57 protein-coding genes (1 of these 57 running past the window's edge) are annotated in these 57,671 nt (G+C 41.8%); 33 read left to right on the top strand and 24 right to left on the bottom strand.

Annotated elements, in window-relative coordinates; translation table 11 throughout:
* The 3 genes in view from G4407_RS10715 to dnaB are tightly spaced (at most 13 nt apart) and all read left to right on the top strand, a layout consistent with a single transcriptional unit that may run on beyond the window.
* A protein-coding gene (locus G4407_RS10715; protein ID WP_173688864.1) for a DHH family phosphoesterase crosses the window boundary here: on the top strand, positions 1-622 show its 3' end. Its footprint begins 1,427 nt before the window's first position; 622 of the gene's 2,049 nt are visible here — the last part of the coding sequence; its start codon lies beyond the left edge, outside the window; it ends in the stop codon at positions 620-622.
* Between the two features lies 1 nt (position 623).
* The gene (gene rplI, locus G4407_RS10710; RefSeq protein ID WP_173688863.1) at positions 624-1,070 is read left to right on the top strand and encodes a 50S ribosomal protein L9; all 447 of its coding nucleotides are present in this window, start codon (positions 624-626) and stop codon (positions 1,068-1,070) included.
* Between the two features lie 13 nt (positions 1,071-1,083).
* Complete coding sequence (dnaB, locus tag G4407_RS10705) at positions 1,084-2,439, top strand: replicative DNA helicase (protein ID WP_055155539.1); 1,356 nt, start codon at positions 1,084-1,086, stop codon at positions 2,437-2,439.
* A gap of 60 nt (positions 2,440-2,499) precedes the next feature.
* Here the strand turns inward: dnaB and G4407_RS10700 are convergent, their stop codons facing one another.
* Both G4407_RS10700 and G4407_RS10695 read right to left on the bottom strand, forming a co-directional pair.
* The gene (locus tag G4407_RS10700; RefSeq protein ID WP_173688862.1) at positions 2,500-3,111 is read right to left on the bottom strand and encodes a helix-turn-helix domain-containing protein; all 612 of its coding nucleotides are present in this window, start codon (positions 3,109-3,111) and stop codon (positions 2,500-2,502) included.
* Positions 3,112-3,344: 233 nt separating this feature from the next.
* Positions 3,345-3,515, bottom strand: a complete 171-nt coding sequence (locus tag G4407_RS10695; protein ID WP_008368888.1) for a DUF362 domain-containing protein — start codon at positions 3,513-3,515, stop codon at positions 3,345-3,347.
* Positions 3,516-3,861: 346 nt separating this feature from the next.
* Between G4407_RS10695 and G4407_RS10690 the strand changes: the two genes are divergently transcribed.
* Complete coding sequence (locus G4407_RS10690; protein ID WP_173688861.1) at positions 3,862-5,082, top strand: substrate-binding domain-containing protein; 1,221 nt, start codon at positions 3,862-3,864, stop codon at positions 5,080-5,082.
* 243 nt (positions 5,083-5,325) lie between these two features.
* On the opposite strand, the gene G4407_RS10685 is transcribed toward G4407_RS10690, so the two are convergent.
* From G4407_RS10685 to G4407_RS10675, 3 genes are read right to left on the bottom strand one after another with little or no spacing between them, the layout of a single operon-like run.
* Complete coding sequence (locus G4407_RS10685) at positions 5,326-6,738, bottom strand: sensor histidine kinase (protein WP_173688860.1); 1,413 nt, start codon at positions 6,736-6,738, stop codon at positions 5,326-5,328.
* The gene (locus G4407_RS10680; protein WP_173688859.1) at positions 6,738-7,439 is read right to left on the bottom strand and encodes a response regulator transcription factor; all 702 of its coding nucleotides are present in this window, start codon (positions 7,437-7,439) and stop codon (positions 6,738-6,740) included. Before G4407_RS10680 ends, G4407_RS10685 begins: the two co-directional genes overlap by 1 nt.
* A gap of 17 nt (positions 7,440-7,456) precedes the next feature.
* Complete coding sequence (locus tag G4407_RS10675) at positions 7,457-9,832, bottom strand: endonuclease MutS2 (RefSeq protein WP_173688858.1); 2,376 nt, start codon at positions 9,830-9,832, stop codon at positions 7,457-7,459.
* Between the two features lie 158 nt (positions 9,833-9,990).
* Between G4407_RS10675 and G4407_RS10670 the strand changes: the two genes are divergently transcribed.
* The 5 genes from G4407_RS10670 (at position 9,991) to G4407_RS10650 (ending at position 18,592) form a co-directional block, all read left to right on the top strand.
* Complete coding sequence (locus G4407_RS10670; protein ID WP_173688857.1) at positions 9,991-11,280, top strand: S1C family serine protease; 1,290 nt, start codon at positions 9,991-9,993, stop codon at positions 11,278-11,280.
* A 56-nt stretch (positions 11,281-11,336) separates the two neighbouring features.
* The gene (locus tag G4407_RS10665) at positions 11,337-12,278 is read left to right on the top strand and encodes a 3'-5' exoribonuclease YhaM family protein (protein ID WP_008368874.1); all 942 of its coding nucleotides are present in this window, start codon (positions 11,337-11,339) and stop codon (positions 12,276-12,278) included.
* A 31-nt stretch (positions 12,279-12,309) separates the two neighbouring features.
* Positions 12,310-13,980, top strand: a complete 1,671-nt coding sequence (gene rlmD, locus G4407_RS10660; RefSeq protein ID WP_173688856.1) for a 23S rRNA (uracil(1939)-C(5))-methyltransferase RlmD — start codon at positions 12,310-12,312, stop codon at positions 13,978-13,980.
* 31 nt (positions 13,981-14,011) lie between these two features.
* Positions 14,012-14,383 carry a TnpV protein gene (locus tag G4407_RS10655; protein WP_014080786.1) on the top strand — a complete coding sequence of 124 codons (372 nt, stop codon included), beginning with the start codon at positions 14,012-14,014 and terminating at the stop codon, positions 14,381-14,383.
* 261 nt (positions 14,384-14,644) lie between these two features.
* Positions 14,645-18,592, top strand: coding sequence for a P-loop NTPase (locus G4407_RS10650; RefSeq protein ID WP_173688855.1), 3,948 nt, complete (start codon positions 14,645-14,647; stop codon positions 18,590-18,592).
* 201 nt (positions 18,593-18,793) lie between these two features.
* On the opposite strand, the gene mobQ is transcribed toward G4407_RS10650, so the two are convergent.
* The 6 genes from mobQ to G4407_RS10620 all read right to left on the bottom strand — a co-directional run bounded on the left by mobQ (position 18,794) and on the right by G4407_RS10620 (position 23,926).
* Positions 18,794-20,503 carry a MobQ family relaxase gene (gene mobQ / locus G4407_RS10645; protein WP_173688854.1) on the bottom strand — a complete coding sequence of 570 codons (1,710 nt, stop codon included), beginning with the start codon at positions 20,501-20,503 and terminating at the stop codon, positions 18,794-18,796.
* Between the two features lie 137 nt (positions 20,504-20,640).
* Entirely contained in the window at positions 20,641-20,862 is a 222-nt protein-coding gene (locus G4407_RS10640) for a DUF3847 domain-containing protein (RefSeq protein WP_005362330.1), read from the bottom strand.
* 170 nt (positions 20,863-21,032) lie between these two features.
* Positions 21,033-21,890, bottom strand: coding sequence for an ATP-binding protein (locus G4407_RS10635; protein WP_015560110.1), 858 nt, complete (start codon positions 21,888-21,890; stop codon positions 21,033-21,035).
* Entirely contained in the window at positions 21,887-22,603 is a 717-nt protein-coding gene (locus tag G4407_RS10630) for a replication initiator protein A (protein WP_014080781.1), read from the bottom strand. Before G4407_RS10630 ends, G4407_RS10635 begins: the two co-directional genes overlap by 4 nt.
* Before the next feature lie 18 nt (positions 22,604-22,621).
* Positions 22,622-23,005: a hypothetical protein gene (locus tag G4407_RS10625; RefSeq protein ID WP_015560111.1), complete on the bottom strand. Its 384-nt coding sequence runs from the start codon at positions 23,003-23,005 to the stop codon at positions 22,622-22,624.
* Positions 23,006-23,008: 3 nt separating this feature from the next.
* Positions 23,009-23,926, bottom strand: coding sequence for a ParM/StbA family protein (locus tag G4407_RS10620; protein WP_015560112.1), 918 nt, complete (start codon positions 23,924-23,926; stop codon positions 23,009-23,011).
* A 220-nt stretch (positions 23,927-24,146) separates the two neighbouring features.
* On the opposite strand from G4407_RS10620, the gene G4407_RS10615 reads away from it, so the two are divergent.
* From G4407_RS10615 to G4407_RS10595, 5 genes are all read left to right on the top strand, one after another.
* The gene (locus G4407_RS10615; protein ID WP_014080778.1) at positions 24,147-24,821 is read left to right on the top strand and encodes a response regulator transcription factor; all 675 of its coding nucleotides are present in this window, start codon (positions 24,147-24,149) and stop codon (positions 24,819-24,821) included.
* Positions 24,809-25,987, top strand: coding sequence for a HAMP domain-containing sensor histidine kinase (locus tag G4407_RS10610; RefSeq protein WP_173688853.1), 1,179 nt, complete (start codon positions 24,809-24,811; stop codon positions 25,985-25,987). The genes G4407_RS10615 and G4407_RS10610 overlap by 13 nt, the downstream gene beginning before the upstream one ends.
* 116 nt (positions 25,988-26,103) lie before the next feature.
* Positions 26,104-27,174, top strand: a complete 1,071-nt coding sequence (locus G4407_RS10605) for an ABC transporter permease subunit (RefSeq protein ID WP_173688852.1) — start codon at positions 26,104-26,106, stop codon at positions 27,172-27,174.
* On the top strand, positions 27,171-27,827 hold the full coding sequence (locus G4407_RS10600) for a hypothetical protein (protein WP_009245308.1): 657 nt from the start codon (positions 27,171-27,173) through the stop codon (positions 27,825-27,827). The genes G4407_RS10605 and G4407_RS10600 overlap by 4 nt, the downstream gene beginning before the upstream one ends.
* Positions 27,828-27,830: 3 nt before the next feature.
* Complete coding sequence (locus tag G4407_RS10595; protein WP_173688851.1) at positions 27,831-28,703, top strand: ATP-binding cassette domain-containing protein; 873 nt, start codon at positions 27,831-27,833, stop codon at positions 28,701-28,703.
* A 37-nt stretch (positions 28,704-28,740) separates the two neighbouring features.
* Here the strand turns inward: G4407_RS10595 and G4407_RS10590 are convergent, their stop codons facing one another.
* The gene (locus G4407_RS10590; RefSeq protein ID WP_173688850.1) at positions 28,741-30,987 is read right to left on the bottom strand and encodes a tetratricopeptide repeat protein; all 2,247 of its coding nucleotides are present in this window, start codon (positions 30,985-30,987) and stop codon (positions 28,741-28,743) included.
* A 249-nt stretch (positions 30,988-31,236) separates the two neighbouring features.
* On the opposite strand from G4407_RS10590, the gene G4407_RS16740 reads away from it, so the two are divergent.
* Entirely contained in the window at positions 31,237-31,371 is a 135-nt protein-coding gene (locus G4407_RS16740) for a hypothetical protein (RefSeq protein WP_004844681.1), read from the top strand.
* A 47-nt stretch (positions 31,372-31,418) separates the two neighbouring features.
* Here the strand turns inward: G4407_RS16740 and G4407_RS10585 are convergent, their stop codons facing one another.
* Both G4407_RS10585 and G4407_RS10580 read right to left on the bottom strand, forming a co-directional pair.
* Positions 31,419-32,027, bottom strand: coding sequence for a hypothetical protein (locus tag G4407_RS10585; protein WP_005348504.1), 609 nt, complete (start codon positions 32,025-32,027; stop codon positions 31,419-31,421).
* Entirely contained in the window at positions 32,020-32,205 is a 186-nt protein-coding gene (locus G4407_RS10580) for a hypothetical protein (RefSeq protein WP_014080774.1), read from the bottom strand. Before G4407_RS10580 ends, G4407_RS10585 begins: the two co-directional genes overlap by 8 nt.
* Before the next feature lie 336 nt (positions 32,206-32,541).
* Here G4407_RS10580 and G4407_RS10575 point away from each other — a divergent pair, with 336 nt between their 5' ends.
* The 9 genes from G4407_RS10575 (at position 32,542) to G4407_RS10535 (ending at position 39,953) form a co-directional block, all read left to right on the top strand.
* Positions 32,542-34,500, top strand: a complete 1,959-nt coding sequence (locus tag G4407_RS10575) for a recombinase family protein (RefSeq protein ID WP_173688849.1) — start codon at positions 32,542-32,544, stop codon at positions 34,498-34,500.
* A 24-nt stretch (positions 34,501-34,524) separates the two neighbouring features.
* Positions 34,525-34,773 carry a DUF6061 family protein gene (locus G4407_RS10570; RefSeq protein ID WP_096239138.1) on the top strand — a complete coding sequence of 83 codons (249 nt, stop codon included), beginning with the start codon at positions 34,525-34,527 and terminating at the stop codon, positions 34,771-34,773.
* 159 nt (positions 34,774-34,932) lie between these two features.
* The gene (locus tag G4407_RS10565) at positions 34,933-35,664 is read left to right on the top strand and encodes a MerR family transcriptional regulator (RefSeq protein ID WP_096239139.1); all 732 of its coding nucleotides are present in this window, start codon (positions 34,933-34,935) and stop codon (positions 35,662-35,664) included.
* Entirely contained in the window at positions 35,657-35,860 is a 204-nt protein-coding gene (locus tag G4407_RS10560; RefSeq protein ID WP_096239140.1) for a PLDc N-terminal domain-containing protein, read from the top strand. The genes G4407_RS10565 and G4407_RS10560 overlap by 8 nt, the downstream gene beginning before the upstream one ends.
* A complete protein-coding gene (locus tag G4407_RS10555; protein ID WP_096239141.1) occupies positions 35,860-36,759 on the top strand; it encodes an ABC transporter ATP-binding protein in 900 nt (299 codons plus the stop codon). The genes G4407_RS10560 and G4407_RS10555 overlap by 1 nt, the downstream gene beginning before the upstream one ends.
* The gene (locus G4407_RS10550) at positions 36,756-37,526 is read left to right on the top strand and encodes an ABC transporter permease subunit (protein WP_096239142.1); all 771 of its coding nucleotides are present in this window, start codon (positions 36,756-36,758) and stop codon (positions 37,524-37,526) included. Before G4407_RS10555 ends, G4407_RS10550 begins: the two co-directional genes overlap by 4 nt.
* Before the next feature lie 140 nt (positions 37,527-37,666).
* Positions 37,667-38,278 (top strand): TetR/AcrR family transcriptional regulator, encoded by a 612-nt coding sequence (locus G4407_RS10545; RefSeq protein ID WP_096239143.1) that lies wholly within the window; start codon positions 37,667-37,669, stop codon positions 38,276-38,278.
* Positions 38,279-38,283: 5 nt separating this feature from the next.
* Entirely contained in the window at positions 38,284-39,165 is an 882-nt protein-coding gene (locus G4407_RS10540; protein ID WP_096239144.1) for an ABC transporter ATP-binding protein, read from the top strand.
* Entirely contained in the window at positions 39,162-39,953 is a 792-nt protein-coding gene (locus G4407_RS10535) for an ABC transporter permease subunit (RefSeq protein ID WP_096239145.1), read from the top strand. The genes G4407_RS10540 and G4407_RS10535 overlap by 4 nt, the downstream gene beginning before the upstream one ends.
* A gap of 57 nt (positions 39,954-40,010) precedes the next feature.
* Here G4407_RS10535 and G4407_RS10530 read toward each other — a convergent pair whose 3' ends face one another.
* The 10 genes from G4407_RS10530 to G4407_RS10485 form a co-directional block, all read right to left on the bottom strand.
* Positions 40,011-40,451, bottom strand: coding sequence for a DUF3021 domain-containing protein (locus tag G4407_RS10530; protein ID WP_096239146.1), 441 nt, complete (start codon positions 40,449-40,451; stop codon positions 40,011-40,013).
* A complete protein-coding gene (locus tag G4407_RS10525) occupies positions 40,448-40,885 on the bottom strand; it encodes a LytTR family DNA-binding domain-containing protein (RefSeq protein ID WP_096239147.1) in 438 nt (145 codons plus the stop codon). The genes G4407_RS10530 and G4407_RS10525 overlap by 4 nt, the downstream gene beginning before the upstream one ends.
* An 11-nt stretch (positions 40,886-40,896) precedes the next feature.
* Positions 40,897-41,628, bottom strand: a complete 732-nt coding sequence (locus G4407_RS10520; protein ID WP_096239148.1) for an ABC transporter permease — start codon at positions 41,626-41,628, stop codon at positions 40,897-40,899.
* Positions 41,625-42,356 (bottom strand): ABC transporter ATP-binding protein, encoded by a 732-nt coding sequence (locus tag G4407_RS10515; RefSeq protein ID WP_096239149.1) that lies wholly within the window; start codon positions 42,354-42,356, stop codon positions 41,625-41,627. The genes G4407_RS10520 and G4407_RS10515 overlap by 4 nt, the downstream gene beginning before the upstream one ends.
* A 119-nt stretch (positions 42,357-42,475) precedes the next feature.
* Positions 42,476-43,651, bottom strand: a complete 1,176-nt coding sequence (locus G4407_RS10510; RefSeq protein WP_096239150.1) for a sigma-70 family RNA polymerase sigma factor — start codon at positions 43,649-43,651, stop codon at positions 42,476-42,478.
* 98 nt (positions 43,652-43,749) lie between these two features.
* The gene (locus tag G4407_RS10505; protein WP_096239151.1) at positions 43,750-44,475 is read right to left on the bottom strand and encodes a MerR family transcriptional regulator; all 726 of its coding nucleotides are present in this window, start codon (positions 44,473-44,475) and stop codon (positions 43,750-43,752) included.
* On the bottom strand, positions 44,459-45,670 hold the full coding sequence (locus tag G4407_RS10500) for a DUF6076 domain-containing protein (RefSeq protein WP_242970651.1): 1,212 nt from the start codon (positions 45,668-45,670) through the stop codon (positions 44,459-44,461). Before G4407_RS10500 ends, G4407_RS10505 begins: the two co-directional genes overlap by 17 nt.
* Positions 45,671-45,836: 166 nt before the next feature.
* Positions 45,837-46,229 carry a hypothetical protein gene (locus G4407_RS10495; RefSeq protein WP_173688848.1) on the bottom strand — a complete coding sequence of 131 codons (393 nt, stop codon included), beginning with the start codon at positions 46,227-46,229 and terminating at the stop codon, positions 45,837-45,839.
* A gap of 10 nt (positions 46,230-46,239) precedes the next feature.
* The gene (locus G4407_RS10490) at positions 46,240-46,773 is read right to left on the bottom strand and encodes a flavodoxin domain-containing protein (RefSeq protein ID WP_096239153.1); all 534 of its coding nucleotides are present in this window, start codon (positions 46,771-46,773) and stop codon (positions 46,240-46,242) included.
* A complete protein-coding gene (locus G4407_RS10485) occupies positions 46,766-47,248 on the bottom strand; it encodes a MarR family winged helix-turn-helix transcriptional regulator (RefSeq protein WP_096239154.1) in 483 nt (160 codons plus the stop codon). The genes G4407_RS10490 and G4407_RS10485 overlap by 8 nt, the downstream gene beginning before the upstream one ends.
* Before the next feature lie 240 nt (positions 47,249-47,488).
* On the opposite strand from G4407_RS10485, the gene G4407_RS10480 reads away from it, so the two are divergent.
* From G4407_RS10480 to G4407_RS10440, 9 genes are all read left to right on the top strand, one after another.
* Positions 47,489-48,109, top strand: a complete 621-nt coding sequence (locus tag G4407_RS10480; RefSeq protein ID WP_173688847.1) for a CHC2 zinc finger domain-containing protein — start codon at positions 47,489-47,491, stop codon at positions 48,107-48,109.
* Complete coding sequence (locus G4407_RS10475; RefSeq protein ID WP_173688846.1) at positions 48,084-49,475, top strand: DNA primase family protein; 1,392 nt, start codon at positions 48,084-48,086, stop codon at positions 49,473-49,475. The genes G4407_RS10480 and G4407_RS10475 overlap by 26 nt, the downstream gene beginning before the upstream one ends.
* Before the next feature lie 405 nt (positions 49,476-49,880).
* Positions 49,881-51,170 carry a plasmid recombination protein gene (locus G4407_RS10470; RefSeq protein WP_173688845.1) on the top strand — a complete coding sequence of 430 codons (1,290 nt, stop codon included), beginning with the start codon at positions 49,881-49,883 and terminating at the stop codon, positions 51,168-51,170.
* A gap of 16 nt (positions 51,171-51,186) precedes the next feature.
* Positions 51,187-51,372 carry a hypothetical protein gene (locus tag G4407_RS10465; RefSeq protein ID WP_096239158.1) on the top strand — a complete coding sequence of 62 codons (186 nt, stop codon included), beginning with the start codon at positions 51,187-51,189 and terminating at the stop codon, positions 51,370-51,372.
* Positions 51,373-51,462: 90 nt separating this feature from the next.
* Positions 51,463-51,693, top strand: a complete 231-nt coding sequence (locus G4407_RS10460; RefSeq protein WP_173688844.1) for a helix-turn-helix domain-containing protein — start codon at positions 51,463-51,465, stop codon at positions 51,691-51,693.
* Complete coding sequence (locus G4407_RS10455) at positions 51,674-53,659, top strand: recombinase family protein (RefSeq protein ID WP_173688873.1); 1,986 nt, start codon at positions 51,674-51,676, stop codon at positions 53,657-53,659. Before G4407_RS10460 ends, G4407_RS10455 begins: the two co-directional genes overlap by 20 nt.
* Before the next feature lie 89 nt (positions 53,660-53,748).
* Positions 53,749-54,024: a hypothetical protein gene (locus tag G4407_RS10450; protein WP_173688843.1), complete on the top strand. Its 276-nt coding sequence runs from the start codon at positions 53,749-53,751 to the stop codon at positions 54,022-54,024.
* 11 nt (positions 54,025-54,035) lie between these two features.
* The gene (locus G4407_RS10445) at positions 54,036-55,124 is read left to right on the top strand and encodes a PDDEXK nuclease domain-containing protein (RefSeq protein ID WP_118173432.1); all 1,089 of its coding nucleotides are present in this window, start codon (positions 54,036-54,038) and stop codon (positions 55,122-55,124) included.
* Positions 55,125-55,164: 40 nt separating this feature from the next.
* Positions 55,165-57,624 carry an SMEK domain-containing protein gene (locus G4407_RS10440; RefSeq protein ID WP_173688842.1) on the top strand — a complete coding sequence of 820 codons (2,460 nt, stop codon included), beginning with the start codon at positions 55,165-55,167 and terminating at the stop codon, positions 57,622-57,624.
* The last annotated feature ends 47 nt before the right edge of the window (positions 57,625-57,671 follow it).

Below are 57,671 nucleotides of genomic sequence, written 5' to 3'. Positions count from 1 at the left end.
AGTGATTGAGAATGCTGTCCTGTCGTATATCGAGCCATATGCTTCCTCGGCGTGTGAGATGGTAGCAGAGGTTCTCCAGTATATCGGCGATGATCTGCGTCTGAATTCCATGGAAGCGAACAGTATGTATGCAGGTATTCTGGTTGATACCAACAATTTCATGTCCAGAACAGGAGTCCGGACCTTTGAGGCAGCTGCGTACCTGAGAAGATGTGGCGCAGATGTTACTTATGTAAGAAAACTCCTCCGTGATGATATGGCATCTTACCGTGCAAAAGCTGCAGTAATCAGCAGTGCTGAGGTGTATCGGGATGTATTTGCGATCGCGCGAGGCGAACATCTGGGAATTGAAAGTCCCACCATCATTGGAGCACAGGCATCAAATGAGCTTCTCAACATTGAAGAGATCAAGGCTTCTTTTGTACTGACTGAATATAATGGTAAGATTTACATCAGTGCACGTTCTATTGATGAGATCAATGTACAGATCATTATGGAGCGGCTCGGCGGAGGCGGTCATATCAACACTGCCGGTGCCCAGTTCCCGTATTCCGATATGGAAAGAGCGATTGAAACTCTGAAAAAGACAATCGATATTATGATAGAAGAAGGAGATATTTAAGATGAAAGTTATTTTATTGGAAGATGTAAAATCCCTTGGGAAAAAAGGCGAGGTTGTAAATGTAAGTGACGGATATGCAAGAAACTTCATTTTCAAAAAAAACCTCGGACTGGAAGCAAATGGAAAGAATTTAAATGACTTAAAGCTTCAGAAACAGAATGAAGAAAAGGTTGCACAGGAGCATCTGGAAGCAGCGCAGGAGCTTGCAAAGAAATTAGAAGCAGCAAAAGTAGAACTCAAGATCAAGACCGGGGAAGGTGGAAGAACATTCGGTTCTGTGTCTTCAAAGGAAATTGCAATTGCAGTAAAAGAACAGCTTGGATATGATCTTGATAAGAAGAAGATCCAGATCAAAGAAGCGATCCGTACACCGGGAATGTATCTTGTACCGGTCAAGCTTCACCAGAAAGTGACTGCTGAATTAAAAGTGCACGTCGGGGAAGCTTAGGAGGATCTGAGACATGGATGAAGCACTCATTAAGAGAGTACCGCCACACAGCATAGAGGCAGAGCAGTCTGTTGTCGGAGCGATGCTGATGGACCGGGATGCGATTACAGTAGCTGCCGAGATCATTTGTGGAGACGACTTTTATCAAAAGGCATATGGTGTAATTTTTGATTCAGTGGTAGAACTTTTTAATGAGGGAAAACCTGTTGACCTGATTACACTGCAGAACCGTCTGCGTGAAAAAGCTGTTCCGGAAGAGATCAGTAGTCTTGAATTTGTCCGGGATCTGGTAACAGCAGTTCCAACCTCGGCAAATGTAAAGTATTATGCTGAGATCGTCTCTGAAAAAGCAACGTTGAGGCGTCTGATCAAGATGAATGAAGCGATTGCGGATGAATGTTATCAGGGGCAGGAGCCGCTGGAGGCGATCCTTGAAAGGACAGAGAAGCAGGTTTTTGAGCTGGTGCAGAACCGCGGAGGAAACGGTGAATACGTGCCGATCAAGCAGGTAGTATTAAATGCCCTTGAGAAAATTGAGAAAGCATCTAAGAGTAAGGGAACTGTTACAGGAATCCCGACTGGATTTATTGACCTGGATTACAAGACATCCGGTCTGCAGCCATCCGATCTGATCCTGGTCGCAGCCCGTCCTTCTATGGGTAAGACGGCGTTTGTACTGAACATTGCACAGCATGTGGCGTTTAAGCAGAACCGTACAGTTGCCATATTCAGTCTGGAAATGTCAAAGGAACAGCTGGTAAACCGTCTGTTCTCGCTGGAATCCTATGTAGATGCACAGCTTTTAAGAACCGGTAATCTGAAGGATTCCGACTGGGAAAAGCTGATCGAAGGTGCCGGAACAATTGGAAGATCGAACCTGATCATTGATGATACACCGGGTATTTCGATTTCGGAAATGCGTTCCAAATGCAGAAAATATAAAATGGAACATAATCTTGAGCTGATCATCATCGACTACCTGCAGTTGATGAGCGGAAGTGTTGGTGGACGTAATGAGTCCCGTCAGCAGGAAATTTCTGATATTTCCCGTTCCTTAAAAGCGCTTGCCCGGGAATTGAGTGTGCCGGTCATTGCGCTGTCACAGCTGAGCCGTGCGGTTGAGCAGAGACCAGATCACAGACCGATGCTTTCTGATCTGCGTGAGTCCGGGGCGATCGAGCAGGATGCCGACGTGGTTATGTTCATTTATCGAGATGATTATTATAATAAGGATACGGAGCATGTCAATGAGGCAGAGATCATTATTGCCAAACAGAGAAACGGTCCGATTGGAACCGTAACGCTTACATGGCTTCCGCAGTACACGAAATTTGCCAATTCAGAACGAAAAGTTGTGGATGGGGAATGAGAAATTATAAAATGAAAAAGACAGGGAACAGAATTAAAACTGTTCGCTGTCTTTTGATTTTTATGTGGTTTCGCCAAATAATTTCCGTAGGTAATGTCCGGCGGCAGGTTTTGAAGCTTCTTTCCGGAGCGCCTGCTGCTGACGAAGTAAATGATCAAGCTTCCGGTAACGGTCTTCTTCCAGACGTTCTTTTGCCTGTAAAAGAAAATCCATTTCCTTTGTTACTTTTTCAGATACGGATTTGCCGAGAGAACCCTCCAGGATCTGGTTGTTTTCCAAAAGAATTTTTCGGAGAGACTCTTCGAGCAGAGGCTGATAAACAGAAAGAGAAAGGTTGTCCGCTGTATTAACAGAAAGAGCCGGATCCTGGGGTTCAGCAACTTCGTTTATCGAAGCGGCAGCCTTTGGTGCATCCGATTTTCTGGCTTTCAGAAGTGCTTTTGTGCGAAGCATGTCCGGAAGGAGCTGTTTGATCTCCTTCAGGAGCAGTCCCTGTTCTTTGAGTTCTTTGATACAGCTAAAAAGCTGTATATCTTCTTCCGTATAGTGCCGATGTCCCATCTCAGTGCGTCCGATCGGAAGATCAAGCTCTTCCTCCCAGTAGCGAAGAACATGTGATTCTACGCCGACGTGTTTGGCGGCTTCTGAGATCATGTAATGAACGTCGCCCATACGATAACCCCCTTATTAAAATAAGTATGTGATATAGATTGAGTACAAGTCTATTGTAGCATAAGAAGAAGAGATGGAAAGAAAAATCGTTCGACAAATGTTGCAGAGGGAGAATGTCAGATAGGATGATGCTTACCGGATCTGTACCTGGTTCAGGCGTGTATATAAAAAGAGACGATCTTCAGATGAAAACCGTCTCTTTCTTAATGTCTTATTCAATCTACGTGTTCTGATTACTCAGCGCTGATTGCTCCTGTAGGACATGCTGATTCGCAAGCACCACAGTCAACACATGCAGAAGCATCGATCTGCATATGATCTGCACCCATAGAGATTGCTCCTACTGGACATTCGCTTTCGCAAGCTCCGCAGCTTACACATTCGTCTGAAATTACGTGTGCCATGATATGTATCCTCCTTGTTATTATGAAAAAATTAAAATCGATATGCCTTTCGCATACCCTTATTCTAATACAGAACATGAAAATATACAAGAGGAATTTATGCTTAAAAATAGATACAATTGAGTTAGAAATGTCAAACTAATAGCGTAAAATGGGCATTTCTTTGGTTAGAAATATAAAACCAAAAGGTTAGTAATATAAAACTTGCAAATGAAAACAAAAAGAATTTATGAAATCTTAAGAAATTTTTCTACCTTTCCCGGGCGATTTGGTGTATAGTGGGTACTGTATCATTTTATAACCAATAATGAAACTGATTTTAAGATAGAGAAAGTGGAGTGGATTTATGAAAAAAAGGTGGAGTATACTTTCGACTGTACTTTGTGTGGCACTTTTGACTGGTGGATGTGGAACTGGAAGCAAGAATGATGCAGGTACAGGAAAAAAGCAGACATTCAGTCATGAGACAAGGGAAGAGAATGAGCATCAGAGCAACCTGGATGTTTTACAGCCATCTGCATATGGCAATGTGCAGGGACTGGATCTGGAGAAAGGAAGTTCGATTTCTATTATAGGAAGAGGAAGTTCTTCCGCATACTGGAAAGCTGTTCAGGAAGGTGCAAAGCAGGCAGTAGCGGATATTAATACAAACCTGGGATATAAAGGGAATGATAAAGTAAAGCTTGTTTATTCTGCGCCGGAGACAGAGAATGATGTAGATGATCAGGTAAATATTCTGGATGAGGAGCTTGCACGGTATCCGGTTGCAGTCGGGATCGCAGCAGTTGATTCAGGGGCATGTGAGGTTCAGTTTGATCTTGCTGCAGAGAATGGGATCCCAATCGTAGCATTTGATTCCGGAACCGATTATCAGAATATTGTCTCCATGATCGATACAGATAATACAACCGCCGCCGCAACAGCAGCAAGTAAGCTTTGCAACAGTATCGGTGAGAGTGGCCAGATCCTAGTGATTGCACATGACTCCAAGTCTACTTCTTCTGAAAAAAGAGAGCAGGGATTTATACAGGAAGTGGAAAAGAATGATCCGGATGTGACGGTTGCAGAGATCTGGCATCTGGATGATCTGGATGCGATCACGAAAGAGATCAATGCAGATTCATCTGAAAAGAATTCCCAGGAGACTGCAGATAATGTGCAAAAAGCAGAGGAAGAGAACGCTGACAGCCGGGATACCCAGACGGCACAGCAGGATGCAATCAAGTATCTTCTTGAAAAGTATCCGGATGTAAAAGGAATTTTTGCAACCAATGAAACGGCAGCAGACCTTGTGGTGAATGTTCTGGACTCTATGGATAAAACAACAGGAGAAGACCGAATCAAGGTAGTGAGCTTTGACGGCGGGGAAGATCAGATGAAGCTTCTGGAAGACGGGAAGATTGATGGTCTGATCGTTCAGAATCCATACGGAATCGGCTATGCAACGGTTGTTGCCTGCGCAAGAGCAGTGCTTGGTCAGGGAAATGAAGCAACAGTAAGTACCGGATATACCTGGGTTACAAAAGATAATATGAATAAAGATTCGATTAAGAAGATGCTTTATTAGTAAGAAGAAATGTCTGGAATCCGTGGAAAATGGGTTTCAGACAATTTTATATAAAAACGGTTGTGACTGACATATTATTTATGCCGGCTACAACCGTTTCTTTTTATTTCATAGGAAATTCCAAAGGAACTTCCTATGAAATAAAAGGCACTGCGTGCCGGAGATGCGCACTCGCACGAAGATGAAGAATGTCGCAAGCGACCGCGCTCGGCGCGAGAATGTGCTGAGGCACATTCTTTCTTACTATTTTTTCATCAGTGGAAGGGAGAAGATAAATTCTGTTCCGACTCCCTCGGTACTGATCACATTGATATTTTCATTGTGTGCCTGAATAATTTCTTTTACGATCGAAAGCCCGAGTCCGGTTCCTTTTTTGTCTTTTCCGCGGGAGAGATCGCTTTTGTAAAAACGTTCCCATATTTTGTTGATACTTGATTTCGGAATGCCAATTCCATAATCTTTGACGGAAGTATATACTTTGTCACCGCGCGGTGTGGTTTCAATCGTGATCGTAGATTCCGGATTGCTGAATTTGATCGCGTTGTCCAGCAGATTGTACAGAACCTGCTGGATCTTGTGCCGGTCAGCATGTACATACAGGGTACGGGTTGCCAGAAGAAGTTCGATAGAAATTTTTTTGGCAGTGCAGGTACCTTCGAAAGAAGCTGCTGTGTTACGGATCACTTCGTGAATATCAAAATCTGTTTTATCAAGAAGAAGATCCTTCGTATCAAATTCATTTAATGTCAGCAGATCGCGTGTAAGGTCAGTAAGACGTTCTGTTTCAAATAAGATGATATTTAAGTATTTGCCCTGCATTTCAGGTGGGATCGTGCCATCCGCCATGGCTTCAACATAGCCTTTGATGGAAGTCAGGGGAGAACGGAAATCATGGGATACATTTGCCACAAATTTCTTCTGGTAATCCTCCATATCTTTTAGTTGGGAAGACATGTAGTTGAGAGATGCGGAAAGATATCCCATCTCATCCTGCGTATTAACCGGAATGACAACATCCAGATTGCCGGAAGCATACTGCTTTGCCGCATTCGTAATCTTGACGAGCGGGCGGTAGATCAGAAAATGTACACCCAGCAAAATAATGAATGAGAGCACATAAATGATCAGAATCACGATATACGTGTTACGCATCAGAACAGAATGTGCGTCTGTGATCTGCGAGTAAGGCTTATGTACAAGCAGATATCCGCGGGTTGAAAATTTCTCTGTGACCGGAGCGATCACGGTGATCATTTCTGAGTTGAAGTACCCATGATAATCACCGGTCAGATAAGTGGAGCCGCCGGATTCGGCAGGATCAAAATTTTCAATCCGGGAAGGGGCATAGGATACATCGCCGGATTTGGCAGATGCAAGCAAAGATCCCTCGTTATCAACAAACCAGATATCTGAATTCAGATAATCGCTCATACCATTGAGCTGTGTATAAACATCTGCCAGGGTAATGGTTTCGGAAAAATAGTCCGGCAGATAATTGGATGCAAGCAGATTTGCCGACTGATACATATTGCCGGAAATGCTGCTTTCCAGATAGTGGGTTGTCAGTGTGGATGACAGGGATGCCACCGTAAAAATACTTAAAAATCCGAGAATAATATATAAGAGGATAAATTTAAGGTAAAGGGTACTTTTCATTACTTCACCTCAAATTTGTAACCGATTCCCCAGACGGTACTAAGTCCCCAGGAAGGATGATCCTTGATCTTCTCGCGCAGACGCTTAATATGAACATCAACGGTACGGGTGTCGCCGACATACTCATAGCCCCAGATCTGGTCAAGGAGCTGCTCGCGTGTGAATACCTGGTTTGGTGAGGAGGCGAGAAAATACAAAAGCTCCAGTTCTTTTGGCGGCATATCTACATTCTTACCATCAACGGTTACTGCGTAATTGGTAAGATTGATCTCGATTCCCGGATAGTCAACAACCTTTCCGCGGCTGGCGGCAGGAACTTCTGGTTTGGCAGGCTGATAGCGTCTGAGTACCGCTTTTACTCTTGCGACAAGCTCCTTGGAATCGAATGGTTTTAAGACGTAATCATCAGCACCAAGCTCCAGACCGAGCACCTTGTCAAATACCTCTCCTTTTGCGGAAAGCATAATGATTGGGGTGTTGTGCTTACTGCGGATCTCGCGACAGACCTGATAGCCGTCGATGCCCGGAAGCATCAGATCGAGCAGCATCAGGTTTGGCTGATAGGATTCAAATGCGGTAAGTGCTTCTTCCCCGTCGTGTACGATCATCGTATCGAAGCATTCCTTTGTAAGGTAGAGAGAAATCAGTTCTGCAATATTCTCGTCGTCATCTACAATTAAGATTTTCTGTTTAGTCACCATGATAGTTCCCCCAATGATTATTTGAATTCTACGATAGTTACACCGGCATCGCCCTCCCCGAAAGCTCCCAGCCGGAAGGATTTGATATGTTTCTGGCGGCGCAGATACTGATGGATCCCGTTTCTGAGTGCGCCGGTTCCTTTCCCGTGTACAATTCGTACCGGACTTAAGTGTGCGATATAGGCATCATCCAGATATTTGTCAAGTTCGGCAACTGCTTCATCGACTGTCTTGCCGAGAAGATTGATCTCCGGGCTGACGTGCATGGATTTGCCCATCTTCATCTTGCCACTGCTGGTTCTGCGCATCTGCTTTGCAGTAACCGTAAGCGGTTCTTCGATCAGTTCAAGATCGGAAATATTGACCTGTGATCGGAGGATACCCATCTGGACAAACAGGTTGCCTTTGGCATCCGGCAGTGAATTTACCGTTCCGGTCAGATTCATACTCAGTACTTTTACAGAATCGCCCAGATGGAAATCGCTTGCCTTGTAAGCTTTGGAAGGCTTTTTCTTTTCCAGACGGTTTTTATTTTCAGTTTTGGAAAGCTGCTTGCGGATCCGTTCTCTTTCTTTTTCCATCTCGGAAGCAGAAATACTGGCTTTGCCGAATTTGCGGAAGTTCTTCATCGTCTCATCTGCAAAATCCTTGGCTTCCTGAACAATGTCGGTTGCTCTGGCATTTGCCTCACGAATGATCCGGTCGCGCTGTGTATCCAGCTTTTCCTGTTGGTTCTTGAGCTCGGACTTGAGACGCTCCATCTCGCGACGGTAAGAAGCAATCTCTTCCCGTTCTTTCTCGATGGTCTTGCGGCTCTGTTCCAGATCAGTAAGGAGATCTTCAAAAGATTCATCCTCCTCGGTCAGATGCGTTTTGGCATCCTGGATGATATAATCCGGAAGGCCGAGTTTTTCGGAAATCGCGAAAGCATTACTTTTTCCCGGAATACCGATCAGAAGATGGTAAGTCGGGCTCAATGTCTCCACGTCAAATTCACAGCAGGCATTTTCTACTCCCGGAGTAGAAAGAGCAAATACCTTCAGTTCGCTGTAGTGTGTCGTTGCCATAGTACGGATCCCTCGGTTATGCAGATGTGACAGGATGGCGATAGCAAGCGCAGCACCCTCAGTCGGATCGGTTCCCGCACCAAGTTCATCGAAAAGGACTAATGAATTCTCATCCACATGATTTAGGAAAGAGACCACATTTGTCATGTGAGAAGAGAAGGTACTTAAAGACTGTTCAATACTCTGTTCGTCACCAATATCAGCATAAACCTGGTTAAATACAGCAAGCTCTGATCGGTCAAGTGCAGGAATGTGCAGACCTGCCTGTCCCATCAGGGTAAAAAGCCCCACAGTCTTGAGGGAAACGGTCTTACCACCTGTGTTCGGACCGGTTATGACGAGAAGATCAAAGGTATCTCCAAGTGTCAGACTGATCGGAACAACTTTTTTACGGTCCAGAAGAGGATGCCTTCCCTCACGGATCCGGATCCGGCCTTCGTTGTTGAAGACTGGGCGGCTGGCGTTCATATCCAGTGCCAGTGCACCTTTTGCAAAAATAAAATCCAGTTCCACAAGTGCTTTGTAGTTCAGACGGATTTCTTCAATATATTCAGCTGCATCCACACTGAGGCGGGCAAGGATCACCTGGATCTCTTCCTGCTCCCGGGCATATAATTCTTTCAGATCATTGTTCAGTTTGACAACGGCCATCGGCTCAATGAAAAGTGTGGAGCCGGTTGCTGACTGGTCATGGATCAGACCATTTACCTGGCTGCGGTACTCGGCTTTTACCGGGAGACAGTAACGGTCGCCACGCATGGTAATAATGGCATCCTGGAGATAGGTGCGCATGGAACCGTTCAAAAGTCCGGTCATGGTAGAATGGATCTTGTCATTCATGCCGTTAATACTGCGGCGGATCTGCTTTAATTTGCTGCTGGCATCGTCGCTGATCTCATCTTCACCAAGAATGCAGCGGTCAATTTCAGCAGAAAGTGGTGTAAGCGGCGCAAGCTGTTCAAAATATACATCCAGACAATCTGCCTGATCGTCTGCATTTTCATGACGGCCGTAGGATTTGATCCGGGCGGTTGTCTGAAGAAGCTTGCCGATCCGGAGGAGTTCCGGTGCGCTTAAGGCACTTCCGATCTCCAGGCGCTTGAGAGAGTCAGAGACAGCATAGCAGCCGCTGAAAGAAGGAATTCCCTTCTTTACAATGCGGGTAAATGCTGCGGAAGTCTGTTCCTGTGCAGTGTTGATTTTGTTAAGGTCGGTCATCGGCTTGATCCGTCGGCAGAATGAAGCTCCGCCAGGGGAAGAAGCGTGATCGGTCAGCATCTCTATAATTTTTGGAAATTCCAATTTTGTTAAAGATTTTTGATTCATAATACATTTATACCTCATATTTTGTCTGGTTCTATTCTAACGTATTTACCGTCTAAATGAAAGTGGAAAGGTGAAATTTCGTTGAACATTTGCGGGGAATCATGTATACTAAAACCAGGTGTGGCTGAAAGCACTCCGGAGGCCTAAGGAGAAGCACAATGTCTGATAATCGGGAGAATAAGCGGAACGAAGAACCGCACGACAGTGAGGAAGAAAAATATTCGTTTTTGCAGGAAACAGTAAAAGATGAACAGCGAAGTAAAAAAGGAATCATAGGAAATCTGTGCAGGCTTGCAGGAAGAGGACTGATTTTTGGACTTGCAGCAGGTCTTGCGTTTTATGCCCTTCGCCCATGGGCGATGACACATCTGGGCGGAGAGAAGGTAACGATTCCGCTGGATCAGGAGGAAACTCCGGTTGAGGATGAGGAGGATACCAAGGATCAGGAAGCACAGGATGAAGAGATTCAGTATCCGGATCTGACTGTTGAAGATTATCAGGAGATGAACCACGCATTATACCAGGTGGCAGTGTCGGCAGGAAAAAGTGTGGTTGAGATCTATGCCGTGCACCGGGATGAAGGCTGGGAGAATGCAGGGGAGCAGGAACAGGCTGTATCGGGAGTTATTTTCTGGGGTAATGGTGCAGATCTTTTGATTGCGGCACCGGCAAGAATTGTAAAAGATGCAGAAGCACTGAAAGCTACATTTTCAGACAATACGACATATAACGCAACTTTGAAAAAGCAGGACCGGAATCTTGGACTTGCGATTATTGCGGTTAAGAGATCAGATCTGTCGGATAGCACGAGGAACCAGATCCAGACGGCGACGCTTGGTAATTCCATTGCAGTGAACCGTGGGGACGGCGTGATCGTTCTTGGTGAGCAGTTTGGATATGCAGGTGGTGTCGGATATGGGATCATCAGTTCCACCAGAAATTACCGGACAGTGGCAGACGGGCAGTACCGGCTGCTTGATACAGATATTGCAGGAAGTGAAAAAGGGAGCGGAATTCTGTTTAACACGGCGGGTGAAGTGATTGGAATCTGTGACCAGTCAGAACTGCAGAGAGACGGAAATCTTGTGAGTGCCTATGCGATTTCGGATATCAAGGAAGAGATCGAACTTCTGGCAAATGGACAGGGAGTTCCGTATATTGGCGTTCACGGAGTCGTAGTGACGGAGAAGCTTTCCGGCGAACAGGGAATCCCGAAAGGCATTTATGTCAGGGAAGTAGAGGCCGATTCGCCTGCGATGCAGGCAGGGATCCAGAATGGTGATGTGATCACAGAGATTAACAAGACAGATATCACCGGTATAACAGGACTTCATAAACAGATCATAGAAGCCGGAACCGGTACACAGATCAGGATCAAAGGGCAGAGGCGTGGCGCAGATGGTTATGTCGATGTAACATTTGATGTGACAGTTGGAAGTAAAGAATAGATTTGCAGATAAAAAGCAATCATAAATTTAAAATATAGAGCAGGAAGAGGAATGACATGAGATATATTGAGACATTACACGAAGGCGAGACAATCAGAAATACGTATCTTTGCAAAGGAAAAAGAAGTGCGGAGACAAGGAACGGGAAACCATACGACAACCTGATCCTTCAGGACAAGACAGGAACTTTGGATGGAAAGATCTGGGATCCGAATTCAAATGGAATTGCAGATTACAGCGAAAAAGATTTTATTGAAGTTTACGGGGAGATCATCAGCTATAACGGCAATCTTCAGATGAACATCAAGCAGCTCCGTGTAGCAGACGAGGGAGAATACGATCCGGCGGATTATATGCCGACCAGCGAGAAAAGTGTGGATGGAATGTATGAAGAACTGATGCGTTATGGAAAGCAGGTGAAGAACCCGTATCTGCAGCAGGTGATCCGGTATTATTTTGTAAATGATGAGCAGTTTATCAAGAGCTTCAAGGCACATTCGGCAGCAAAGAGTGTACATCACGGATTTGCCGGAGGACTTCTGGAGCACACATTAAGTGTAGTGAAATTCTGTGAATATATGGCAGGGGCATATCCGATCCTGAATAAGGATCTTCTGTATACAGCGGCAATGTGCCATGATATCGGAAAGACACAGGAACTTTCCCTGTTTCCGGATAATGATTATACCGATGACGGGCAGCTGCTCGGTCATATTGTGATCGGTGTGGAAATGCTGGATGATGCAATTCGTGAGATTCCGGATTTCCCAAAGAAGCTTGCCAGCGAATTAAAGCACTGTATCGTAGCGCATCACGGAGAACTCGAATACGGTTCGCCGAAAAAACCGGCGCTTGCTGAGGCAATGGCACTTAATTGTGCGGATAATGCTGATGCAAAGATGCAGACATTGACAGAGATTTTTAAGGCAAAAGATACAAAAGACTGGTTAGGTTATAACCGTCTGTTTGAATCCAACTTAAGAAAGACCAGTATCTAAGAGAAGTTCTGAAAGAAAGATGAGTATAAAAATGAAGAAAAATGACGTAGTGACGGTAGAAGTTACAGATATCGGAATCGGCGGTGAAGGAATCGGAAAGGTAGATGGATATACGCTGTTTATCAAGGATGCAGTCATCGGAGATACCGTTGAAGTAAAAGTAATGAAAGCAAAAAAGAACTACGGATATGCGAGATTAATGCGGATTGTAAAAGAATCCGCATTTCGTGTATCTGCACGCTGTCCGGAGGCAAGACGTTGTGGCGGATGCCAGATCCAGGAGATGGATTACCGGAAACAGCTGGAGTTTAAAAATACAAAAGTAAGAAATAACCTGATCCGTCTTGGCGGTGTGGAAGAAGAATTGCTGGATCAGATCATGGAGCCGATCGCAGGAATGGAGGAACCGTTCCGTTACCGGAATAAAGCACAGTTCCCGATCGGAGTAGATAAAGAAGGGAATCTGATTGCCGGATTCTATGCCGGAAGAACCCATCAGATCATCCCGGTTCCGGACAGGGACTGCGTACTTGGAGTACCGGAGAATAAAGTGATCCTGGATCAGATTCTGGACTACATGCGGGAAGAGAAGATTTCTGCATATGATGAGAAACGGCACAAAGGACTGGTGCGCCATGTCCTGGTCCGGTATGGATTTACAACAAAAGAGATCATGGTTTGTCTGATCCTTAACGGGGATAAGCTTCCACACAGTGAGAAATTGGTGGAAAAGCTGACAAAGATTCCGGGAATGACAAGTATTACTTATAATATCAATAAAGAAAAGACGAATGTGATCATGGGATCAAAGGTTTGCCCGCTCTGGGGACAGACGTATATCACCGATTATATCGGTAATGTCAAATATCAGATTTCACCGCTGTCTTTCTATCAGGTGAATCCGGTACAGACAGAGGTACTTTACGGAACCGCACTGGAATACGCAGGGCTTACTGGAAAAGAGACGGTTTGGGATGTGTATTGTGGAATCGGAACGATTTCCCTTTTCCTTGCGCAGAAAGCACAGAAAGTTTACGGCGTGGAAATCGTGCCACAGGCAATTGAAGATGCAAAGCATAATGCCGAGATCAATGAGATTACAAACGCGGAGTTTTTTGTAGGAAAGGCAGAAGAAGTGTTGCCGGAATATTATGCGGATTATGCAAAAGAGCATCCGGGAGAGCATGCGAGGGCGGATGTGATCGTAGTCGATCCGCCGAGAAAAGGATGTGAGACAAGCGTACTGGATACAATGGTTCAGATGGAGCCGGAGAGGATTGTATATGTGAGCTGCGATTCAGCGACTTTGGCGCGGGATGTGAAGTATCTGCGGGAGAATGGGTATGAGATCAGGAAGGTGAAGGCGACTGATATGTTTCCGATGAGCGTGCATGTGGAGACAGTTGTTCTTTTGTCCCAACAGAAGCCGGATGACACGATAGAGATCGACTTAGACCTGGACGAGCTGGATGCTACCAGTGCCGAGTTGAAAGCAACCTATCAGGAAATCAAAGATTATGTGCTGAAAGAATTTGGCTTGAAGGTTTCAAGTTTATATATTTCTCAGGTAAAACGCAAATGTGGAATTGAAGTGGGAGAAAACTATAATCTTCCAAAATCAGAAAATGCAAGAGTTCCACAATGCCCGAAAGAGAAGGAAGAAGCTATCAAGGCTGCCCTGAAATATTTTGCGATGATCTAAGGACATCGCTGATTTCAAGGAGGAATAACACATGAAAAGCACATTTGAAAAAATGGGTGGAACCTACACACTTGGCGCAGACGGAATTTACTATCCGAATCTTGTCAGTACAGATGAAGAACCGCATTATGGGAAATATGGAATGATGCGGAAAACATATCTGAAAGAGCATCGTCTGGCAATGTATTCACTGTATATGTTGGAAGACAGACTGGTGGAACATCTGAATCTTGTGGACGATGAAGCACAGGAGAGAATGGATATTCTGGTACGTCAGATGATGGAGCAGCAGGGCATTACGGAAGAATTGAAAGCTCGTGATCAGATGGAATGGGTCAGAGCGGTAAACAATATCCGGAATGCTGCAGAAGAGATTGTGTTAAAAGAATTAGTGTATATTTAAGGTAATGGAAAGCTCCTTCGGGAGCTTTTCGCTGTTTGGAAGAGATTATATAGAAAATGGGTTAAGAAGATGGTATTATTAAAGCAACGGGATTTTTTTATTATAGTATCTAAAATGTTTTATTCATTACAAGGAAATGGAATTGATGAATGCCATTAAACTTCCTAATAGAAATAGAATCGTTCGATATTCTGAATTGGAAAATTTGATAAGTACAGATTAGAGCACGTGTAGATGTAATAAGAGAACGAAAGGAAAAATATGGGAAAAAGCACAAAGAAGAAAAGCAAAAAGATTACAGCTCCAAAAGCAAATATTCAGGAATTAAGTATTTCTAGGGATGGCGGACAAATTGCACTCAGGGGGTATTCATATCAATTTTTGTATTCGTGTTATTTAATTCTTTCGTCATCAAATCCAAGCAATTTTTTCCAGCTTGAGGGGATTGAAGATATTGATTGTATCATGCAGAAAAATGGTAGTAATGATATTACTCATATACAGTTGAAATATTCTGTCAACAAACAGGATGCCAGCTTTTTAACTGATGTACTCAAAAATTTTCTTGAAGCATATTTGCTGGATCAAAATAGATTTTTTAAGCTTGTTTACGATTTCCCTGTTGCAAAAGGCCATCTAAGTAAGATATTTGCATCTAAGTTAGACGAAAAATCACGCACCCATTGGGCTGGCGTGATTTCAAATATCAAGAAAAACAATCCTTCTTGGAATTGGTCTGTTTATGATTTCGATAAATTTATTTCACATCTGTCATTTGAGAAGATTGAAAAATCTATACTTGCTACTGAAATTGAAAAAACCTTAATTAGAATTTATGAGATTAACACAGACAATGTTTCATTATTTGCAAATAGCATAAAAATTCTTTGCTTTGAAAAAATGGAGCAGCGGGCCTATGTGACAAAAGCAGAATTAGATTCCAAAATCCAATCTGTCAAAATAGATATCAGTAAGGGTCCTCAAAATCCAGCTCATAGTTGGATTCGTAAACTGGACTACTCTAAGCCTAGCATTGATGAAGGGTGTAGTTTTTACGAAGGGAAAAAAGCAACACCAGCAGATATAGTAAGTGGGTTTCCAATCAAACGACCGAGTTTAGAAAAAGATGTTATTAATTCTATTTGCGAAAACATGGTTACTGTAATTAAAGCTTCTAGTGGGCAAGGAAAAACCACGCTGGCTTTGCGGGCAGCTTATATTCTCCAAAATGAATATATACCATATCAGTTACTATGGTGTGATGAGATAAAAGAAATTGGGAATATTGTCCAATATTTCAAAGCAAGAATTCAGCTTGGTGAAAAGATTCTTATCTTAATTGACAATCTGGATAACCATCTCAGCAAATGGAATTATCTTGTTCAGCTCTTACAATCCGAATTGCATTGTCATTATAAGTTGCTCATCACATCGCGAGAGATGGATTGGTATAATTATAGTGGTGACTTGAGCAATATCCAGTCTTTGAAAGTAATTAAGCCGGTTTTAGAAGAAAAGGAAGCAATAGAGATATTCAATCTATTCAGAGAGGCTAAGCAACTTCACCCAAGCATAACAAGCTGGCAAAGAGCATGGAATAAGATTGCAGAAAGGCAACTACTTATAGAGTATGTCTACTTGCTTACTCATGGTGAGATGTTATCAGAAAGAATAGCCTCACAAATATCCGAAATAGGACAATCATCTTCTGGCAAAGCAAAATGTGAAATCTTACGCAAAGTATGTTTTGCAGATCTTTGCGGAGTCAGGCTTTCTGCTATCAAACTTTCTGCGAGTCAATCAGAAGACTCTGGCTCGGATTTTGGGGAGCTTTTAAAAGGTATGGAATCGGAGTTCCTTGTGCATGTAAATGAAGAGAGTGGGTATATTGAGGGGCTACATCCCATTCGGTCAAAGCACGTTGTTAAGAGGCTGCATGAATTCCTGCCAATTGACAATACCGCCATTTCAGTTATGAAAATGGCGGACAAAGCGGACCTATCGATACTGTTTTCTCATCTGCCGGAGTTTACCCTGAACAAAGAAACGTTTTTCCGCGATGCGGTCGAGAGTCTATGGGATGAAAAAGACCTTTCAAACTATACTTCTGCAATACAGGGGCTTTTTTCAGGGAGTGTGATGCAGTATTTCCTTTCTAACCGGGCTGCGTTTGACGATGCAGATGCCCACGGCGGTCTTTTTCTTCTATCGACCGAAATGTGCCCATTTGCTGTATTCGAGGATTTCGGTGTGTCGATGGATACGCTGGACAAAATGCGGGAAACATTTCCGGATAATAAGAATATAGAATATCTTTGCCGATTACGGGAGCGTATTCCCACCTGCTGTTTGCAGGAAACGTATGTCTATATTTTCTGCGATTGTTTATATAGGAAAATGCGCACCTTTCGTTTTGACGGAATAAAGGACATCACGTCCTATACCTCCATTTCTGAGTGGATCTATAACATCAATCCAGAGTGGAATGTATCGGCCGGATTTTCTCTGGACGATCTTTGGAGCAAGCCAGAAAAATTGACGCTGGAGTGCGTTTCTACGCTGATGTATCTCTCCTACTGCGGGAACAGAGAGAAATATATGGAATTTGTGGAACGAAATCTTAAGAGTATTCTTACGTACCTTAAGCAGTGGACCAGATCACATAGGGTATTTATTGATTCCGAAAAAAAAGCGATTCACATTGAATATATCCTTCGATTGCACAATATTAAAACGGGAAATGAGCAGAGCGTCTCAAGGCTGAAATTCCTTTGTAAAGCCTTGCCTATTTTTGATTTGTATTGCGCGGATGCTCTCAAGCCGACAGTTGATTTGCTCTCGGCTTATCCTGTTCCCGACGATGCACATAAAGAAATGCCCATTAAAAATATTGTAATCATGTTCCATCAGAATCTTACGTCGCTATGGAACAAGACCATTATGAGCAATTACGAATTTGATACCGCGACAGAATGGTTAAATTACTGGTTTGATGTGAGAGAACATATATGTTTGCTTGCAGATAAGTGCTGTGCCTGTATTTACAAACTCCTTGGCGGAAAACCATTAGGGAGTTTGGCCGGGGAGGTAGATCAACTTCGTGAAGAATTTGCCCTAATTACTACTGGTGAAAAGCGATATCCTAAAGAAGATCGTCCTTTTGAAGAAAAAGCTACAGTGCCCGAGAGGTTAGGAAAAATAAAGAGTAAATACTTTCAAAGCATACAAAACTTTATGAATCAGTTTGCAGGGTTCCTCATTAAGAATGAACAAAAACAAAGATTGGCTATGGTTAACCTCACAATAGCTCAAAGTGCTCTTGTGACAATGCAGAATTACTTTGCAGAAATTGCAATTGATTTTAGCTTTCAGGAAAGACAGTTGACTCTTTGTGTTATGGAAACACAAAACATAGAGCGACTAATAATGTGCTGTAGCTACTACCAGACACATTCGCCAAATAAGTATTTTAATAAATATCAAATTAGCAATTGGTATGACGGGCATTGTCGGGATGAGAGAAAGATAGTAGAAGACGGATTGTCGGAATTAGAATCAAAGTATTCGATTCATTTTCCTGATCAGATTTACACCATTGACATGTTGAGCTATTATCCCATCATAGTTGGTAATTTTGATATGGCATCGGAAAGCAATTTAACCGAATGGCTTCTGGGCTGTATCGCATTTGCTGATGCTCCCTTTGATTACCTAGTCATATTATCTGCAAACGAGTCCAAAGAAATAGATTCTACTGCTTTACAGTTCCCTCGACGGATGCTCGTTGACGTCAAGAAGGCAATCGAATCAGAAAATCATTCATTGCTTGATAAACTGGTGCCTCCATATCCTGTGAATGTGACAGCACAAATGCTTGACTGCTTTAGTGAAAAATATGATTTGCCTGAAAAAAAAGTCACCGATGTCGATGAACTTCCAATAGGATATATTGCAGAAGAACTATGGATATATTCTAAATCTGTGGAGTTGTTGACGGAACCAGAAGATGCGTGTTATCTTGCAGCTCAAACGCAAGATATTCAGCTCAACATTACGGAAATGCTTTGTTTATTGAAGAACAAGCTTCCGGTCAAAGATGTCGATTGGTTAATAGAAATTTGTGATAACGTATTTTCAGGAGAAAAATTTGATGACATTATGTTCAATAATGTTATTGAACATTTCATACAGAAAAAGATTGAACAGTAAAATCGTTGTAGCTTGATTGTTTTAGCAGACAGTGTCTATTTAATCGAAGAAAAAGAATGTTGATAGTATAGGCATTGAAAATGCTAGACTATGACTTAGATTTCAAATAAAAGTAAATAGTTGGAATATTAAAATAATAATGTGTGAATATTATTCATTGTCTCGGCACCATTTATGGTGCCAGGACAATACTTTAGATGATTACAATTCCATATCATGTGACCTTTTCTTAGTCCGAGCAGACTGATTTCGCCGCATTTCCTGTTCTCTCTGATATTTAAGTTCCCATGCACGATGGGAGAAAACATCAGGGTCTTCCACATTGAGATAATCCACCTCATCGGCTGCAATATCACGACGGTGATAGTCATAATACTTACCAAAAGTACCTTTGAGCTGCTCGATCAGCTTATCCCGGAAATCAGGACGTATCTGGATTCTGGTATCCAGTAACTCGGTATATTGTTCTGGTTCAGGATGAAATTTTTCTTCCCGGAAAGCGGCAGCATCTTTTTCAAGCTGTTTTTTGAGCGAGATGTCCTGAGAATCTAGGATATCAAGATTGTTATTCATTTGGTCATATTTCTTGGATAGATTTGTCATATCTTTATCGGTAGAGCATTGTGCCTGGAAGATTAGCTGCTCTTTCCTTGATTTCAGTTCTTCAATTTCTTCGGTAACAGTGGTAAGCTGCTGATTCAATTTTATATGCTGGATGGGATTCAAAATACTGGTTTTCTCTTTTTTCACATTCAGTTCTTTCCGCTCTGTAACTTTAGCTTTGAGTTTCTTTTTAATGGTGTTGTATTTATTCAGTATTGGATTAAAATGATTCATCCAGTCATGGATCACTTCTTTTTGCATCTCATTGTGGAGCAAATGATACTGTGTAAAAATCATATGATTGCGGATCGCTTCTAACGTTTCAGCTATTATTGGAATAGACTTTTCTACAGCTTTAGCCAGTTTTGCTACCTTTGCTTTTAATTCTCGGAGCATTTTGTTATCCGCACGAATCTGACGGTTGATTTCACAGCGGTCTGCTATCATGCCTTTCTTTTCCATATTCTGGGCAATGTAGCCTTCATGGATGGTTGGCTGTTCGGTGATTCCCTGATCTGCAAAGCTGCGGTGATCAATGGTAGCATTTATCTGATTACGTGCAAGCATTTTATTTACGGCATCTGCCCAGTTTGCCCGCCAGATACAAAGTTGTTCATCACTGTTCCATTGTTGGGAAATAGGATTCTGTCTGCCATATCGGCTGCTCTTGGGGTGTTTATCAATCCGTTCATATCCTTTTTCCTGTGCAACAGAGGAAGTCAGATATTCTTTCTTTTTTCCAACTTTATAGCGATATTGCTTTTCCCATCCCTGTTTCTGAGCAGTTTTAAATTCAGAAGCAGTAAACCCTTTTTCTTCCCCATCTTTGATACAGAGATATTCTTTTTCTGTTTTATACTGCCATGTTCCATTTTCATTTAATGGTCGGACAGTAAGAAGAATGTGTGCATGGGGATTGTGACCATCTGTATCGTGAATGGCAAAATCAGCACACATCCCCATATCTACAAAATTCTTTTTAATAAAATCTTGAAGAAGAGAAATATTGCTGTCTTTATCCAACTCAACGGGGAGTGCGACAACAAATTCTCTTGCAAGTCGGCTGTCTTTGGTCTTTTCGGTTTCTTCCACAGCATTCCAAAGTTGTTCCCGGTCATTCCATTCCAATGGAGCCATTGGAGGAAGCATCACCTCCTGATAGATCAGCCCCTGTTTTCTGGTATAGTCATGCTGGATGCCGTCATAATCATTGTACATGCGGCTACAGCTCATATAAGCAGAAGCAGCAACGGCAGACCGACCGGAACCACGGCTGACGACTTTGGCTTGCATATGATAAATTGCCATATCTGGCACCTCCTTTCGATGTTGCCTGCAACAGCGGATAAAGCCCTCGGCAGAGCGCACGAGCCCCGAAGGGGATACCACTGCCTGATTTATCAGGTGGTGAGTAAGTGCGCCCTTCGGGAGTAGAACTTGTGCGTTTACATTCCCCGTAGCCGGATCATCAGCTCCCGTTTTAGGGAATCTAAATCCATTTCTTTAATATGGGGAACAATACTTTCCAGAATGGCTCCTTCCTGGACTAATCGGTGTGTTCTGGCATCACGTTCTTTTTTGCGATTTCTTGCTTCAGCTTCTTCCTGGCGGTGTCTTGCCTGTAAAAGTGCTTTTTCTTCCGGTGTCATGATTCTTTTATCTGCCATACCTGGCACCTCCTTTTTATGCCCGTATCCGGGCAGTTTTGGTTTTAAAATCTTTTGGTTTGGTACTATGGTTTTAGATAACTGACAGTGGCATGTTCTTGGTGAAAAATAAGGAAAGATAGTAGTACTACTGTCAGTGAAAAATAATCATTGCGTTATACTTCTTTGAGTCAATTCTGGTTCGGAGCATGATTGTTCAACAGGATTTTTTTCGCCCGTTTTAAATTATCTGTTGCATTGTCCTGACGGATATTCCGGTTATTGATACGGACAGGAATACATCTCTCCAGAATACGGTCATAAATTCGTTTGTGTGCGATATCAGCGGCATTATTCAGCTCTGATAAAGTGAGATTGGTCGTTATGATCAGGGGCTTTTTACTGCGGTAACGACTGTCGATCACATTGAATACCTGTTCCAGTGCAAAGTCAGAGTTCCGCTCAATTCCGAGATCATCAATAATCAGAAGACTGTAGCGGTTTAAGCTGTTGATGAACTGGTTTCTGTCTTCAAAATGCATTCCGGTAAGGGTATTCAGAATCTGGGAAAAGTTGGTCATCAGTACAGGAACGCCTTTTTCCAGCAGGGCATTGGCAATGCAGCCTGCAAAAAAAGATTTTCCAGTACCGACATCACCCCAGATGAGAAGTCCGGAGGCGTTAGCTTTCATCTCTTCCCAGTTGCTTACATAATTGTGTGCCAGTTTTATTTCCGGATTGATGCCGTTATCCTTGGAAAAAGTGTAGTCATAGAGTGCTTTGTCCTGTAAGCCGCTGGTTTTAAGATGCTCTATTTCCATTTGTTTTTCATGAAGTTTTCTCTGGGTTTCTTCCTGCTCAAAGATTTCCTGCTGGCATTTACAGCGAATGGAAGGAATAAGCACCTTTCCCTGTAATTCATGCCGGCATTGTCTTGGCGTATTGCATTTGGAACAGTAGATCAGGTGGTCTGTTTCGTTAAAATATTCATCAGGCTGAAGCTCTCTGTTTGGTGTTATAGCGGTTGCTTTTCCTGTAAATCTTGTCATAGTGTTTCGTATTCCTCACTTTCGTAATTTCTTTGCCGGGAAGCAGGATGATCCTGTCTTGCCCAACTGATGATGGTAGCTGCATGGTTCTGATATTGTTTTCCGGTAGAAGCCATATAACCGGATAAGCGTTCAATATAATCCTTCCAGTCAGGGATTGTCTGCCGGATATCTTCAAGCTCTTTTTCTGACAGAAAAACATTTTGAAATTTTCCATAGGGTGAGAGTGGCTCCTTACTCCCTCTTATTGCTAAATTGTTCTTTTTTATCTCTTTCTTATTACCAGACAGTTTTCTGTCTGTATCAGGGAAAGAATCCTGTCTGTCAATAGGACAGTTTTCTGTCTGTCTTAGGGAAAGAAATCTGTCTGTATAGTGGATGGTTTCTTTTGGGAGTTTTACATAAATTCGATTGGGCTGTCCGGGTCCCTGCCGTTTTCGGAAGATAAGCTCCTGTTTTTCCAGTACTGCCAGAGCAGTTTTAATCGTCATCTGGCTTTTGTGGAGAACTTCTGCCAGTGCTTCAATTGTAAAGTAAATGAACACATGACCATCGATATCTGACCAGCCCTCATTTTTCTGGGAAAGCCTTGCCCGGTCGAGCAGGATAATATAAAGCATTTTGGCAGTTTCGTTTATTTCCATGTCCAGAAGGAAACGGGGAAACATCATATAAGATGGCAGGTTGGTGTCTGCTGTCAGAAAGTCCGTCATGTGTTCACCTCCAATCAGTTATTCTCCAAGAAAATCCCAGTCTACATCATTATCCGGCTGTGAATTTTCAGGTGTTGGAAAGGACGCCCTGATTTGGGGCTCCCTTTGCGCCATGCCTACAGTCAGTCCGGAAAGAAAAAGTGGCAATTCCTGTTTCAGACTGTTTTCCACTGCATCTACAATCTGTTTCACAAAAAGTTCTTCCCGTTCTCTTGTTTCCAGATAAGGATCAGCCTGTGTGCGGTAGTAGCGGTCAAAATAATCTACCAGTGCAAGAGAGATTACCTGACTGTAAGATTTAAAATCCTGCCTGTCCATCGTCTGTAAATATTCCCAGGCTCTCCGCTGTTGTTCTTTGTCCAGATTAAAGCGCAGGTTTGTGTTGCGGATATTGTTCTGCATGGTTTATCCCCTCCTTTTCAGGCTCATATAAGCCAGAGATTCGTAACCTTTGGCAGTGGCGCAGATGTCATCAATGATTGTGACTCGTGATTTGTCATACGTTCCGAAGTTACGGATCAGGCATCCACCGCCGCCAACCACATACAGGCGCATCAGGTCAGGATTATATTCATATTTGCGGAGCGTGGAAAAAAGTTCTGCCACATACTGTCTGGCAATAGAACTGATACAATCCAGATATGGTGCTGAAATGTCAGCTGTTCCAAACCGCAGAATCTGTTCTACTGTGGATTCTTCAATTTTCACTCCGAATTTGTCCAGAACAGCGTTCTTTGCGGCAATCATGCACTGGTTTACACCAAGTTTTTCTGTCCAGCATCGGCTCTCCTGAGCTTTCTTATTGTTAATATACAGAATGTTCATGGTTCCGTTTCCGATATCTGCAAGGAGATTAGTTCCCTTGAAATTTCCAAGGTGGTTTACAATAGCCGGATATCCCTGTGGGTAAAGGCTACATCCCGCAAAGTGGAGATGATATTCTTTGCCGTTGAAACGGTAATGGACTTCTGGATTCTGGAGCAGATAGGAACGAAAAGCTTCTCTTTGATTTCTGATCCATGTCAGAGGAAGTCCGGCAGCCAGATGAACATCTGCTTCACGGATGGAAAAGACATTCAGTTCCCTTGCAATAGCCATTAGCGTCAGAAGATAATATTCTTCGTCCATAGCTTTATCCGGGATAAATTCTTTGTGTCCTTCGCCAATCCGGTAGTAAATGCCGTTATATTCCAGAATATTCCCGGTGAAGATTGGTTCGGTTTCATAGGCTTTGATTCCGGTTGGTGTGACGGTGTTTGCTGTTTTCATATTGCCATAGCCATGATCTACAGCGATGATTTTTGTGTTTTTGAGTTCTCGCATAAAAAATACCTCCGTTTTCGTATTGATTGATTCAGCAGGTCATACCGGTGTGGTACTGCTTTGCTGTGAGATAAGCATACGAAAATCGGAGGTAAAAGACATTGAGTGGAAATTGAGCTGGAATTGAGAAAAAAGATATATTGTGCGTACATTCTTCATGTACTCTTGTTGTGATTTCATTGTTTTTTATCGTATAATATGGATACTGGAGGTGGTTTGGATGAAATACAAGATTTTAGTTGTCGATGATGATAAAGAATTGGTGAAAATGCTTTGTAGTTATTTTAATATGAAACAATATGAAACCATTACGGCTACAGACGGAATGGAAGCATTAAATAAAATAAAAATGAAACCGGATATTATTTTGTTGGATATCAATATGCCACGCATGGATGGGATTGAAGTATGTCGTCTGATACGCAGTAAAGTGTTATGCCCGATTTTGTTTCTAACAGCAAGAGTTGATGAAGATGATAAAATTAATGGGTTGCTTTCGGGTGGGGATGACTATATTACGAAACCATTTAGTCTTCGGGAGTTGGAAGCAAGGATTGTCACAAACATAAAGAGAGAAGAAAGGCATCAACAAAAAACGGAATACCGTTTCATGGATGAAATGCTGATTGATTATTCTGAAAAAATAGTAGCTATAGCCGGACACAGGATGGAGTTCACAAAAATTGAATATCAGATTATTGAATTCTTATCCATGCATCCAGGGCAGGTGTTTGATAAAGAACGTATATATGCACAAGTCTGTGGATATGATGCGGAAGGGGACAGTAGAACGATAACGGAATTAGTACGGCGTATAAGGAAAAAAATAGCGGATTATTCAGAAAAAGAATACATAGAAACTGTATGGGGGATTGGATACCGATGGAAAAAATAAGAAACTTGTCACTGAAAAAAACAATTCTGCTTTATTTTGTGATCAGCTTAACGGCAGCATTTCTGTTATCTGGATTTACAGTTCATTTTGCAGGAAATATGCAGAATAAAATATGGGAAAAATATATTGATTATGCAGATTATACGGACGTGTTTCAGCAATATGGAAAGAAATACGAGATTGAGATATCAAGACCTAATCAATCGCAGATGAATCGTTTGGACTATCATCTTTCGGAAATGTGTGACTTTATGGAAACATATTCGGTACTGATTTTTTCGATTGTTGGGAGTGTTGTTGCGGTATTCTTTTTTTATAAAAATAAGTTAAAGACACCTCTACAGGAACTAAAAGATGCCTCACAAATGATTGCAGATAATGAACTGGATTTTCATGTGTCCTATGAAAATAAAGATGAGATGGGAACTTTGTGTAAAGAATTTGAAATGATGCGAAGTGATTTAGCAGATAACAACAGAAAGATGTGGCGAATGATTGATGACGAGAAGGCTTTGCGGAATGCAATTGCACATGATATACGTTCTCCACTTTCCATATTGCGTGGGTATCAGGAAATGCTCTTAGAGTTTGTTTCTGCCGAGAGTATAAAAACAGAGGATGTTATTGATATCTTACAAACAGGCATGTATCAGATTGACCGTATAGAGCATTTCACGGAAAACATGAGAAAAATGTCCCATTTAGAACAGAGGGAACTGCAATGCTCAGAGATAGAGTTATCGGAACTGGCAAAAAAGATTGAGGCAGAAGCTGCCATGCTGTCCAAGAAGGAAAGTAAATTATGTAAGATAGAAAGAGTGCAGGAACAAAACATTGTGAAAGTGGATGAGGAACTTGTCATGGAAGTGACAGACAACTTACTGGAAAATGCGGTTCGATATGCACAAAAAAGTATTGCTTTGCAGATAAAGAAAAAGGATGGTTTTCTTATAATTTCTGTTGAAGATGATGGAATAGGATTTGTGGATACGGAGGAAAAAGTAACAGAGCCATTTTATCATAAGAATCCACAAGATGATTTAAAGCATTTTGGCCTTGGTATGTATATTTCTCGTATTTTCTGTGAAAAGCATGGAGGAAATTTGAAAATATATAATGCCAGACAAGGCGGTGCTCATGTAGAAGCTCTTTTCAAAGCTGAATAAAAATACTTTATAAGGCTGAAATCACAAATAAAGTGGTTTTAGTCTTTTTTGTTGTGAATTTATTGAGAATTGATTTGTATGATGTTGTTAAAGAAATAAAGAAAGGAAGAGATACAATGAAAACAATCATAAAAAGAAGTATACTTGATTATTTAAAGAACCCTGTTTTGTGGATTGGCTTGATTATTATAGTTGCCAGTATGTATCAATGTCTGTCATCGTATTTGCAAATTCATTATATCAAACAGAATGAACAGATCACACAAAATGACGTAGCATTGGAAGATGCTGATGTCATGGATGGGTACATTCCCACATCTGATGATAAAGAAAGAAGAAGGGAGTGGGAAGATACGATCAAAGAGACGTTAATGGACACCTCCAAAAATGGTTTTGGATTTAGCAGGCAGGAAGCAGATCATGTAATGAAAGAAATTCAGAATATGGATGTAAAGACTGCTTCTGAGTTTTTGGAATCCCAATATGGCTATTATAATGCAATATATGCTTATGAGGACCTTGAAATTCATAAGGGGACAGCAGAAGAAATCAATCATTATATCGAGCGGAAATTATCCGAACATTCTTTTTCCTGGTACTTTGCCAAAAAATTTACGGATTTTGCAGGATTGCATATGGCCTTTTTTGCAACAGTCTTGCTATCATTTTTATTTATTCAGGATACACGAAAAAGTACCTATGAATTATTACATACAAAGCCTGTTACGGCAATCCAATATATATGTGGGAAAGTAATAAGCGGATTCATTAGTATGCTGGGAGTATTAGTGATTTTGAATGTTATATTCTTTATGCTGTGTTTGAAAACGTCTTTAGAATCGGGCTTTCCAGTAACACCAATTGATTTTTGCGTGAATTCTCTGATCTATATTGTTCCGAATCTTTTGATGATATGTTGTGTCTATACAATTACAGCATTAATATTTAAAAATCCGCTTCCGGCAGCACCAATCTTGTTTTTACACATTATATATTCAAATATGCTGACCATGAAGAATGATATTTATTATATGAGACCGTTCTCTATTATGGTGCGATTCCCTGGCAGGTTTTTTGAAACACATGCAGCTAAAATGTCAAACATAAATCAGATTATTCTTGTAATTTCATCAGTTATATTAGTATGTATTTCTGTTACAATCTGGAAAAGGAGGAGGGTTCATTGAAAACGGAACTCAAAAACTGCCTGTCGTTATATAAGATTTTTTATTCATGTGCATTTATACTGATATTGTGTGTTATTCATCCGATTATATACTATGAAGAAATCGGTTCAGCAATTCAGTCTCCAATAGCATTTTTAACAATTATTTTTTGTAGTGACACATATTTGATGGAAGTAAAAAGTAAGCGTGCCGATGTATTTCATTTGTATGATCAAAAAAAGCAGTTAAAAGTAATATCGCAGAGAGTGGGCGTTCAAATATTATATTTATTAATACTTTCTTGTGTTGGATATGTTTTGTTTTACTGGCAAAAACCGGGCAGTGTAAACGAAGGCATTTCGGGTATTCAGATATTTCTTTTATATTTCATTGCAATGTTTGGAACTATCTGGCTTTGGAGTATATGCTCTGTGATTTTGTGTACATTGCTTCGAAATATGTGGGCAGGTATTGGATGTTTATTTGGAATTGTCATTGGACTTATATCAAAAGCGGGAAGTTCATTTTTCGGAAATCTGGGATTGTTTTCTTTCAGCTTTTGTGAACCTACTCAATTAATGTCCGAGAGTTGGATTTATGGAACGCTTGTGTCTTTTATAGCGGGGCTGTTTTTATTTGCAGTATTACCAATGACTTTAAAGAAAAGAGGATAGATTATGAGTATTAGAATAAATGATTTAACAGTTAGATTTAAAAATGGTGTAGTTGCAGTAAATAAGGCATCTCTTGAAATACCTAAGGGAATTTACGGACTTTTGGGTGAGAATGGTGCCGGAAAAACCACTTTGATGAGGGTTCTTACAACTGTTTTAAAACAAACGGAAGGAATGGTTTCCCTTGATGGAATTCTGTATAACGAGGGAAATTATGAGAAAATACAGAAAAAGATTGGTTATCTTCCACAGGAAATCGACTTATATCCGAATCTTACGGTGAAAGAATGTCTTGTATATATGGGGGGACTGTCAGGAGTAGCAAGAAATGACCTCGAACAAAGAATTACCTATTATCTGGAAAAGACTTCTCTTACAGAGCATCAGAATAAAAAAATGCGGCAATTATCTGGTGGTATGAAGAGACGTGTCGGACTCATACAGGCACTTCTTAATAATCCGGATTTTTTGATTATTGATGAACCAACAACTGGGTTAGATCCGGAAGAAAGAATTAGGATCCGCAATCTTCTGGTTGATTTTTCAAAGGATAGAACTGTGCTGTTTTCCACTCATGTAGTAGAAGATTTAGCAGCAACCTGTACACAGCTTGCCATTATGAAAAAAGGGAATTTTTTATATTCCGGAAGCGTGAGTGGATTGCTGGAAAATGCAAAGGGCTGTGTTTGGAATTGTACGGTACAAAATGCAGAAGAAGCCCGTTTGTTAGAAGCCAATTATTCTATTTCATCTAAGCAGTATGTAGAAAATGGAATTCATATGAAAATATTAAGCAAAGAAAAGCCAAATGAGAAGTGTGTCCCGGATAATGATATCACTTTGGAAGATGCGTATATTTATTTGACGAATAGTTGAATATAACGGCGGGCAAGTTGCCCGCCGTAAATTGTACTTATTTTGTTAAAAGACCGGATAGATTTTTTCCAATGCAAAATCCAATCTGTGGATATAACTCCTGAATTTCCTGATATTTTGCTTCAATCATTTCAGGCTCATCAGCCCAGATCTTTTCATATATTTTGAAAGCTTTTTTAAAATGTGTTTTGGCTTGCGGAAGATTGGCAGTCATCAGATAAATGGTTCCAAGGGTTTCCTGTACTTTGGCATAATCCAGACAGTCATCGGAATGGTATTCCTTGATGATGCCGGATAATTTTTGCAATTCGGAGATGCCTCTTTCGGGTTCCTGCTGTTCTGTCAGGAACATTGCATAATTGGCAATCTGAGGTATGCTGTCATTTATATGAAGCAGGTTAAAGTGGTCAAGCAGTGAGATACTTTTTTCCATGTGTTCTCTTGCAAGATCGGGATGAGCGTTCATGCGGTAAAGTCCACCGAGATTGGCATGAAGGTTGGAAACAAGGCGAGCATTGTCAGCAGTGATAGTTTCTATCTGGGCAAGTGCATCCTTTTCCAGTTTTATTGCTTTTTCAGGTTTGGTTTCAAGAGTTGCCTGAAAATCTAGTAATAATGCCCGGTCAGAGTCGGTTCCAATGTTTTTTGTCTTTAACAGCCCCGTTAGTTCCTGAATGATTCCATTCATACCTTTGTGGTAGTTATAGTTATCCATGTATGGAAATGCATTTTCCAGAAAAAGCAGATACTTTGGTATATCATCCTTTTCAATCAATTCTATGATATTTCCGATTGTTTGAAATAGCTTTTTGTAATAAGCTACTTCCATTCCATGCATTAAACATATTTTCTGTAAAGAATCCAGTAATATGTGACAGCTACTTACAGATGGTTTTGTCTCTGAAAGGGCAATTTCCTTAATCATAGGATGCAGGGAGATTGTGTGACGTGTAGTTGTCTGCACAAAACCAGTTTCAATCAAGTCGTTAATTTCATTTAAGGTAGGCAGTTCCAGCCATTTGGCGAATATGCGGGCAGAAATACCAGTGTAAGGAAGAAAACACAAATTGCACATGATATCCTGCTGTTTTCGGGATAAAGCATATAGTGAAAATAGAGTATGGATATGACTATAATAAGTGGCTTTACTGCTTTGACCATCCTTGATTATCTTAATTTTATCTTCATTATCGAGAGATGCTCTTTCTTCCTGAAGTTTTGCTAATAACTGACCTGGAGTTGAAATTCCATTTTCCAAAAGTTTTGCAGCCAGTTCTACAGCAAAAGTATGATAGTGTACGGTCTCTATGATTTTTTCGACGGTCGAACGATACTTGTCTGCTTCTGAATAAAATGCAGATGTCAGTTGGAAAAGAATGTTTATATCCTGTATTTCTTTTAATTGAAAAGTACAGTATTCATTCAGATTACTTCTGGTCGTAAATAAAATCTGGCAGCGATATTTTAATACTACTGACAGAAAGCTGTCCTGTGTGGCAGTGACATTAAAATTATCTATGATAAGCAGAGTATCAGATTTCAGGGAACGCAGGAAACGGTTATGTCTTTGAAACCGTTCCTGTTCAGTGCTTTCCGGAAGATCGTCAATAAAATCCATGTCAGTAATGTCCTGATGAAGATTGCCGGTATATTCTACATAAAGGATATTGGTGTATTGCTTTATGTACCGCTTTGCGTAGGCTTTGGCAAGTTCACTTTTTCCGATTCCGGCGATTCCGCAAAGAAAAACATGACGGTTTTCCTCAAGCATGGTATATAATTCTTCTAGTTCTTTATCTCTTCCGATAAAATGACGGCATGGTTTCGGAACCTCACTGTCCATAATATAATCCAGCACAATAGGGGATAAAGCGCCTCCGGCGAGCAGCTTCTGATTTTTGGTATTACGTTTGATGAATTGGCGTTCCATGCCAAAAGAAATCAGTTTTGCAAGAAACAGCAGTCTTGAACTGGCTGGTTTATATAAGGGAGTCAGATTTTTCTTTTTCGCATCTGAGATGCTGTCATCCTGAATGAATAAAGTGTAAATATCTTGTATAGCCATATTACAGTCAGACATCAGTGGAAGAAGATTCTGGTGGATGGTATGGGATAATTTTTCCTGATTGGATGGCTTGGAATAGTAAGCGGATATTTTAGGACTGATTTTAGCCTGACCAGTCATCCAGCGGCAAACCAGACCGTTATCCATTGAAAAATCCTGATTTGCCGGATCATCCATAAAATCTTCAAATAATTCGTATAAAAAATCAGGCTGACTCATTTGATTACTTTCGCTGATATGATTTTTTAAGCAAGTGCTAATAGAAGAAAAATCGCATCGATTCAATAGAAATTCCCCTTTCGTAGTTAAGATTGAGTATATCTATCATAACACGAACATATATTCGATTCAAGAAAATACGGATATTTTTAAAGTGATTGTGTCAATTTACAATCAATTTCTATTCAATGTGGTTTTCAGGCAGGTTCTGTAAAATAAGCTCAGAACAAACAATAACGGGAGGAGCTTATGCAACAGAATATTGAATTTGAGCGGTGCATTGATTTTCTGGTACGGATGATTGATAAGTACGGCGAAGAAGTCCTCCGGGAGTTGGAGGAAGAAAAACAGAATAAGGAAGAAAAAGAAGCGGCAGTTTCCTGAAATACAAAATGTAAATCAGACTGTCGCTTTTTTCATGCATTTTTAAATCAAATAAATTTTAAAAGCTGATGCAGAGTGTGTGGCTCATTATTCTGAGAAGCGGTAATACGCGTATCAAATGGCTTGAAATGATTTTGCGTATAAAAGCTCAGAAGAAATTCATTATCTTCGCATTCAAGAAACTCCATAACGCCACCTACGGAATATTTGAGACTGGATATGGTTTCCAGTGCAAATCCCAGTAGAATATTTCCAGGAATTCGTTTTTCCTTTGGAAGAGAATAGTTCTTTCCCAACTGGGCAATCAGGTAAGCTGCGGTAGTATAGGATTGTGTTTCTTCATCCAAAATACTGACACGGGACAGTTTTTTTGCCATTGTCTTGCTGATATTTGAAGCACGGACAGAGATTGGTTTTATTGTAAGTGAAAAATAACCAACCAGTGAAGCATCTTCAGCATCAAATACCAGATAAGTGATAGATTGATCTTTTTTGGTAAACTCAATCGCATTATGTAATAAAAAGTATTCCACATCGGGATTTTTGGGACAAGAAAAATCGGAGAGTAAGTCGTAAAGACTTTCCTCTCCGATATATGTCGGTTCGTCTTTATCCAAATATGCCCGAATATTAACGGTAAAATATTTATCAGACATGTTTTTTCTTCCTTTTTGACATTAAAGCTAAGATTTCCTGTGGGTTCGTTAACTGACGTCCGGGAAGTGTCTGCTTTGGTGTGCGGTCACGGTCGGCTTCGTCAATTGCTGCGACAAAACGCTTTACGCTATTTGGATTGGATACGACAAAATTATGAGTAATACTTGAAGTAGCCATACTAACACCTCCTCTTTTTTGGCTTTTTTGTGTATTTATAGTATATGCAATGTGTGATAAAAACACAATATCAAAACAGAAATTATTTCTAAATAATTTTCAAGCCGGACATTTATTAGACGCTTCCGGTAAGCGAACAATATTTTCGAGCCAATCATTTATAAGTCGCCAATGGTGGGCGGGCAATATTTTGATAACAGAAATGCTCTGTATCTAACTTAATTATACGATTGGCGAAGAAATGCGTCAATACGGAAAATAAGTATTGAAAATAGTTGGAACAAGTACTAAAATAAGGTTGGGACAATGAAACAGAGTTATACTGCGAGGAAGATTATGAAGAATAAAAAGATTAAATGCGATATATATACCAGAGTATCCACAACCATGCAGGTAGATGGCTACAGTCTGGATGCTCAGAAAGAAAAACTCAAGAGATATGCGGAATTTCAGAATATGGAAATCGTAAATGAGTATTCAGATGAAGGTAAGTCTGGAAAGAGCGTAGAGGGCAGACCGGAATTTCAGAGAATGTTGGATAATATTGAGAATGGAACGGATGAGGTACAGTTTGTATTGGTGTTTAAGCTTTCCAGATTCGGTCGTAATGCGGCAGATGTTTTAAATTCTTTGCAGAGGATGCAGGATTTTGGAGTGAATCTAATCTGTGTAGAAGATGGGATTGACAGCTCAAAAGATAGTGGAAAGCTGATGATTTCCGTTCTGTCTGCGGTGGCAGAGATTGAACGGGAGAATATCCTTGTTCAGACAATGGAAGGACGTAAGCAGAAAGCCAGGGAAGGAAAATGGAACGGCGGGTTTGCTCCTTATGGCTATGAGCTGGTAAATGGAGAATTGCAGATCGCAGAGGACGAAGCAGAGATTATTCGTCTGATCTATGACAAATTTATTCATACCAATATGGGAATCTCTGCGATTGCCGCATGGCTGAACCAGCATGGATATAAAAAGAAAAAACGACAGAATAATACACTGGACGCATTTGCTTCTTCGTTTATAAAAGGCGTTCTGGATAATCCGGTATACTGTGGAAAGTTGGCTTATGGACGAAGGAAGAACGAGAAAGTTTCAGGAACAAGAAATGAATATCGCATTGTAAAACAGGAAAATTATATGCTGCATGATGGTATCCACGAAGGGATTATTTCAGAAACAGATTGGGAGCTGGCACATCAAAAACGGGAAAAAACAGGTGTGAAATATGAAAAGACGCATAGTCTGGATCATGAGCATATTTTATCCGGAATATTGAGATGCCCATTATGTGGAAGTGGTATGTATGGAAACGTGAACCGAAAGAAAAAGAAAGACGGAACTTTATATAAGGATTATTTCTATTATGCCTGCAAACATCGTCGCCTGGTAGATGGTCATAAATGTGGATATCGTAAACAATGGAGTGAGGAGAAGATTAACAATGCAGTGGAAGAAGTTATTCGGAAGCTGGTGAAGAATCCTAAATTTGAAGAAGCAATTCTGAATAAAATCGGTTCAAGAATAGATACAGAAGAAATAGAAAAAGAGATTGAAAGACTGGAAAAACAGCACAGGCAGCTGACCGGAGCAAAAGGAAGACTCGGACAGCAGATGGATAGCCTGGATATCATGGATAAATTTTATGAGAAGAAATATCAGGATATGGAGACAAGGTTATACCGTCTGTATGATGAAATTGAAGGCGTGGAGAACAGTATAGAAGAAGTTAAGAATCGCCTGCTGAATATCCGGCAACAGAAAATATCAGAAGAAAACGTCTATCAATTTCTTTTATATTTTGATAAACTATATGATAAGTTCACCGACCTGGAGAAGAAAGAATTTCTTAACAGCTTTGTGGAACAGGTGGACATTTATGAGCAGGAGCAGCCAGATGGCAGATTCCTGAAGCACATAAAGTTCCGTTTTCCGGTGTATTTCGGAGACAGGGAGACACAGGAACTTTGTTGGGACAACGAAAGTACCGTTGAGACGGTTGTCTTGCTTTCCAAGGGTGAGGTCGACTCGAGAAAGATTCGGGTTGAGTTCTCTTTGGAAGATATGGATATGTCGGAGTTCCAAGATGGAGCTACCTATCCGCAGATCAAGGAGTATGTGTTGGAGCATACCGGATTAAAGGTGTCCAACCTCTATATCTCACAGATTAAGCGGAAATGTGGGATTGAGGTAGGAAAAAACTATAACCTGCCAAAATCCGAGGATTCCAGACAGCCCCAGTGTCCGCCGGAAAAAGAGAAAGCAATCCGAGAAGCGTTCAAATATTTTGGGATGATCTAACATCCCGCAGAATGGAGGTTTCTTATGGATAGATTGATTTCTTGTGAGTTTAACATGGATACTGCCTGTGTGGAACTGAAATTTGCTGATGGAAGTATGATAGCGATTGACACTATCGCTGTGGAGAACGAGATTGCTGACAACATGTATCAGCGGTCAGAACTGGACTATCTAATCTACAATGACCCGATTGGATATGCTGACTTGATACTGAACGGCGAGCCTGAAGTATATTTGAAAACTGTAACTGAATACAGAAGTTTGGACAGTTGATTTAGGAGCCGCCTATAGCTCAGCCTATGGGCGGCTTAAAATCTGTGATAGACCCGAATATGAACAAAAAGTTAATATTCAGAAAAATCCCCCTGCGTAAGGTCTTGCTTGTGACGCTGCGTAATGTTGTAAAATAAGCGGCGTAAGGAGGTGAAAGCTATGTCAAAATACACAACAGGAGAAATTGCAAAGCTTTGTGGCGTATCTGTTCGGACAGTGCAGTATTACGATTCGAGGAACATTCTCGTTCCCAGCGAGCTGTCGGAGGGTGGTAGGCGGCTTTATTCCGAACAGGATCTGAAGCGAATGAAGATCATTTGTTTTTTACGAGATGCCGGAATATCTATTAACAACATTGGCGAGTTGCTGTCCGAAGATGATCCAGGCAGTGTCATATCTGTTTTGCTGGAACAGCAGGAACAGGCGCTTCGTGAGGAAGTAAGCGAACGGCAAGAAAAACTTGCTATACTTGATGGCATCAAAAAAGAGCTAAGAGGCATTGATAATTTCTCTGTTGAATCTATCGGTGATATAGCTTATGCGATGGAAAACAAAAAGAATATGCAAAAGCTCCATGCCATTCTGCTCATAACCGGAATTCCGCTTGGCATTATCCAGTGGACATCGATTGTTCTGTGGATCACTATGGGAATTTGGTGGCCGTTTGCTGCGTACTGGTTTGTGGCAATTCCCTATGCCGTATGGGTATCAAACTTCTATTTCAAACGGGTAGTATATATCTGTCCGCAGTGCCACGAGGTATTTAAGCCAAACTTCAAGGAAGCGTTTTGGGCAAGACACACGCCGACACTCCGTAAACTGACCTGTACCTGTTGCGGTTATCACGGCTTCTGTGTGGAAACCTACGGAAAGGAGAAAGAGAATGGATAAGATTATGGAATTTCTCCCATTTTTGATCCCGTTGGTCATTGCAGAATTTGCATTGCTCGGCTATACTCTGCATCACATCTTGACCCACAAGAATTATAAACGAGGCAATCGCACGCTGTGGCTCATCATTACCATCGTGTTGATGAACTTTGTCGGGCCTATCATGTACTTCCTGCTCGGCAAGGAGGATGCGTAATGGACATGCTGGCAATAACAAATCTTCAGAAACGCTTCGGGGACAAATCGGTTCTGAAGGGGCTCGATCTGTCTGTTCCCGAATACAGCGTTTTCGGGTTTATTGGTAAAAACGGAGCTGGTAAGACAACCACCATGAAAACGATACTTGGACTTCTCAAAGCAGATGGCGGCGAGATATTGGTATCAGGAGAAAAGGTTGTTTATGGACAGACGGCAACAAACAGACACATTGGTTATCTACCCGATGTACCGGAATTCTATCCATTTATGACAGCACCGGAATATCTCTCTTTTTGCGGTGAGATCACCGGAATGAGCAGAATTGAAATCAAAAGCAGAAGCAATGAGCTTCTGAAACTTGTTGGGCTTGGCAATGAAAAACATCGAATCAAAGGTTTTTCCAGAGGTATGAAACAACGGCTTGGAATTGCCCAGGCACTCTTAAACCGTCCGAAGCTGCTCATCTGCGATGAACCCACCTCTGCCCTTGATCCTGTGGGACGAAAAGAAATACTGGATATTCTGATGGCAGTTAGAGAACAGACGACCGTCTTATTCTCCACACACATTCTGTCTGATGTGGAGCGCATCTGCACCGATGTGGCATTTTTAAATGACGGTGTAGTGAACATCCAGGGGAAACTGTCAGATATAAAATCCCAATACCGTACAGAGGAGTATGTTCTTGAAACAGGAAACGAGGAAGAACTGAAACTGCTTATGAACGTATTTGCGGGACTGAAAAAATCCGGCATGAATACAGCCTCTTTCCGTGAGAACGATCACACCCTGTTTGACATACTGCGCTTTGTTACGGATAATCGTATCCGTCTGCTGAAAATAGAACGGGTTGAACCTACACTTGAAACTTTGTTTATGGAGGTGGTGGAGAAATGAAATCTTTACTTGCCTTTATGAAAAAAGAATGGATGGAACAGGTGCGATCAGGGCGACTGTTGATTCTTGTCATAATCTTCATTTTGCTTGGTATCATGAATCCTGCTGTTGCAAAACTGACGCCTTGGCTGATTGAAATGATGGCGGATTCTCTTGAAGCAAGCGGTATGACGGTTACGGCTGTTACGGTAAGCGCAATGGATTCATGGGTGCAGTTCTTCAAAAATGCTCCGATGGGACTGATTGCATTTATATTGCTTGAAAGCAGCATCTTTACGAAAGAATATCAGTCAGGCACTTTGGTGCTTGCTCTGACAAAAGGACTCGACCGGCATAAGGTAGTGATTTCCAAAGCAATCATTTTGACTCTGTTCTGGACAGTTTGTTATTGGTTCTGCTTCACTATCACCTTTGGCTACAACACTTATTTCTGGGATAATTCCATAGCGCAGAATTTATTTTTTTCTGTCATTTGCTGGTGGCTGTTCGGATCATTGGTGGTAGCTTTGACCGTGCTGTTTTCCACGTTGTCCAACTCAAACACGGGTGTGCTTGCCGGAACAGGCTGTACAGTTCTGGTATCGTATTTGATTGGCCTAATCCCGAAAGCAAAGGAATATCTTCCTACTCTGTTGATGGACGGAAATTCCCTCATTTACGGAACGGTGGAGGCACGGTCATATGTTACGGCAATTTACATCACCGTTCTTTTGAGTGTGGTCTGTTTGGCAATCAGCTTTCCTGTCTTTAATAAGAAGTATTTATGAGCTAAAGGCATCGCTTCGGCGGTGCCTTTATTCCTTTGCTGGGATTTTGGAAATTTTCGAAATTTCTACAAGCAGTCTTCTCAAAATCGGTCAACGGATTTAGAATATGCTTGACCGAAACGGTTTATGGAGGTGACACGATGAATGAACGCTTTTATACCCTGCCGCCAGAGAAGCAGCAAGCTATCATCAATGCGGGCTACCGGGTATTTTCACAAAATTCGTACAAAAACAGTCCTATGAGTGAGATTGCTGCCGAGGCGGGAATCAGCAAATCTCTGCTGTTCCATTATTTTCACAACAAGAAGGAGTTGTACTTGTTCCTGTGGGACAAATGCGCCGAAACGACAATTGAATTTCTGACCAGATATGGATGCTACGGACAGACGGAGCTGTTTGAAAGCATGGAACGAGGTATGCGGGCAAAAATGGAAATCATCCGCTTGTACCCGGATATGGGCAACTTCACAATCAAGGCATTTTACGAAAAGGATGCAGGAATCAGTGCAGCTATTCAGGAGAGCTATCACAGGTATTTCAATCTGAAAGCGGATAAAACACGCCTGAACCTCGATCCCTCTCAATTTATACCAGGACTGGATATTCCTATGATGTATCGGGAAATGTATTGGGCTTCGGAGGGTTATCTTTGGGAAATGGTGCAGCAAGGCAATGTGGATATAGAGAAAATGGAAAAGGATTTCACAAAACTGTTGGCCTTTTGGAAAAGCATCTATCTGCGTAAGGAGTAAAAATCATGGAAGCAATTAAAACGGAGAATTTAACCAAATATTACGGGAAATCCAGAGGTGTTTTGGAACTGAATCTGTCTGTGGAGCAGGGCGAAGTGTTCGGTTTTATCGGGCCAAATGGTGCGGGAAAATCTACCACCATTCGTACCCTGCTGGGACTGGTATCCCCCACAAAAGGCAGTGCTCAGATTTTCGGTATGGACACGGTAAAGAATAAAGAAGCTGTTTTGCAGAAGGTTGGGTATCTTCCGTCAGAAGCGATTTTTTATCCCGGCATGAAGGTAAAGGACATCTTGAAATTATCTGCCGACCTGCGCAAAAAGAATTGTGCAGCCGAAAGCAAATCCCTCTGTGGGCGTTTGCAGTTGGATAGAAACCGAAAGGTGGACGAATTATCCTTTGGCAATCGAAAGAAAGTCGCCATCATCTGTGCTTTGCAGCATCGTCCGGAACTTTTGATTTTGGATGAACCCACCGGTGGTCTTGATCCGCTTATGCAGCGTGAATTTTTTGAAATCATCCGGGAGCGCAGCAGTCAGGGAACAACCGTATTTCTTTCCAGCCATATTCTATCCGAAGTACAGCATAATTGCTCCCGTGCCGCCATTATTCGGGAAGGCAGAATAATTGCTTGCGACAGTGTGGATACTTTGGCAAAAACAAATGCCAAGCGAGTGTCTCTGCGGGGAACTGTTGACCTGACGGATTTGACCGGGATTCGGGATCAGGTTACGGTAGACGGAATCACCAGCTTCCTATTCGGCGGCGATATAAACCAATTGCTTCGGCAGCTTTCGGACGGAAACATCTTGGACATCCATATTTCGGAGCCTGATCTGGAGGAAATCTTCCTGCATTATTATGAAAAGGACGGTGATAGAGTATGACGATTGTAAAGCACGAATTAAAGCAAGGAAAAAATTCCTTTTTGATATGGACAGCGGCAATCGCCATGCTGCTTGCAGTTTGCGTGTTTTTGTTCCCGGAAATGAAAGGGGAAATGGATGGCATCAGTGATGTATTTGCCTCTATGGGTTCTTTTACTGCGGCCTTTGGTATGGATCGCCTGAATTTCGGCACACTGGTCGGCTTCTATGCCATTGAGTGCGGAAATGTGCTGGGACTTGGCGGTGCATTTTATGCTGCGCTTTGTGCCGTAGGCATTCTCAGTAAAGAGGAGAAGGAGCGGACTGCCGAATTTCTTCTGACCCATCCTGTCAGCCGTGTCAAAATCATTACGGAAAAACTGATTGCTGTTCTGATTCAAATAACAGCGTTGAATCTAATTATTTATGCCATTTCCGTCGGCTCCATGGTTATAATCGGGGAGGAGATTCCCTGGGAAGAAATAAATCTGTTGCATCTTGCTTACTATCTGCTTCAAATTGAATTGGCGGGCATTTGCTTTGGTATCTCTGCATTTCTACGCAAAGGAAGCACTGGCGTGGGACTTGGCATTGCGGTGATGATGTATTTTATGAACCTGGTCGCCAACATCGCCGAAGTTGCGGAGTTCTTGAAATACATAACACCTTTCGGATATTGTGAGGGCGCTGACATTGTGAGCAACGGGTATTTAGATGGTACTTTAATTGCAATTGGTCTTATATTCGGGACGGTGGGAATTGTTGCTGCCTATTGGAAATACACCCGAAAAGATATTCATTCCGCATAAAGAAACCGCTGCAATTTTCATCCCTTGTCGGATGGAAGTTGCAGCGGTTTTTCTGATTTATGGATTCTGTTGTTTCTGCTTTAGCGCTTCATTGAGCCTTTCTGTTCTGTTTTTGGTTATTGAATAAATGAGCGCCCATATCACGATATAGCCCACAAGAAAAATAGCCGAGAAAACTACGATGGACATTACACCCCAATCCAGCCAATCGTTAAGCAAATAAGTGACGAGATAGCTGATATATAAAACGCTGCCGTGAATCAAAATTGCCACCATCAAGGGCAACCGTTCAATTTGATAAATGGCGTTCATACCTCCTGCAATAAAAGCAAGTGCGGTTATTGAAAAGATTCCAATGCAGACCTGATTTACGGTTAGAGTCTCTACGGCAGCGGTCTGTTGCAAAATCAGATAGAGTATCGCTAAAATGATGGGACCCATGCCGCAAGCTGCAAACCCTCGGCGCAAAAACTCCAAAACAAACTTTTTCATATTCATTCATACCTCCTTCTGATTTCCGCAAAGCAGCGTCTGGAAACATATTCCCTATAGCCACATTGAAATACGGCATCCACACCGCCGCTGAACACCGCATCAAATCGCAGAATACGGTGTTCATTGGCAAGGGTAGATTTGTTAATGCGGATAAAGTAAGAGGGTAGGATACCTTCCAAGTCACGAAGCCTGTCCTTGAGTGAAAAGTGGTTACCACCTATATCAATGGCAATTACTTTTCTGTTCAGAATGGTAATACATTCGATTTCTGAAAATGCCAGTTTCCGCATCTCGTCATCCCTGTATCCCATAATGTAGTCCTCACCGGAATAGCTACAAACAAGATTCTCGATTTGCTGTGTCAGAGAAGAAGGTGCATGAACGACTGCTATAATTTCTTCTTCTGCGTTTTTATCGATAATGAGCTTATATTTCATCTCCTCAATCCTTACTGTTTTTTCATTTGCCTAAGAAAGCAGAATACGGCAATAACTGTTATCAATACACCATACAGCAAAACGGGTAGAATGTGCGTTGCTGCAAGTTCAAAATTACCGCTGAATAGTGCTTTTTCCAATTCGGCTGCGTGCATAAAGGGCAGCGCATTGGCAATTTTCTCAAATGCCCCTCCCACAAGCTCCAGATCAAACCACACACCGGAAAGCCATGCAGAGAGATTGGTCAGCAATGCCCCACAGATACCGCCAACCTGTTTCACTCCAAAAACGCTGCCGCAAAAAAGTCCCAAAGAAATATTGAAAACAGCCATAGGGATGATGCCAATGACAGCGTACACGATATTTACGCTGACAGTCAGCCCCAACGGAATCGCAAACAGATAGCAGATCAGAACCTGTCCGATAGCAATAGGTAATAGCGGGAGCATATATCCCATGATAAAGTCAAATCCCGTAAGCGGAGTAGTATACAACCTCTGCAAGAGGGCGCTTTCCCGGTCTTTTGCGATTAGTGTTGCGGAAAACAGAGTCATAAACGACAGCCCGAATACGGTAATGCCCGGAGTCAGTGTGTCGATTTCAAACAGGCTTACCGGGATATTAGCCTGTATCGCACTAAGCAGAACCAGCAAAACCAAAGGGAATCCCAGACCGAAACCAAGGTTGATCGGATCACGCAAAATCTCTTTTGAACATCTTTTGGCAAATGTCATCATTCTCATACCACAGTATCCTCCTTCACAATAGAAACGAACGCTGTTTCAAAATCATTTGTTCCTGCTAATGCGTTCAGTTCTTCTACTGTTCCTACCGCAAGAAGTTTTCCGCTTTTCATAATGCCGATGCGGTCAGAAAGAGCCTCTGCTTCTTCCATGTAATGCGTTGTCAGAATGATGGTTATCTTGCCTTTAAGTGAACGAATTGTTTCCCAAAGCTCGTGCCTTGCAATGACATCCAAACCAAGGGTAGGTTCGTCCAGAAACAGGATTTGCGGTTCGCTGATCAGAGCCATGGCAATGCTGACTCTGCGTTGCCAACCGCCGGATAACTTACCAGCTTTTCTTTTCAAAACGGTATCCAAAGCGAATTGCCCGGAAAGTTCTCGAATCTTTTCTTCCGTTTTACCTTTTGAAAAACTGTGGATGCCGCAGATCAGTTCCAGATTTTCTTTCACGGAGAGGTTAGGAGCAACAGCCGTTTCCTGCGGAGATACGCCAATCAGCCGCTTTACCTGTTCAGGCTCCTTTGTAATGCTATAGCCCCCTACGAGGGCATCTCCGCCCGTGGGCTTTGTCAGACAGGAGAGCATTTTAATAGTTGTGGTCTTTCCTGCGCCGTTTACACCCAGTAGAGAAAACAATTCTCCCTGCTGAATATCTAAATAGAGCCTGTCCACGGCAGTCAGGGTTTTATACTGCTTGACAAGTTCCATGGTTTTAATTGCTTGCATTTGTGATATCCTCCATTTTGATTTTATTTGCCAGTACTATCATAGCAAATCAAAATGGAGAAATGTTGATTTCTGTCTGTTCGGTCGATTTTGATGTCTCATCGGTTTATTATTGAACTTCACAACTCGAATGCAACCATTATTTCCTTGGGCAGCTTTTCGTTCTCACAGTTCAAAAGATACGCTATCGCCCGGTTTGCATAGCGGTTTGTTTTCATCGTGTCCCAATCGGCAAGACGGATGATTTCCGCTGTGCCGTTCTCAAAATCAAATGAAATCTCGCCCCATTCGCTGTCGCAGTCTGCTTGATATTCGTAGATTGCAGTGGCGATTTTCTTTTTGCGCTTGGTTTTGGATTTCTGTTTCAGACGGACAGCATGGAGCGCACCTTCGGCAACCAGCAGTTCTGTCAGCTTGTCCACCGCTTTCCGGTAGGCTCGCTCTGCACCGCTGGCTGTGCTGCCCTCAAACATCACAGCCAGTTCTTCAAAGGTGGGGCGGCCTTTCCATGAGCCGACACGCCCGCAGGTCATGCAAATCGCCAACCGTTTTTCAAGTAAGGTCTGCTCCCGGTAATTCAGCTTCTCAAATGCTCGCTGCACCTTTTCTGCCTGTATGCCGTTCCAGAGGATGTCGGTATAGTTCCAAGTATCATCAAGGGCAACATCCTCGCCAGTTTCCTCGCCGTCCTCGTCTGTCACATAGAAAGGCTGTTGATTGCGGATGCCACGGACAACTTTCAAATATTCTTCCGCAAGGGCAAGGTCACAGTTATACTTTTTGGAAAACTCGCTGACCGCATCCTTGGTGTTATGGTACAGCCATGCCATTGACCGCACCATTTTGTAATTAGTCAGAGAGGATACCGACCATTTTTCTTCGCCCATACGGAAACGGAGCATAGCATCCCGTATGAACGGGAAAATGTATGTAGCATACTCCGCACCCTTGGCAGGATCATAGTCCATCAGCTTTTGGAGCATTTGTTCCCGGCAGGAGAGCTTTATATCTATAAAACGGTCTGTATCGTACAGATCGCCGCCATCCACGCCGAGAAAGGATTTGATGCGCTTGTTGAGCTGCGGCTCGTAGTGGTGCAGGAAGAACGAAAAATATAGCAGATTCTTTTCCCGCAAAGCAGACAGGATATATTCGTTCAGACTGTCCACCGCTGGCGGCTCCGGGTCCAGTTGGAAGATGCGCTCTGCCACATAGGGAATGATGCCATCACCGTGCGGATTGACTTGGTATTTTGGTATGTATCCGATCATATTCCATGTAAAATCATTCAGCATAGCGCACCTCCTTCCGGTTTAACAATGCGTATAAAGATTTAGAAAACTGAAATTTTCTGTTCACCCTAACAGGGGTCTGCTAATCTTAATTACCTATATTAACTACAATAAATCTCTATTGCTTTTGCCACAAATACAGCAGTTCCTCTTCCAGCAGCTTTATCGATATTTTCAGTAAATTCTCCACCAGAAGCATACATTGCACCAAGCCCCTTTAAAACCTCATTAGAGCATTTATAAAAATGCTCCGAAATATAGTCTTGCAGTTTCTTAACTTCAAACTGTACTTCCGCATGCTCCGGTTCCTTATCTTTCATTTTTCCAAACTCTACAAATATAAGCATGAGGTTTTTCCAAGCCATTTTTTGTGCGTCTGGAGACTGATTGTTTGCATTTTCTTCATATTCCTTATATTCTGAAGTCTGTCCCCATTGCTCTTTTGCCTTTCTGGCATACTCATCCATTCTTGTTGTATCAAATACTTTAAAATCCATTTTATTCACTCCTGTCGTTTTTATTTTACGAGCGAAATTAATAAGAACTTCAAGATGCTCTTTTTTCATAGTAAGCAACTCAATTTGTTGCTCCAACGCTTTGCTTCTATCAAAATTGGGTGCATCAATTATCGTCTTAATTTCCTTTAGTGGGAATTCAAGTTCTTTAAACAGTAGAATTTGTTGCAGCCTTTCCATTGCTGTATCGTCATACAGTCGATATCCTGCCTCTGTATATTCAGTCGGTGGCAGGAGTCCTATGGTATCATAATATTGCAGAGTGCGTATACTCACTCCGGTCAATTTGCTTACTTCATTTACTGTCATCATTGGCTTTTCCCTCCTCTCGATAAGTATACTCTAAACTATTACGCAACGTAGGAGTCAATAGCTTTTTTAAATATTTTGTTAGTTCTACAAATTCAAAGTTCTTTAGGGCTTCTTTCTTCAAAGCAGCCTGTCCCATTTCCTTTTCATAATCACCCTTGGCATAAGCCACATTGCTCAATGCCCGGAGCATCTTATCTTTTGCCAGCTTCTTCATAACCTCCGCAAGATCAGCGTCCAGAGTACCACGCTTCACATAGCGGTTTATGGTATTCAGACGCTTCTCATATATCTGCTTCAGCGGATGATCGTCCGCAAGTTCCCGCTGTTCTCTGCCTTTCAGATTGCCGATCTGCCGACAGGTTCGGTGCAGCTTGTCCCCCGGCGCATAACCGCCGCAATATTTGGTGTGCCTTGCGTTGGTTGTCAGAAACCATTTGCCGCAGATTTTGCATTTCTTAGGCGCATGGCCGACACACAAGCCCTCAAAGAGATCAGATCGGAACATCCCAACAAAGGAAACATAGTGGATTCGTTTGACCAGCTTTGCAACTTCTTCGCCGGGACGGATGACCGATACATACTGAACAGAATTGTTCAGGGTAGACATCCAGGCATTGCCCTCTGTGATAGACAACTCTGGCGGGAAATAGCTGCCGAACATTCTGGCGAAGCCCTCTGCGGTGCGGTCTGCTTCGTTACCGTCTGATTTTTCTGCAAAATCAAGCATTGCCGTTTGATATTCCCCAAGGGAGTATGCCAGATGTCCAAACACAGCGGTATAGCGTTGGAGTATGATTGCATCCGCATATTTCGGAACTTCTTCAAACTGCAAGGAGTTGGTTGCGGCTTTTATAGCAAACTCCACATATTTCAGCGCATTGTCGGCAGTAAATACCTTTTCTATCCGTTCCCGGTGCTTTGGTATGTCCATGTGGGAGAATGGCAGCGTTTTACTGAGAATCCCCAACATTGTCAGAGCAGCTTCCCTTGCCATAGGAAATAGCGCAGAAGCATCCTGCCCGGCGTTCAGCAGACCAAGCAGCAGATTGATTTTCTCGCATTGCTCATTCATCTTTGCAATGGTATCCGCAGGAACATTCAGTGCATCACAGGCAAGAGTGCCGACAGGAAATGTTTTGCCCTCATATATGACCGTATCCTGCCAAAAATCCAATGTCATCAGTTCTTGATTCATGCTTGCCCTCCTGTCCTGTTTTTTGAATTTTTTAATTATACCATGCAAATGTGAAGAAATCTACATTTCCTCCATATAAAAAACACAGGCCGCCAACCTTTCGCAATGCGTACAGTCAACGACCTGTTTTTATCAGTTATTCATGAAAAAAATTGAAGGATTCACCTTACTTCCTCCCTTTTATTTTCATAACCAACATTGGTGAAATCAAAGCCGATAAAACAACAAGTATCCATGTATTTCCAGTCAGAATGTTGTAAGATTGAAGCAAGCCTGCAAATCCTTCACCAGATTTGATGTAGGATGACAAGTCAAATAAGTTCGTCAAAACAAACCACATCACGCCAAATAAAATGTAATCTCGTTTTACACACCCTTTGATTTTAGGCACAAACAGATATGCAACAAGAAAGATGCAAACGCTCAAAATAATCCCGCTTAATGGGAGTGCCAGTATCTCAAGATGCACCATAAGCACATATTCACGGAATCCACCATTTAATATTGCGATAGGTATAATCATAACCCATATCAAAAACACAATCACATACTTCTTCATATAAATCTTTCTATCTCCATTTTTCAATTTGCTTCAGCAACGGTTCTAAATAGGATTGATCCGTCCAATCACATTTTTGCCCCACTGTACACATCAATGCTTTTTGCCAGGGCTCATATTCATCCGGATTTTGTTTTGCAACTGCTTTCTGGAGCATCTTACAAAGCGCTCTGTCCGTAAATTTCATTGTTTCTTCATCCCAAGCCCCTCTGCAATAGAATAGCGGTATACTACGAAGTTCGTTTTTGAAATGCAGGTCTCTCATTTGCAAGATTGCCTTCTCATCGTATGGAGAAGCACCGACTGCAAACACAGCGATCTTTTTATCTGCTAACTGACCTATATTCTTCTTAATAAATTGGAATCCTGCAATGCCGGAAGCGTAAACACCGCCACCCAGCAGGATCACATCATAGGGTTTCAGATCCACAGCATTTGCGTTTTTTGTTTCAGCACAATCATACCCGGTCATTTCGGCTAACCAGTCCGCATACTTTTTTGTTGCGCCATATTTCGATTGAAATAAAATAATACCTTTACTCATGTCCCTGAATCTCCTGTAAGTTATCTCCGATTTGTATAATGGTCTGTATGGTTGTTTGCAGCTGTTCCTCTGACACATCGTCAAACATTTTCTTCATGATTTTCATGGTCATTTCATCATTTTTTGCACAAAACGCTCTGCAATAATCGGTAAGCTCAATACGCTGCTTTCTCTTATCGCTTTCGTCCGCAGTAATATCAACAAATCCTTTCTTTTTAAGCTTCAATAAAATCTGTTTTACATTCTGGTGAGAGCTTCCCATGATCTCCGCAAGCTCCTTGATAGTTGGCTTCTCTTTACACATATTGATACAGATAATTGCAAAAAACTGCTTCCAGCTGATCTCTTGCATCGTACCATCTGCGACTGCTTGAAATCTATTATCAAAGGCACTCAGTAAACCAAGCAAAAAATAGGATTGTTCAATCCCTGTAAAGTCAACTTTGCCACTGTTGATTACTTCTTTAATATTCATTCTATCCTCCATAGGTAATATATTACCTTTAATAAGGTAACACATTACCTATTATTTGTCAATAGAATAGGGCGAAATCTATATTGTAAGATAAGTTGTCCTGTTTTTTGAAATAGGGTTGTCCTGCTTTTATCCTGTTTTTTTCAAAATCCGTCATAACCATAGTAGAAAGAGCGAAGCACCTGCCAATCACGGCGGGTGCTTCGTGCTTTCCAGACTATTATGAACGGAGGTTTTTCTATGACAATCTATGAAACCATCAAGGCGGCAATCAGCGTAAAGCAAGCCGCCGAACATTACGGGCTGAAAGTCCACCGCAACGGTATGGCTTGCTGCCCGTTCCACAATGACCGGCATCCGAGCTTGAAGCTGAATGAGGACTATTTCTTCTGCTTTGGCTGCGGAGCCAAGGGAGATGTGATCGACCTTGTGGCAAGGCTGTTCAATCTGACGAGCTTGCAAGCGGCGCAAAAGTTGGCTTCGGACTTCGGACTTGACCCGAAACCGCCCACTGCCGCAGCTATGGTCAAGCCGAAACATCCCTATATCCGCCAATTCCGAGAGGACGAAATGTTGTGCTTCCGGGTGCTGACGGATTATCTGCATCTTCTTGAAGATTGGAAAGTGCGGTATGCTCCGAAAACATTGGACGATGCTCTGGATGACCGTTTTATGGAAGCCTGCCAGATGCACTGCCATATCGAATATATGGCGGATGTGCTGACCGTGGGCGATCTGGAAGAACGGGTCGCTCTGGTGGACGAGCTGATGAAAAACGGCAAGATCGCTTTTTTGCAGGAGTACACTGCACGAAAGAAAGAGGAGGTGGCGCACCATGGCGAAGAACCGGAAAACGCCTGATATGAACTTGCCCATGTGGTTTGATGGGCAGAACATCAACGAAGCTCTGTTTTGTGAAGAATTTCTGCAGGAGCGCAGAATCATCTTCGCAAACGGAGCTTTTTTCACGCCCGATGGGCGGGTAACAGACGATCTCCCTTTGCGTGGAGAGATTTACGACAAGTTGAAATTCTGTGCCGTAAACAACATCCCCCGGAAGATCACCAATATTCTGGAAGTGCTGAAACTGGAAGCGCAAGTGCCTGACTTTCCACCGGAGCGGGATCGGATTCATGTGTCCAACGGTACGCTGCTGCTGAACGGAACATTTACCGAGGGCAGACCGGCTATCGTGAGAAGTCGTCTGCCGGTTGCTTACAATCCTAACGCTCCTGCGCCGGTGATCTGGATGAACTTTCTGGATGGTCTGCTCCACGCAGAGGACATCCCCACCTTACAGGAGTTCATCGGCTACTGTCTGATTCCCTCCAACAAGGGGCAGCGTATGATGGTGATTAAGGGCAACGGCGGTGAGGGCAAATCCCAAATCGGTGCGGTGCTGTCCACCATCTTCGGCACGAATATGAAAGACGGCAGCATCGGTAAGATTTCTGAAAACCGTTTTGCCCGTGCCGATCTGGAACACATCCTGCTGTGCGTGGATGATGATATGCGAATGGAAGCCCTGCGTCAGACCAACTATGTAAAATCCATCGTGACGGCACAGGGCAAGATGGACTTGGAACGCAAAGGCAAGCAGAGTTATCAGGGCTGGATGTTTGCCCGACTACTGGCGTTCAGCAACGGCGATCTCCAAGCCCTGTATGACCGTAGCGACGGTTTTTACCGCAGACAGCTTGTGGTGACCACCAAGGAAAAGCCTGTGGACAGAGCCGACGATCCCGACCTTGCGGAGAAAATGAAAGCCGAAGCCGAGGGCATCTTCCTGTGGGCATTGGAGGGCTTGCAGCGGCTTGTTGCCAATAACTTCAAATTCACAGAGAGTGACCGTATCCGGGAAAACCGGGAAGCGGTCAAGCGTGACAATAACAATATCTTTGATTTCATGGAATCGGAGGGATACATCCGGCGCAAAGCGGATGCGTCCATCAGCTCCAAGGATTTCTATGAAATCTACCGAATGTGGTGCGAGGAAAATTCCCTTGCTCCGCTGAAAGCCCGCAGCTTCAGCGACGCCATGATTGCCAATGCCCGGAAATACAATCTGCAGCATTGCAACAATATCACCAACTCTGCCGGTCGGCGGGTGTGGGGATTCATGGGAGTGAAAGCGATTGCACGACCTCATATAAACGGGTTTTACGGAGATTCGCCGTGTACGTACGTACCGGATGACATTCCGGAAGAATGGCGAAGGGGCGAGTAAAACCGATTGCTGGTACGTATGTACGCAGCAAAAGAGCGTGAAACGCTCGTTATAGAAACAGCACATTTCTTTTGCTTGGGCTGTTTCTATGTCCACGGAATTTTGCAAAAGTACCGTGGACAGGCAGTGAAAGATACGGTTTTCACTGCCAACCTCTGCAAGAGAATGCTCCGCAGAGCAGTATCGTACAGAGGTGCTGACCATGGAAAAAGTTGCAGACATTTTCACTTTGGTCAGCAGAGGTCGCCGCAGTGACCGCACTCCCCCTCGGGAGAGCCCTCGGAGAGCCCACGGCACTTTGCAGCCAGTATGGATGAAAGTGTAATAGTGGGTTATTACACTTTGAAAAAGTGCCTCTCCGTAGCTCCCCGCTGTCTGCAAATCCCAAAGAAAGGAAGAAAATCTATGGCAAGAAATGATGGAATTGACCGTACCTTAGCCAGAAATCAAGACTTGGAAACCTCGGATGATGTGGCTAAGGTACAGGAACACAATGAGCGTGAAAAAGACCGTTATTCCAATGTGGACATCGTGCCGGAACGCACTCCGCTTAACGTCCATTTCAAAGCTCCCAGCGCCAGCTATACAGAAATGTTTGAGCAGTTGGAACGAGACAAGGTGATTTCCACAAGAGGTCTGAAAGAGGATGCCGTTAAATATGGCGAGCTGGTATTCGATGTGAACTCCGCTTACTTCTACAACCACGGCGGCTATGAATTTGCAAAACAGTTTTATGCCGATGCCTATAAAGCCGCCGTGGAGATCGTAGGCGGTGAGCAGTATATCCTCTCCGCTGTGATGCACGCCGATGAACGCAACCGGGCAATGTCTGAAGCACTGGGCGAGGATGTGTACCACTATCACCTTCATGTGGTTTATATCCCGGTGGTGGAAAAGCAAATCCTGTGGTCGAAGCGGTGCAAGGATGAATCCCTCCGGGGAACGGTAAAGGAAACGATCACGCAGGTCAGCCGCAGCAAGAGATGGGAGTCTAAGCCCGTTCTTGATGAAAACGGAAATCCCATGTTGAACGCAAAAGGGAAAAAGATTTTGAAGTCGTCCTACGGTGTGTTGCAGGATGACTTTTTTCAGTTCATGCGAGCTGCCGGATATACCGATGTGGAGCGTGGAGAGCGTGGCAGCACCGAGGAGCATCTGACGGTGACGCAGTTTAAGGTGCAGGCAGAACAGCAGCGTTTGGAAGCTGTGACCGGACAGGTGGCACAGGCCGAGCAGAGTTTGGAGGACGTCAAAGCTGCCACGGAAAAGCAGAAAAAGAAACTGGAAGCTCTGAAAAAGGAAACGCAGGCTGCCAACTCTGTTGCTATGACCGCACATGAGATTGAGTCGATGGGTAAGAAAAATCCCATCACCGGAAATATCACGCTGTCAGCGGATGAGTGCCGTACCCTAAAAGATTATGCGGTCAGCAGCTTTGCGGAAAAGTCTGAGAAGCTGAAATACAAGCAGAAATTTGAGAAGGCAGAGAAAAGCGCAAAGATCTGGAAAGACCGTTATGAAAAACTGGATAAAGACCATGAGGAACTGAAACAGAAAGTCCAGCCTTTCCTGGATGCGATTGAGATTGCATCTGAAAAGGTCTGGGCTTTTATCAATGCCATCCTCGCCAGAGGAAAGGAACTGTATGAACACAAACACCCTGCCCGGAAGCGTGGACAGGATATGGAAATTTAATGGAGGTAACTGCTTATTGAAGAAATATTATGAGGATGCAAAGTATAATGCGGCATTTGTCCGCTGTGTGGATGTTATGAGCCAGATGCTCCAAAAATATGGACATCAGGTTTTGGATAAATTGGAGCAGGATGCACCGCAGAAAGTGGAGCATTCCGAGGAAAGTAATCAAGCGCAGCCTTTGACGAATAAGGCTGCGTAAAAATTTACAATTTACACGTTGCGTATTCGCTGTGGCTATGCTATAATGATTACGCAACGTGTATTTTTGTTTTTTATGGAGAAAAGACAGATGGATTGTAAGAACAGAATTATCAAGTTGCGGGAAAGTACAGGACTGAACCGGAAAGATTTTTGCAAGCTCGTCCATATCCCTTACCGGACTATGACCGAGTGGGAATTGGATAACCGCCATGCACCGGATTATGTGCTGTGGCTTTTGGAGTATTATATCCGCAACGAAGGACTTATGGTAAAAAAAATGAACGAGGGAGGTGGCGATTCTGAAAAAGAAACAACTTAAATGCTATCTTTATACAAGAGTGTCCACCTCTATGCAGGTTGACGGATACAGCTTGGATGCCCAGCGTGACAAGTTAAGAAAGTATGCGGCATACGAAGATATGGTTATTGCCGGGGAGTATTCTGACGAGGGCTTTTCCGGAAAGAACATCCAAGGACGGCAGGACTTTCAACGGATGCTGAATGACATTCAGGACTGCAAAGACGGCGTATCTTATGTGCTGGTCTTTAAGCTCTCCCGATTTGGCAGAAATGCGGCGGACGTTCTGAACTCTTTGCAGCTCATGCAGGATTTCGGTGTCAATCTGATCTGCGTGGAGGATGGCATTGATAGTTCCAAGGATGCCGGAAAGCTGATGATTTCTGTGCTGTCTGCGGTGGCAGAAATCGAGCGTGAGAATATCCGAACTCAGACCATGGCAGGACGGGAGCAAAAGGCTCGTGAGGGCAAGTGGAATGGTGGTTTTGCCCCTTATGGCTATAGTCTGGAAAACGGTGATCTTGTCATTGCAGAGGATGAAGTGGAAGTAATCCGTGTCATTTATGACCGCTACATTCACACCAACGAGGGCGTTGCCGGAGTCGCAAAATATTTGAATCGTAATGGCTTTGTCAAGAAGCTACGGCAGAACAATACTATTCCCGGATTTTCAAGGAGCTTCGTGCAGGATGTACTGGACAATCCTGTTTACATGGGTAAGATAGCCTATGGCAGACGCAGGACGGAAAAGAAACAGGGTACAAGAAACGAGATGCACGTGGTTGAGCAGTCAGAGTTCCCTATTTATGACGGGCAGCACGAAGCCATCATTTCCGAAGAAGATTGGTATCTGGCACAGGAAAAGCGCAAGATCAATTCCTTTAAGCGGGAAAAGGTCAATAATCCAGATCACGCACATATCCTGTCCGGTATTCTGAAATGTCCATGCTGCGGAAAGAGTATGTATGGCAATATCGCCAAGGCTCACAGCAAGGACAAGAAAACAAGATATTATTACTACTGTAAAAACACAGTAACACCAACCGGGCATGAGTGCAGCTTCCGACTGAATATCGAGCAGACGGAAATCAATAAGTTTGTGGCAAAGATTATATCCGCTATGGTCAACAATCCTCGGTTTGTAGAAGCGATTCAGGCGAAAATCGGCTCGGCAGTTGATACAGAGGATATGGAAAAGCAGATCGCCGTTCTGCAAGGTCAGTTAAAGCAAGCCTTTGGAACGAAAAGCCGCTTGGAGCGTCAGATGGACACCTTGGACATCAACGATGCCCACTATGACAGAAAGATTTTGGACTTGCAGCGCCGCTATGATGAGCAGTATGATACCATAGAGGATATCGAAGTTCAGATTGGCGAATTGCAAAGCCAAATCCGCAGCATCCAGCAGGAGAAAATCTCCGGCGACAATATCTATCGGCTCTTACTGGCATTTGATGAAGTCTACCATTCCGCAACGGAAGCGGAACAGAAAGAGTTTATGAAAGCCTTTATCGAGCGAATTGAAATGTTCCCGGAGAAAAGGAAAGACGGAAGCTGGATAAAGAAGATCGTATTCAATTTCCCTGTGCCTGTTGATGGCGAGGAAGTGAAAGAACTTCCCTTGGAAACTGAAACAACCGTCGAAAGCATCGTGCTCTTGTCCCACAAGTCACCAGATAGCCATATAGATGTGAAAGTTGAATTTGGAGAAGGTGAAGAAAAGGTACCTTTAGATAAAATTGCGGAGCGGGCAAAGCAATATCAGCCGGCTCCAAGGGTTACATATAAAATGATACAAGAATATATTGAAGAAAAATATGGCTTCAAAGTACATACGGCATATATCGCAGAGGTAAAAAGAAATTTAGGATTGCCGATGTATGATGCACCTAATATGGTAGAAGAGTTGAAACAGCCGAGAAGGCATCCGACGGCGGAGAAAGTAGAAGCGATAAAGGATGCATTAAAACATTTTGGGGTGATTTAATATGAGCGTTATTTATATGTTATTTACTGTGAGCTTTGATTATAATAACTATTGAAGAAATTATATCAGTTATTTGGAGGTCAAATGGAATGGGAAATGATATATTTAGCGCGGTAATTGAGCTCAACAAGATTAGACAGCAGGCATATGAAATATATTTATCCATAGTGGAGGAATTGTGCAACAGAGAGGTATCAGAAGAAGAATTGTCTCATTGTCTCGATTACTTATTAGATTTCGCAGATGATGCGAGTATGCTGGAATTGTATAAAAAGTTGTGCAGAAGATTTGTATACACATATCCTGGATGTATAAATTTTTATGTCAATGCCTATAAAGAGATGTGGGAAAAAACAGAATTCTGAAAGGGGTTTACATGAATCAACTTATAAAAATGGATGAAGAGTATAGGAAGTGGATTGAGGACATAGGAAAACGCTATAAACAGAGACAGATTAAGGCATCTGTTTCTGTTAATCAGGAAATGATTGGTTTCTATTGGTCTATAGGAAGAGATATTGTAGAAAAGTCGGCTGAAAGTAAGTGGGGCAGTGGATTTTTTGTTAATTTAAGTAAAGATATGAGAACAATTTTGCCAGGGGTTCAAGGCTTATCAAGTTCGAATCTCAGATATATGAAGAAATTTTATGAATTGTACAGTGATCCAATTCTTCCACAATTTGTGGAAGAATTGAAGAGCAAAGAGGATTCAATAAATGTTCCACAACTTGTGGGAGATTTATCAGATAAAGAATTGTTTTCGATTCCGTGGGGACATCATAGAGCTATCATTGATAAATGTAAATTGGACAGGGAAAAATCAATATTTTTTGTGAAGAAAACGATTTTAAATAATTGGTCAAGGGCAGTACTTTTAAATTTTCTTGATACCGATTTATATGAGCGTCAGGGAAAAGCAATTTCAAACTTTGAATACGCATTGCCTGAACCACAAAGCGACCTTGCACAGGAAATAACAAAGGATCCATATAATTTCGACTTCGTAGCAATCAGAGAAGATTATAGTGAGAAAGAGTTAAAAGACGCATTGATGGACAACATCACAAAATTTCTTATGGAACTTGGAAAAGGGTTTGCTTTTGTTGGAAGAGAATATACAATACCGATTGAAGGAACAGAGGAAAAAATAGATCTTTTATTTTATCATCTGTATTTGCATTGTTACGTTGTTGTTGAAGTTAAAATAGTAGCTTTTACATCGAGAGACATTGGACAGATTGGTACATATGTGAATATTGTGGATGATTTGGTCAAGACAGATTTTGATGCAAAAACAATTGGTCTGATTATATGCAAAAGCAAAAATAATATCCTTGCAAAATATGCGGTAAATAGTTCAAAAGAACCGATAGGAATATCTGAGTATAAGTTGTCAAATTTATTGCCTGTGGAATATAGAGCTTCTATGCCAACGATAGAAGAAATTGAGAATGAACTCAGGTAAATATTTTAAAAGAAACTAACGGATAAGGAGCATTGAATATATGTTGAATTCAAACGAAAGAATGGGTTTCATAATTGAATATATGTCTTCATATGATGAAAAAATCAAAATGGCAAATAAAAACGGATTATTTGATGCTGCAAAAATGTTTGAGTTATTTGCGATTGAGGTATGTAATGTATGGTTCGGACAGAAGTTTAGTAATCTGAATGACGAGACGGCAACTTATCCATATGTAGATTTGATATCAGAAAACAGAGAACTTTTAGTGCAGGTAAGTACTGTACAAGATATACCAACAAAAATAAAAACTACATTGGAAAAGATAAGGGATTCAAAAGATAAAAAATGCTCGGACTTAAAGAATATTGTATTTTTTGTACTTAGTAATAATAGTATTGATAAGGTGAGAGAGTATAGTGGGGATAATCAAATTGGGAGTATTTCATTTACTATTAAAGATAATTTGATTACTACAAATGATATTATAACTAAAGCACAAAATGATCTTAATTTTCAGAAGAAATTATACAAGGTATTAAAGGATGAGTATGAGAACTTTAATATTAATATCAGAAAATTTAAAGGTGCATTGGAACTTAGTAATTCAGGGTTGAAAAATATTGAAGGATTGATTAACGGAGAGTATGAAATCGATAGAAATGAATTTCTTGAAAAAATAACAAAAGACAATGAGCGATATATTTCAATACAAGGTGGAGCTGGTAGCGGTAAATCTGTTTTATGCAAAAAATATGTTGAAAATGAAAAATTGGTTTTATATGCTCGTGCTGAAAGATTTTTGGAAGAAAGTCATATTGACGACATTTGGGGTTGCTGTATCCAAGACGTTTTAGAGTGTATTAATGGAAAGAAATTAATATTCTTTATTGATGCTCTCGAGTTTATTGCGGACTGTGCCGAAACAAAATTTGAATTATTACAGTATTTGTATGATATGGCGGCAGAATATCAAAATGTGTACATAGTAACATCTTGTAGAACGAGTGATAAAAATGCTTTTATTAAACTGGAAACAAATTTTTCAATAAAAATTTATGAAGTTGGCGATATAACAGAAGATGAACTTGCATTGCTTATGAAGCAATATCCGATTATTCATAAAATGTATAAAACAAATTTATATGTTGATTTATTAAAATCGCCCTTTTATATAAACTTGATAGTTAGTAATTCGATGGATATTGATAATATAGGTGATGAAAATTCTCTAAGAGAATATATTTGGAAAAACATAATATGTTTGGAGGAAAAATCTCGAATGTATGGCATACTCAGTAACAAAGTTATTGAAACTGTTGAGAAGATTGTGTTTGAAAGAGCTAGAAAATTTATGTTGGGTATTCATAAGGACGATATAGATAGAGACATAATGCATGCATTGCTTTCAGAAGGTGTAATTGCTCAACAAGGAGATTATATTAGACTGAAATATGATATTTTCGAAGATATTTGCTTTGAACATTATTTTGATAAAGCTTTTGATTTGTGCAAAGGGAAGTATAAGACCTTCTATGATGAAATAGAAAATCTTGGGCGATGTGTGTATAGACGGTATCAGATTTGGATTTCAAATAAAATGTTTATACAGGTAAATAGAGATAAGTTTTTATATAGCCTTACTTTTTCTGATGAGATTCCGCAAAGTTGGAAAAGGCAAACAGAAATTGGAATTGTTAAGTCAAGGTTTTGTGATAATTATTTCGAAGAACAAGGGTCGGAGATTCTGGAACAAGGCATGTTGTTCGACTTTATGAAGAATATTAATTTGTTCGCATTTGAAGGTGAGTTATTACATATTAGACAAGAATCACCACAAATGAAATTGTCCCCAATTGGTAATGGAAGACCATGTATTATTCGACTTTTGAAAAACGAAGAAATATATAAGAAAAATATAATCGGAAGAGATGATATAGTTAAGTTATGCTTGGATTATGCGAAACAAGAAGATAAAGTGGCAGTTATTGCTTCAGATGCATGCGCTATGATGGAATATTATGTGGAATATTCGTTGCAGGAATCTGAGCAAGAAAACTATTATAAAATCATAGATGAAATATCGTCTTGCTTGGAAGCACTTTATCGAATGGCAGATAACTCAGAAGAGTGGTTAAAAAAGTTTTTTAATACATTGATTAATAATTATATTAATGGAAATAGAAAAAGTATGCGTAAGTCAGAAGATATTATGGAATGGACATTGAAGAATGCTTATCCTGCTTTGGTAACTGGATTAGCAAGCGAATTGTGTTCGATAGCTGATATACTATGGTTACGTGGAAAAGTAGATGCAGAGGAATTTGATTTCTATAGAGCCGATAGACGGTCTAAGGGTTTTGAATATGGATTAAGTGAGAAAGCTGAACATTATAATTATTTATATAGAACAGTGTACGAGAATGCATTTTTATGGAATCTGTTTCGATTGAATTTTAAAGTGGGATTTCATTGGGCAATTCAATTTATAAGTAAGTAGGTAATCATCTGTACCTTGATTTTTCAAAAAGAGCCACCTGTTGATCA

The organism is Allocoprococcus comes, assembly GCF_013300725.1.
Lineage (GTDB): Bacteria > Bacillota > Clostridia > Lachnospirales > Lachnospiraceae > Allocoprococcus > Allocoprococcus comes_A.
This window is presented reverse-complemented; position numbering and strand designations above follow the sequence as displayed.

Bases quoted from the DNA above. Each gene is read 5' to 3' on its own strand.
- G4407_RS10565 (WP_096239139.1), top strand. From the start codon at position 34,933: ATGTCAAAATACACAACAGGAGAAATTGCAAAGCTTTGTGGCGTATCT.
- G4407_RS10575 (WP_173688849.1), top strand. From the start codon at position 32,542: ATGAAGAATAAAAAGATTAAATGCGATATATATACCAGAGTATCCACA.
- G4407_RS10675 (WP_173688858.1), bottom strand. From the start codon at position 9,832: ATGAATCAAAAATCTTTAACAAAATTGGAATTTCCAAAAATTATAGAG.
- G4407_RS10470 (WP_173688845.1), top strand. From the start codon at position 49,881: ATGGCAAGAAATGATGGAATTGACCGTACCTTAGCCAGAAATCAAGAC.
- G4407_RS10615 (WP_014080778.1), top strand. From the start codon at position 24,147: ATGAAATACAAGATTTTAGTTGTCGATGATGATAAAGAATTGGTGAAA.
- G4407_RS10535 (WP_096239145.1), top strand. From the start codon at position 39,162: ATGACGATTGTAAAGCACGAATTAAAGCAAGGAAAAAATTCCTTTTTG.
- G4407_RS10460 (WP_173688844.1), top strand. From the start codon at position 51,463: ATGGATTGTAAGAACAGAATTATCAAGTTGCGGGAAAGTACAGGACTG.
- G4407_RS10530 (WP_096239146.1), bottom strand. From the start codon at position 40,451: ATGAATATGAAAAAGTTTGTTTTGGAGTTTTTGCGCCGAGGGTTTGCA.
- G4407_RS10485 (WP_096239154.1), bottom strand. From the start codon at position 47,248: ATGAATATTAAAGAAGTAATCAACAGTGGCAAAGTTGACTTTACAGGG.
- G4407_RS10640 (WP_005362330.1), bottom strand. From the start codon at position 20,862: ATGGCAGATAAAAGAATCATGACACCGGAAGAAAAAGCACTTTTACAG.
- G4407_RS10690 (WP_173688861.1), top strand. From the start codon at position 3,862: ATGAAAAAAAGGTGGAGTATACTTTCGACTGTACTTTGTGTGGCACTT.
- mobQ (WP_173688854.1), bottom strand. From the start codon at position 20,503: ATGGCAATTTATCATATGCAAGCCAAAGTCGTCAGCCGTGGTTCCGGT.
- G4407_RS10505 (WP_096239151.1), bottom strand. From the start codon at position 44,475: ATGATGACAGTAAATGAAGTAAGCAAATTGACCGGAGTGAGTATACGC.
- G4407_RS10595 (WP_173688851.1), top strand. From the start codon at position 27,831: ATGAGTATTAGAATAAATGATTTAACAGTTAGATTTAAAAATGGTGTA.
- G4407_RS10510 (WP_096239150.1), bottom strand. From the start codon at position 43,651: ATGCTGAATGATTTTACATGGAATATGATCGGATACATACCAAAATAC.
- G4407_RS10550 (WP_096239142.1), top strand. From the start codon at position 36,756: ATGAAATCTTTACTTGCCTTTATGAAAAAAGAATGGATGGAACAGGTG.
- G4407_RS10540 (WP_096239144.1), top strand. From the start codon at position 38,284: ATGGAAGCAATTAAAACGGAGAATTTAACCAAATATTACGGGAAATCC.
- G4407_RS10445 (WP_118173432.1), top strand. From the start codon at position 54,036: ATGAATCAACTTATAAAAATGGATGAAGAGTATAGGAAGTGGATTGAG.
- G4407_RS10450 (WP_173688843.1), top strand. From the start codon at position 53,749: ATGGGAAATGATATATTTAGCGCGGTAATTGAGCTCAACAAGATTAGA.
- G4407_RS10590 (WP_173688850.1), bottom strand. From the start codon at position 30,987: ATGAGTCAGCCTGATTTTTTATACGAATTATTTGAAGATTTTATGGAT.
- G4407_RS10545 (WP_096239143.1), top strand. From the start codon at position 37,667: ATGAATGAACGCTTTTATACCCTGCCGCCAGAGAAGCAGCAAGCTATC.
- G4407_RS10560 (WP_096239140.1), top strand. From the start codon at position 35,657: ATGGATAAGATTATGGAATTTCTCCCATTTTTGATCCCGTTGGTCATT.
- G4407_RS10475 (WP_173688846.1), top strand. From the start codon at position 48,084: ATGGCGAAGAACCGGAAAACGCCTGATATGAACTTGCCCATGTGGTTT.
- G4407_RS10695 (WP_008368888.1), bottom strand. From the start codon at position 3,515: ATGGCACACGTAATTTCAGACGAATGTGTAAGCTGCGGAGCTTGCGAA.
- G4407_RS10620 (WP_015560112.1), bottom strand. From the start codon at position 23,926: ATGCGAGAACTCAAAAACACAAAAATCATCGCTGTAGATCATGGCTAT.
- G4407_RS10495 (WP_173688848.1), bottom strand. From the start codon at position 46,229: ATGAAGAAGTATGTGATTGTGTTTTTGATATGGGTTATGATTATACCT.
- G4407_RS10655 (WP_014080786.1), top strand. From the start codon at position 14,012: ATGAAAAGCACATTTGAAAAAATGGGTGGAACCTACACACTTGGCGCA.
- G4407_RS10605 (WP_173688852.1), top strand. From the start codon at position 26,104: ATGAAAACAATCATAAAAAGAAGTATACTTGATTATTTAAAGAACCCT.
- G4407_RS10630 (WP_014080781.1), bottom strand. From the start codon at position 22,603: ATGACGGACTTTCTGACAGCAGACACCAACCTGCCATCTTATATGATG.
- G4407_RS10520 (WP_096239148.1), bottom strand. From the start codon at position 41,628: ATGAGAATGATGACATTTGCCAAAAGATGTTCAAAAGAGATTTTGCGT.
- G4407_RS16740 (WP_004844681.1), top strand. From the start codon at position 31,237: ATGCAACAGAATATTGAATTTGAGCGGTGCATTGATTTTCTGGTACGG.
- G4407_RS10585 (WP_005348504.1), bottom strand. From the start codon at position 32,027: ATGTCTGATAAATATTTTACCGTTAATATTCGGGCATATTTGGATAAA.
- G4407_RS10700 (WP_173688862.1), bottom strand. From the start codon at position 3,111: ATGGGCGACGTTCATTACATGATCTCAGAAGCCGCCAAACACGTCGGC.
- G4407_RS10610 (WP_173688853.1), top strand. From the start codon at position 24,809: ATGGAAAAAATAAGAAACTTGTCACTGAAAAAAACAATTCTGCTTTAT.
- G4407_RS10625 (WP_015560111.1), bottom strand. From the start codon at position 23,005: ATGCAGAACAATATCCGCAACACAAACCTGCGCTTTAATCTGGACAAA.
- G4407_RS10500 (WP_242970651.1), bottom strand. From the start codon at position 45,670: ATGAATCAAGAACTGATGACATTGGATTTTTGGCAGGATACGGTCATA.
- dnaB (WP_055155539.1), top strand. From the start codon at position 1,084: ATGGATGAAGCACTCATTAAGAGAGTACCGCCACACAGCATAGAGGCA.
- G4407_RS10490 (WP_096239153.1), bottom strand. From the start codon at position 46,773: ATGAGTAAAGGTATTATTTTATTTCAATCGAAATATGGCGCAACAAAA.
- G4407_RS10635 (WP_015560110.1), bottom strand. From the start codon at position 21,890: ATGACAAGATTTACAGGAAAAGCAACCGCTATAACACCAAACAGAGAG.
- G4407_RS10580 (WP_014080774.1), bottom strand. From the start codon at position 32,205: ATGGCTACTTCAAGTATTACTCATAATTTTGTCGTATCCAATCCAAAT.
- G4407_RS10480 (WP_173688847.1), top strand. From the start codon at position 47,489: ATGACAATCTATGAAACCATCAAGGCGGCAATCAGCGTAAAGCAAGCC.
- G4407_RS10525 (WP_096239147.1), bottom strand. From the start codon at position 40,885: ATGAAATATAAGCTCATTATCGATAAAAACGCAGAAGAAGAAATTATA.
- G4407_RS10665 (WP_008368874.1), top strand. From the start codon at position 11,337: ATGAGATATATTGAGACATTACACGAAGGCGAGACAATCAGAAATACG.
- G4407_RS10515 (WP_096239149.1), bottom strand. From the start codon at position 42,356: ATGCAAGCAATTAAAACCATGGAACTTGTCAAGCAGTATAAAACCCTG.
- G4407_RS10680 (WP_173688859.1), bottom strand. From the start codon at position 7,439: ATGGTGACTAAACAGAAAATCTTAATTGTAGATGACGACGAGAATATT.
- G4407_RS10685 (WP_173688860.1), bottom strand. From the start codon at position 6,738: ATGAAAAGTACCCTTTACCTTAAATTTATCCTCTTATATATTATTCTC.
- G4407_RS10555 (WP_096239141.1), top strand. From the start codon at position 35,860: ATGGACATGCTGGCAATAACAAATCTTCAGAAACGCTTCGGGGACAAA.
- G4407_RS10670 (WP_173688857.1), top strand. From the start codon at position 9,991: ATGTCTGATAATCGGGAGAATAAGCGGAACGAAGAACCGCACGACAGT.
- G4407_RS10650 (WP_173688855.1), top strand. From the start codon at position 14,645: ATGGGAAAAAGCACAAAGAAGAAAAGCAAAAAGATTACAGCTCCAAAA.
- rlmD (WP_173688856.1), top strand. From the start codon at position 12,310: ATGAAGAAAAATGACGTAGTGACGGTAGAAGTTACAGATATCGGAATC.
- G4407_RS10570 (WP_096239138.1), top strand. From the start codon at position 34,525: ATGGATAGATTGATTTCTTGTGAGTTTAACATGGATACTGCCTGTGTG.
- rplI (WP_173688863.1), top strand. From the start codon at position 624: ATGAAAGTTATTTTATTGGAAGATGTAAAATCCCTTGGGAAAAAAGGC.
- G4407_RS10440 (WP_173688842.1), top strand. From the start codon at position 55,165: ATGTTGAATTCAAACGAAAGAATGGGTTTCATAATTGAATATATGTCT.